The following is a 57,671-nucleotide window of genomic DNA, read 5'->3' on the forward strand; positions in this document are numbered from 1 at the left end:
TGATCCTATGCTGTCGAGAAAAGCCTCTAGCGAGTTTCATGGCGGCCCGTACCCTAAACCGACTCAGGTGGTCAGGTAGAGAATACCGAGGCGTTCGGGTGAACTATGGTTAAGGAACTCGGCAAAATGCCCCCGTAACTTCGGGAGAAGGGGGGCCATCACTGGTGATCCGATTTACTCGGTGAGCTGGGGGTGGCCGCAGAGACCAGCGAGAAGCGACTGTTTACTAAAAACACAGGTCCGTGCGAAGCCGTAAGGCGATGTATACGGACTGACGCCTGCCCGGTGCTGGAACGTTAAGGGGACCGGTTAGCTGACTTTCGGGTCGGCGAAGCTGAGAACTTAAGCGCCAGTAAACGGCGGTGGTAACTATAACCATCCTAAGGTAGCGAAATTCCTTGTCGGGTAAGTTCCGACCTGCACGAATGGCGTAACGACTTCTCGACTGTCTCAACCATAGGCCCGGTGAAATTGCACTACGAGTAAAGATGCTCGTTTCGCGCAGCAGGACGGAAAGACCCCGGGACCTTTACTATAGTTTGATATTGGTGTTCGGTTCGGCTTGTGTAGGATAGGTGGGAGACTTTGAAGCGGCCACGCCAGTGGTTGTGGAGTCGTCGTTGAAATACCACTCTGGTCGTGCTGGATGTCTAACCTGGGTCCGTGATCCGGATCAGGGACAGTGTCTGATGGGTAGTTTAACTGGGGCGGTTGCCTCCTAAAGAGTAACGGAGGCGCCCAAAGGTTCCCTCAGCCTGGTTGGCAATCAGGTGTTGAGTGTAAGTGCACAAGGGAGCTTGACTGTGAGACCGACGGGTCGAGCAGGGACGAAAGTCGGGACTAGTGATCCGGCAGTGGCTTGTGGAAGCGCTGTCGCTCAACGGATAAAAGGTACCCCGGGGATAACAGGCTGATCTTCCCCAAGAGTCCATATCGACGGGATGGTTTGGCACCTCGATGTCGGCTCGTCGCATCCTGGGGCTGGAGTCGGTCCCAAGGGTTGGGCTGTTCGCCCATTAAAGCGGTACGCGAGCTGGGTTTAGAACGTCGTGAGACAGTTCGGTCCCTATCCGCTGTGCGCGTAGGAATATTGAGAAGGGCTGTCCCTAGTACGAGAGGACCGGGACGGACGAACCTCTGGTGTGCCAGTTGTCCTGCCAAGGGCATGGCTGGTTGGCTACGTTCGGAAAGGATAACCGCTGAAAGCATCTAAGCGGGAAGCCTGCTTCGAGATGAGTATTCCCACCCTCTTGAAGGGTTAAGGCTCCCAGTAGACGACTGGGTTGATAGGCCAGATGTGGAAGCCCGGTAACGGGTGGAGCTGACTGGTACTAATAGGCCGAGGGCTTGTCCTCAGTTGCTCGCGTCCACTGTGTTGTTCCCGGGTTGCGAACAGTTATCGCACCGGTTGAACAGCTTCACTACTTAATTGAAAAGTGTGCTTGTTCGCTAGAACCCGATAGGGTTTCGGTGGTCATTGCGTTAGGGAAACGCCCGGTTACATTCCGAACCCGGAAGCTAAGCCTTTCAGCGCCGATGGTACTGCAGGGGGGACCCTGTGGGAGAGTAGGACGCCGCCGAACAATCTTTGAAGGACCCTTGGTCCCAGCGTTCAACGCTGGGACCAAGGGTCCTTTTTGTTTTTCCGAAGCGCGTCGGGTGTCCGGCTGCGCAAGAATGTCTGTAGTACCCGATGACAGGAGCACCACCGATGTCCACCAACTCTCCCGACGATCGTTCGGAGCGCGAGCCGCGTCGCCGGGACGGCGGTGACCGGGGCGGCTTCAGCGGCGGTCGTGACGACCGGTCAGGCGGCCAGCGTCGGGACAACGACCGCGGCGGCAACCGTCGTGATGACAGCCGGCCCACCAGCAGTGGCGGCGGCAACCGTCGTGATGACAGCAGGCCCACCAGTGGTGGCGGCGGTTTCCGCGGTGGCGACCGGGACCGTGCGCCCCGCCGCGACGACAACCGGGGCGGTTCGTCCGGCGGTGGGTTCCGTCGCGATGACAGTCGCCCCTCCAGTGGTGGTGGCGGTTTCCGTCGCGATGACCGTGGTGGTTCCGGTTCGTCCGGTGGCGGCTTCCGTCGTGATGACAGTCGGCCCTCCACCGGTGGTGGTGGGTTCCGTCGTGACGACCGTGGTGGTTCCGGTTCGTCCGGCGGTGGGTTCCGTCGTGATGACCGTGCTCCGCGTCGTGATGACGACCGTGGTGGGCGTTCCGGTGGTGGGTTCGAGCGGCGTGATGACCGGGACCGTGCGCCCCGCCGCGACGACAACCGGGGCGGTTCGTCCGGCGGTGGGTTCCGTCGCGATGACAGTCGCCCCTCCAGTGGTGGTGGCGGTTTCCGTCGCGATGACCGTGGTGGTTCCGGTTCGTCCGGTGGCGGTTTCCGTCGTGATGACCGTGCTCCGCGTCGTGATGACGACCGTGGTGGGCGTTCCGGTGGTGGGTTCGAGCGGCGTGATGACCGGGACCGTGCGCCCCGCCGCGACGACAACCGGGGCGGTTCGTCCGGCGGTGGGTTCCGTCGCGATGACAGTCGCCCCTCCAGTGGTGGTGGCGGTTTCCGTCGCGATGACCGTGGTGGTTCCGGTTCGTCCGGCGGTGGGTTCCGTCGCGACGACAGTCGGCCTTCCGGTGGTGGCGGCTTCCGCCGTGATGACCGTGGTGGTTCCGGTTCGTCCGGCGGTGGGTTCCGTCGCGACGACAGTCGGCCCTCCACCGGTGGTGGCGGTTTCCGTCGTGATGACCGTGGTGGTTCCGGTTCGTCCGGCGGTGGGTTCCGTCGTGATGACCGTGCTCCGCGTCGTGATGACGACCGTGGTGGGCGTTCCGGTGGTGGGTTCGAGCGGCGTGATGACCGGCCGCGTGGGCCCCGGCGCGACGACGACAACCGTGGGGGCGGCACCGGCGGCGGTTTCCGTCGTGACGACAGTCGCCCCTCCACCGGTGGTGGCGGCTTCCGCCGTGATGACCGCGGTGGTTCCGGTTCGTCCGGCGGTGGGTTCCGTCGCGACGACAGTCGGCCCTCCGGTGGTGGTGGCGGCTTCCGCCGTGACGACCGTGGTGGTTCCGGTTCGTCCGGCGGCGGCTTCCGTCGCGACGACAGCCGGGGCGGCTCCTCCGGCGGTTTCCGTGGGCGGCGCGATGACGACCGGGGCGGCTACCGGGGCCGCGACGACCGTGGTGGGTACGAGCGTCGGGACGAGCGCGAGCGTGAGCCGATCAAGCGGCTTCCGATCCCCGACGAGGTCACCGGCCACGAGATCGACAAGGACGTCCGGCAGGAGCTGATGAGCCTGCCCAAGACCCTGGCCGAGGATGTCGCCCGGAACCTTGTCATGGTGGCCCGCCTCCTCGACGAGGACCCCGAGCAGGCATACGCGTACTCACGCATTGCTCTGCGACTGGCCTCGCGGGTCGCGGCGGTGCGGGAGGCGGCAGGCTTCGCCGCCTACGCGACGCAGAAGTACGCCGAGGCGCTGGCGGAGTTCCGGGCGTCCCGGCGGATGACCGGTTCCGTGGAGCTGTGGCCCGTGATGGCCGACTGCGAGCGCGGACTGGGCCGGCCCGAGCGGGCGATGGCCATGGCCGGTGAGCCCGAGGTGCAGAAGCTGGACAAGGCCGGACAGGTCGAGATGCGTCTGGTCGCTGCCGGTGCCCGTCGTGACATGGGACAGATCGACGCCGCCATTGTGACGCTGCAGAGTTCCGAGCTGGCCTCCAGCGCCGTTCACCCGTGGACGCCGCGACTGCGCTATGCGTACGCGGACGCGCTGCTGGCCGCCGGTCGCGAGGACGAGGCGCGCGAGTGGTTCGGAAAGGCCCTGGAGGCCGACAAGGACGGCTCCACCGACGCGTCGGACCGGCTTGCCGAGCTGGACGGTGTCGAGTTCGTCGATGCTCTCGGCGACGATGACGAGGACGGCGCCCCTGCGCCCGCCCCCGCCGATGACGTCGAGGCGCCGGTGGTAACCGCCGCGGACGACCTCGACGAGGACGAGGACGACGACGCAGAGGACGACGACCAGGACGAGGACGGTCCGGTCAAGGCGTAACGAAGCAGAAGAGGGCGGCACCCCAGTCCGGGTGCCGCCCTCTTCTGCGTTGAGGCCGGGTCAGCCGAGGGTGAGGCTGCGCAGGACCAGGCCAGTGGCCGGTTTGGGGCCGAAGGAGGTCGACTTGCGCGGCATGGTCACGCCCTGACGGGCCAGGTCCCGGACGACCTCTTCGCGTACCGGATGCATCAGGACCGCCGTCGAGTTGTGGCGTTCTGCCTGCTCCACGGCGGCCGCGGTGTCGTGGATGTAGGCGATGTGTGCCGGGTCGTCGGGGATCTGCCAGACATGGTCGAGCAGCGCCGAGTGCAGAACCGTCGCGTCGAGCGTGCGCCAGGCGGTCGGTCGGTCCGTGGGGACGGTGCGGGTCAGCAGGGCCCGGTCGGGGCGGTCGACCAGATGGAAACCGCCGTCGCCCGCGAGCAGGAAGGCGTTGCCCTCCGCGGCGGCCCCGGCCAGAGCGTCCATGGCCCGGGGGAGCGGCCCCTCGATGTCACGGATCCGGAAGCGGCCGGTCAGTGCGGCGAGTGCGTCGGCGACGGGCAGCCCGTGCAACAGCCGGTGGATGGAGCGGACCCGCAGCGGGTAGCGGGCCGTGTCGACCAGGAGCACCAGGCCGAAGTCCCACGGGCCGGGGGCGGCCTGTTCCTGTTGAAGCCTCAGATAGGTGGCCCAGCGGTGGTGGCCGTCGGCGATCAGGGCCTGGTGACGGGCCAGATCTGCCTCGATCGCCGATCGTTCGGCGGCGTCATTGACCGCCCAGAGCCGGTGGCTGAAGCCGTCCTCCGTGGTGGTGGCGAGCAGCGGCGGGCGGTGGATCGTGCGCTCGATGGCGGCGGTTGCCCCGGTGGCGTTGCCGTCGCTGCGATAGGTCAGCAGCAGCGGTTCGAGGTGGGCCGCGGTGGTCCGCATCAGGTCGGCGCGGTCCTCGACGACATCGGCCATCACGTCCTCGTGCGGGAGCACGATGCCGTCGGCGGGGCCGGAGAGGGCCAGCGCGCCGATGACGCCGCGCTGGAGGATCTCGCCGTTGCGCTGCTCGTACACGTAGAGCGCGGGTTCGGGATCGGGGGCGAGGATTCCCTCCGCGAGCCATTGGTTCAGGGTCGCGGCGGCCTGTTCGTGGCGGGCGGACGCGGTGTCCGCCTGCGGCAGGATCAGGCGCACGATGTTGCGCGGATCCGCCGATTCCAGGTGGAGCAGGCCGTCGGGCCGTACGACAACGTCGTACGGGGGCGAGGTCACCGCGGCAAGACTGCCGACCCGCTCGGGGACGTAGCGCAGTCCACGGAACGGAATCAGGTGCAGTCCCTGGTCCGCGCGGCCTCGTGTGTTCATTTCTGCATCGTATGTGCGGTTCGGGGATGCGCGATGATCGGGGGGAGACGCAGGCAATGAGGAGCGCAGGATATGAGTCAGGCGAGCAGGACCAGGCCGAGCGGGAGCAGCACCGCGTTGAGCGAGGCGTACGACACGGCGCTGCTCGATCTCGACGGGGTGGTGTACGCGGGCGGGCAGGCGATCGACCATGCGGTCGAGGCGCTCGGCACGGCGCGGGACGGCGGAATGCACCTGGCGTACGTGACCAACAACGCGCTGCGGACGCCGGACGCCGTGGCGGAGCATCTGACCGAGCTCGGGGTGCCGGCCGAGCCTGCCGACGTGATCACGTCGGCGCAGGCCGTGGCCCGGCTGATCGCCGATCAGCTGCCCGCCGGAGCCCGGGTGCTGGTGATCGGGGGCGAAGGGCTGCGGGTGGCGCTGCGTGAACGCGGGCTGGAGCCCGTGGAGTCGGCGGACGACGACCCGGTCGCGGTGGCGCAGGGTTACGGCGGGCCCGACATGGCGTGGGGCCGGTTCGCCGAGGCGTCCTATGCGATCAACCGCGGGCTGCCGTGGTTCGCGTCCAACACGGACCTGACCATTCCGAGCGCCCGGGGGATCGCGCCGGGCAACGGGGCGGCCGTGGCGGTCGTACGGATCGCGACCGGGGCCGAGCCGCAGGTGGCAGGGAAGCCGCTGCCCCCGATGCACAGGGAGACGGTGCTGCGGACCGGTGCCGAACGGCCGCTGGTGGTCGGGGACCGGCTGGACACCGACATCGAGGGGGCGTTCAACGGTGGCGTGGACTCGCTGCTGGTGCTGACCGGGGTGACGGACGCGGCGCAGCTGTTGGCTGCCAGGCCGGAACACCGGCCGACGTATGTGGACGCCGATCTGCGTGGACTGCTGACGGGACAGCCGGAGGTGACGCAGGAGGGCGAGAGCTTCCGTTGCGGCGGCTGGATGGCGTCCGTCCGGGCCGAGGAGCTGGTGCTGGACGGTGACGGGGAGGCGCTCGACGGTCTCCGCGCGCTGAGCGCGGCGGCGTGGTCGCACGCCGGGGAGGGCTCGTGCGGGCTGGACGCGGGGAAGGCGGTGGCCCGGCTCGGGCTGTAGGACCGGGCTGCGTCACCGGGCCGCAGGACGCCGTTGGCCGTGACCCGTCAGTCGAGGACGGCGAGGCTGAGCCGGCGCAGGCGTGCGGGGTCGGCGATCACGTCGTACGAGGTGATCCTGTCGTCCTCGAATGTGAAGGAGAGGGCGAACAGCAGACGGCCGCGCGGGGCCACGACGACTCCCACCGTGCCGTCGACCAGCGCGAGTTCGGCGAGTTGTGACCGGTGGGCCAGCGCAGCCGTGCCCTCCGCGACGGCTCGCGCGCCGCGGGCCTCGGCCAACCCGCCCGGCGGCACCGCGAAGGGGTCGGCACGGCGCACCACGTCGGGAGCCAGTACCGCGAGGATCGCGGTGAGGTCACCGGCCCGCGCGGCGGTGAGGAACGCCGAGACGACCTGACGCTGCCGGGCCAGTTCGGCCGCCGGGACCACGGGTGTGCCCCGCACCTTGTGGCGCGCGCGGCTGGCGATCTTCTTCGTGGTGACCGGGGTGCGTTCCACGAGGGGGGCGATCTCGCTGAACGGCACGGCGAACATGTCGTGCAGCACGAACGCGATCCGCTCGACGGGTTCCAGTGTGTCCAGGACCACGAGCAGCGCACGGCTCACCGAGTCGGCCAACAGCGCCTCGTCCTCCGGACGGCTTTCCCGCGCGGAGTCCGAGACCTGGTCGAGGACCTGCTGTTCCCGCAGGTCCTCCCGACGCGACCTGCGGGAGCGCAACATGTCGAGGCAGATGCGGGTCACCACGGTCCGCAGCCAGCCGGCCAGGTTGTCCACCTCGTCCGCGTCGACCCGGCAGAGGCGGAGCCAGGTCTCCTGGACGGCGTCGTCGGCCTCGTCCAGTGAGCCGAGCATCCGGTGGGCGACCGCGCGCAGCAGCCCGCGCTGCGCCTCGAAGCGTTCCGCCAGTGCCTCGTGCTCGTCCACCGGTCACCTTTCGCCGTTCTGGTCCGTCACCCTCCTGACGAACGCAACGTGGCTGAAGTGACAGGAGAGCCCGATGACATCCTTGTTGCACCTGGATTCCAGTGCCAATCGCTCCGACGAGTCGGTCAGCAGGCAACTGACCGCGCTGTTCGCCCGCACGTGGCGGGCCGCGAACGGACCGGCCGGATACCGGTACCGGGACCTGGCCGCCGACCCGGTGCCGCCGGTGGCGACCGCCTACTGCGCCCTCGGCCGGCGAGCGGAGCGGAACGGGGTCGTCCCGCCGGACGCGGTCGACGCCCTGATCGGGAGCGTGGCCGAGGAACGGGAATGGTCGCTGACCCTCCCACTGGTCACCGAACTGCTGGCGGCCGACACAGTGCTGATCGGCGCCCCGATGTACAACTACGCGGTCTCCGCCTCGCTGAAGGCGTGGATCGACCGGGTGAGTTTCCCCGGGGCGCTGGTCGACCCGGACACGGGGGACGGCCTGCTGCGCGGGACGAAGGTCGTGGTGATCAGCGCACGGGGCGGCGCCTACGGCCCGGGGACTCCTCGGGAGGCCTGGGACTTCCAGACGCCGTACCTGCGGGCCTACCTCGGTGAGAAGGGGGTGGCGCCGGCGGACCTGCACTTCATCGCCGCCGAGATGACCATGGCCGAGGTGGTCCCGGACCTGGCCCGTTTCCGGCCGATGGCCGCGAGCTCGCTCGCCGCGGCGCGAGCGGAAGTGATCGCGGTCGCCTCGGGCAGGTCCCCGGCAGCGGGCCGGAGCGCGGACACGGAAGGCCGGATCGACGCTCCAGCAGGGTAGGCTAACCTAACCGCGTGTTCGTTGAGAGTCCCCCGGAACCGAGTGCAGGCCCGATAGCCGCCCCGGACAGAGCCACGCCCCCCAGGCGCCATGCGGTACGCGCCGCGGGGCTCCTGGTGGCGTTGGCCGCCCTGGTGCTGGTGTGCCTGGCGAGTATCGCGATCGGTGCCAAGGGGCTGCCCATCGCCGATGTGTGGCACGGCCTGTTCCACTATGCGGGGAGCGGCGACGACGTCCTCGTACGGAAGGTACGGATCCCCCGGACCGTCCTCGGGCTGATCGTCGGTGCCGCGCTCGGACTCGCCGGGGCCGTGATGCAGGCGCTGACCCGCAACCCGCTCGCCGAGCCCGGGCTCCTCGGTGTCAATGCCGGTGCGTCGGCGGCGGTGGTCTCCGCCATCAGCTTCTTCGGCGTCACCTCGCTGACCGGATACGTCTGGTTCGCCTTCGCCGGGGCCGCGATCGTCTCGGTCGCCGTGTATCTGCTCGGCGGCAGCCGGTCCGCCAATCCCGTACGGCTCGCCCTGGCCGGGACGGCCGTCACCGCTGCGCTGTACGGCTACGTCAACGCCGTACAGCTGCTGGATTCGGCGGCGCTGGACCGGCTGCGGTTCTGGACCGTCGGTTCGCTGGCCTCCGCGAACATGGAGACCGTCGGCAAGGTGTGGCCGTTCATCGCGCTCGGCGTGCTGCTCACGCTGCTCATCGCGCGGCCGCTCAACGCCCTGGAGATGGGCGACGACACGGCGCGGTCCCTCGGCGCCCATCTGACCCGGACCCGGATCCTCGCGATGCTCGCCGTCACCCTGCTGTGCGGGGCCGCGACGGCCGCGTGCGGGCCGATCGTCTTCATCGGGCTGATGATCCCGCACCTGGTGCGTGCGATCACCGGTCCCGACATGCGGTGGATCCTGCCGTACGCGGCCGTGCTCTCCCCGGTGCTCCTGCTCGGCGCGGACGTGGTCGGCCGGATCGTCGCCCGCCCGTCCGAACTGCAGGTCGGCATCGTCACCGCGCTGCTCGGCGGACCCGTCTTCATCCATCTCGTACGACGCAAGAGGATGTCCCAGCTGTGAAGGCCACCAAGGAGAGGGCGCGGACGGCGCGGACGAACGGGACCGCGCGGTCGGTGCGGGCCGTGCGGACGGCCGGTGGGTACTCGTTCCGGATGAACGTCCGGGCGTCCCTCGTCATCGTGCTGCTCGCCGTCGTGGCGGCGGGCGCGGCCGTCGTCCTCATCGGCAGCGGCGACTTCGCGATGACGCCGGGCGAGGTCGTCACCACGCTCTTCGGGCACGGCACCTTCCAGCAGGAGTTCATCGTCACGGACCTGCGCCTGCCGCGGGTGCTGGTCGGGCTCCTCGTCGGGGCGGCGCTCGGCGTCGGCGGCGCCGTCTTCCAGACCATCTCGCGCAACCCGCTCGGCAGCCCCGACGTGCTCGGCTTCGGCCAGGGCGCGACCGTGGGCGCGCTGACCGTGATCGTCCTCTTCCAGGGCGGCGCGGCCGCCGTCGCGGGCGGCGCGGTGGCCGGCGGCCTGCTGACCGGGGTCGCCGTCTACCTGCTGGCATGGAAGCGCGGGGTCCACGGATTCCGGCTCGTCCTGGTGGGCATCGGCGCGGCCGCCATGCTCACCGCCGCGACCCAGTACCTGATCACCAAGGCCAACCTCGTCGACGCGACCCGTGCCGTCGTCTGGATGACGGGCTCGCTCGACGGCCGGGACTGGGCCCAGGTCTGGCCCCTGCTCGTGGTCTGCGGCGTGCTGCTCCCGCTGGTGTTCGGCCATGGGCCCGCCCTGCGGGTGATGGAGATGGGCGACGACGCGGCGTACGCGCTCGGGGTACGGGTCGAGCGCACCCGGCTCGTCCTGATGGGCTCCGCCGTGCTGCTCGTGGCTGTCGCCACGGCCGCCGCGGGACCGATCGCGTTCGTCTCGCTGAGCGCCCCGCAGCTGGCTCGGCGGCTCACCCGCTCCACCGGCCCCAACCTGGTGGCCGCGACCGTCATGGGAGCGGCGCTCCTCCTCGTCGCCGACTGGGTGTCGATGGAGGCCTTCGGCGACCGGCAACTGCCCGTCGGCGTGGTCACCGGGGTGCTCGGCGGCTGCTATCTGCTGTGGCTCCTGGTTTCCGAGCGCAAGGCGGGCCGCATATGAAAGCCGTCGCACAGGGCGCGGAGCGGTCGCCCGGCACCGATTCCGCCTCCCGACCCCTCACCGATCCGACCCACCCCCGGAGTACGACCATGCAGCGCCTCACCGCGGACTCGGTGACCCTCGGCTACGACCAGCGGGTCATCGCGGAGAACCTCTCGGTCGAGATCCCCGACCACTCGTTCACCGTGATCGTCGGACCCAACGCCTGCGGGAAGTCGACGCTGCTGCGGGCGCTCTCCCGGATGCTGAAACCGACCCGTGGCCGGGTGCTGCTGGACGGGGAGTCGATTCACGGCCTGCCCGCGAAGAAGGTCGCCAGGACGCTGGGGCTGCTGCCCCAGTCCTCGATCGCGCCGGAGGGCATCACCGTGGCGGATCTCGTGGCCCGGGGGCGCTATCCGCACCAGGGGCTGCTGCGGCAGTGGTCGCCCGAGGACGAACGCATTGTCGAGGAATCGATGGCGTCGACCGGTGTCGGTGAGCTCGGCGATCGCTATGTCGACGAATTGTCCGGCGGTCAGCGCCAGCGGGTCTGGATCGCGATGGCGCTCGCGCAGCAGACGCCTCTGCTGCTGCTCGACGAACCGACGACGTACCTCGACATCCAGCACCAGATCGACGTGCTCGACCTGTGTGCTGAGCTGCACGAGACACAGGGGCGCACGCTGGTGGCGGTCCTGCACGATCTGAACCACGCCGCGCGGTACGCCACGCACCTCATCGCCATGCGGGAGGGCGCGGTGATCGCGGAGGGCGCGCCCGGGGAGATCGTCACCGCGGAGCTGGTGGAGCGGGTGTTCGGGCTGCGGTGCCAGGTGATCTCCGATCCGGAGACGGGGACGCCGCTGGTGATTCCCGCTGCGCGGAAGCGCGGTGCGCGCGTTGCGGGGGCGGTGCCGGTGCCGGTGTCCGGGGGCGCGTGACCTTCGGCCACGCCTTGTCCTCAAGCGCCGGACGGGCTTGAAGGGTGTCCTCAAGCGCCGGACGGGCTTGAAGGGTGTCCTCAAGCGCCGGACGGGCTTGAAGGGTGTCCTCAAGCGCCGGACGGGCTTGAAAGGTGTCCGCAAGCGCCGGACCGGCTTGGTGGTGTCCTCAAGCGCCGGACGGGCTTGAAGGTGTTCTCAAGTGTCGGACGGGCTTGGTGTGGTCGCCGGCCTCGATGGGGCGGCTACAGCAGCGATCTCAGCTTCAGCAGGTCGCGGAAGCCGGCCTCCAGGCGGACCCGGCCCGAGCCCCACGCCTTGGCGAAGTTCAGCTCACCGTCCACCATCGCCACCAGATCGTCGCCGGTCATCGCCAGCCGGATCTCCGCCTTCTCCCGGGGCGGCCCCTCGACCGTGTCCAGGACCTGGATCCGGCCGCCGGCGAGGCGTCCGGTGAACGTCACGTCGAGGTCCTTGATGTGGCAGCTGAGCGAACGGTCGAGCGCCGCCGCACCGCGCACGTCGCCGTCGGCCCCCGCGAGGTTGTCGGAAAGTCTGTCGAGTGCGCTGCGGCACTCCGTCATGGTCGCCATCGCGACCGACGTTACCGCAGCCCTTCGCGGTAGCGTTTCCCGTATGAGCGACTCGATGCCGGGGCCGGACACGGCCGCCGGAACCGCGCCCGGCGAGATCCCGCAGGACGTACCGCAGGAGCCGTCCGCCGCGGTGTCGCACGAGCCTGCCGGTCCGGCGCCCCTCGGTGTCGTACGCACGCCCACGGGCAACGCCGACGTGGACGCGCGCCTGGAGCGGCTGGCCGATGCGGACCACCTCCCGGCGGACGGACACATCGAGGTGTACGAGGATGTACACCGTGGCCTGCGCGAATCGCTGACCGCGCTGGATGCCAGGCCCGCACCCGCACCGGTACCCGCACCGATGCCCTCGTACGACAACAGGAGCTGAACCGAACGTGGCAGGAGTGGCCCGTCGCCGCCTCGACGCCGAGCTGGTACGCCGAAAGCTCGCCCGCTCACGCGAGCATGCGAGCCAGCTGATCGCCGCAGGACGGGTGACCGTCGGCGGCAACACCGCGACCAAACCGGCCACCCAGGTCGAGACGAGCGCCGCCCTCGTCGTCACCAAGGACGACAGCGACCCCGAGTACGTCTCGCGAGGCGGCCACAAGCTGGCGGGCGCCCTCGCCGCCTTCGTCCCCCTCGGGCTGGAGGTGGAAGGACGGCGGGCCCTGGACGCCGGGGCGTCGACCGGCGGGTTCACCGATGTGCTGCTGCGCGCCGGAGCCGCCCGCGTCCTCGCCGTGGACGTCGGTTACGGGCAGCTCGCCTGGTCGCTCCAGTCCGATGAACGCGTCATCGTCAAGGACCGTACCAACGTGCGGGAACTGACCCTGGACGCGATCGACGGCGAGCCGGTGGACCTGGTGGTGGGCGATCTTTCGTTCATCCCGCTCGGTCTGGTGCTGCCCGCCCTGGCGCGCTGCGCCGCCCCCGACGCGGACCTGGTCCTCATGGTCAAGCCGCAGTTCGAGGTCGGCAAGGAGCGCCTCGGCAGCGGCGGAGTGGTGCGAAGCCCGGAGCTGCGCGCCGAAGCGGTACGGGAGGTGGCCCGCCGGGCCTGGGCGCTGGGCCTGGGCGTGCGGGGTGTGACGGCGAGCCCGTTGCCCGGGCCGTCGGGGAATGTCGAGTACTTTCTGTGGCTGCGGGCCGGAGCACCTGAACTGGATCCCGCGGATGTCGACCGTGCAGTGGCGGAGGGGCCTCGTTGACGACGAATACGGCACGAACAGTCTTTCTTTTGGCGCACACCGGCCGGCCGGCCGCGATCCGCAGTGCCGAGCTCGTCGTCCAGGGGCTGCTCCGCAGCGGCCTGGGCGTGCGGGTCCTGGCCCATGAGGCGGCCGATCTGCCGCTGCCGCCGTCCGTCGAGACGGTCACCGATGCCACACCCGAGGCGGTCGACGGCTGTGAGCTCCTGATCGTCCTCGGCGGCGACGGGACGCTGCTGCGGGGTGCGGAGCTCTCGCGCGCCTCCGGGGTCCCGATGCTGGGCGTCAACCTCGGCCGGGTCGGCTTCCTCGCCGAGGCCGAGCGCGACGACCTCGACAAGGTCGTCGACCGGGTCGTCACCCGGGCGTACACCGTCGAGGAGCGCATGACGATCGACGTCCTGGTGCACAGCAACGGCGACATCGTCCACCGGGACTGGGCGCTCAACGAGGCGGCCGTGCAGAAGGTGTCGCCCGAACGGATGCTGGAGGTCGTGCTGGAGATCGACGGCCGGCCGGTCACCGGGTTCGGCTGCGACGGCATCGTGTGCGCGACGCCCACCGGCTCGACCGCGTACGCCTTCTCGGCCGGCGGGCCCGTCGTGTGGCCCGAGGTCGAGGCGCTGCTGATGGTCCCGATCAGCGCCCACGCCCTGTTCGCCAAGCCGCTGGTGACCTCGCCGACCTCGGTGCTGGCCGTCGAGGTCCAGCCGCACACCCCGCACGGGGTGCTGTGGTGCGACGGGCGCAGGACCGTCGAGCTGCCCGCCGGCGCACGCGTCGAGGTGCGGCGCGGCGCCGTGCCCGTACGGCTGGCGCGGCTGCACCAGGCCTCGTTCACGGACCGGCTGGTGGCCAAGTTCGCGCTGCCGGTGTCGGGGTGGCGGGGCGCACCGCACTGACCCCCGGGGGGCTGTCGGAGCGGTGGATCCGGCGCTCCGACCGTGACCCGTGTGCGCGCGGGCCACGAAACCTCGTATGGTCATGTCCGTGTTGGAGGAGATGCGGATACGGTCGCTCGGAGTCATCGACGACGCGGTGGTGGAACTGTCACCCGGTTTCACCGCGGTGACCGGTGAGACCGGCGCGGGCAAGACCATGGTCGTCACCAGCCTGGGGCTGCTGCTCGGCGGACGTGCCGACCCCGCCCTCGTGCGGATCGGTGCGAAGGCCGCTGTCGTCGAGGGCCGGATCACGGTGGCCGAGGGCGACGCGGTGGCGTTGCGGGCCGAGGAGGCCGGGGCCGAGATCGAGGACGGTGCGCTGCTCATCAGCCGTACCGTTTCCGCGGAGGGGCGCTCCCGGGCCCATCTCGGCGGCAGATCCGTGCCGGTGGGAGTGCTGGCCGAACTCGCCGACGAACTCGTCGCCGTGCACGGCCAGACCGACCAGCAGGGGCTGCTCAAGCCGGCCCGGCAGCGGCAGGCCCTGGACCGGTACGCGGGCGACGGCGTCTCCAAGCCCCATGCCAAGTACGAGGCTGCCTACCGGCGGCTGCGCGAGGTCGCCGGTGAGCTCGACGAGCTGACCACGCGCGCCCGGGAACGCGCCCAGGAAGCCGATCTGCTGCGTTTCGGGCTGAACGAGATCGCCGCGGTCGAGCCGCTTCCCGGCGAGGACACCGAGCTCGCCGCCGAGGCGCAGCGCCTCGGCCACGCCGACGCGCTGGCCTCCGCCGCCGCCCTCGCGCACACCGCGCTGGCGGGCAACCCCGAGGACCAGGAGGCTGTCGACGCGACGACCGTCGTCGCGGCCGCCCGGCAGGCGCTGGACGGGGTGCGCGCCCACGACCCGGCGCTCGCCGCGCTCGCCGACCGGGTCGGTGAGATCTCCATCCTGCTCGCCGATGTCTCGGGTGAACTGTCCGGGTACGCCGACCAGCTGGACTCCGATCCGCTGCGGCTCGCCGCGGTCGAGGAGCGCCGCGCCGCGCTCACCGCACTCACCCGCAAGTACGGAGTGGACATCACCGCCGTGCTGGCCTGGGCCGAGGACGGGGTGGCCCGGCTGACCGAGCTGGAGGGCGACGACGACCGGATCGGTGAGCTGACCGCGGAGCGGGACGCGCTGCGTTCCGAACTCTCCGGCCTCGGCCAGGCGTTGACGGATGCCCGGACGTCGGCTGCCGCGCTCTTCGCCGAAGCGGTGACGGCGGAACTCGCCTCCCTCGCCATGCCGCACGCCCGCGTCTCCTTCGACATCCGGCAGACCGACGCGGCGGACGAGGCGTCCGGCATCGAGATCGACGGACGCAATGTGGCCTACGGGCCGTCCGGCGCCGACGAGGTCGAACTCCTGCTGGCCCCGCACCCCGGCGCCCAGCCCCGCCCGATCGCCAAGGGCGCGTCGGGCGGTGAGCTGTCCCGGGTGATGCTCGCCGTCGAGGTGGTCTTCGCCGGCTCCGACCCCGTACCCACCTACCTCTTCGACGAGGTCGACGCGGGCGTCGGCGGCAAGGCGGCCGTCGAGGTCGGCCGGCGGCTGGCGAAGCTCGCCAGGTCGGCCCAGGTCGTGGTCGTCACCCACCTGCCCCAGGTGGCCGCGTTCGCCGACCGGCAGCTGCTGGTCGAGAAGACCGTGGACGGCTCGGTGACCAGGAGCGGTGTCACGGTCCTGGAGGGCGAGGACCGGGTGCGGGAGCTGTCGCGGATGCTCGCGGGCCAGGAGGACTCCGAGACGGCCCGGGCACACGCGGAGGAACTGCTGGCCACGGCACGGGCGGACAGCTGACCGTGCCGTGTTGCTGACAAGGAGGCGCCGGCGCGGCCCGGCGGCGGTCGGGGCGGCAACGGCCACTGCCGCACTGGTGGCGGCAGGCGTGTACCGGGTGCTGCGGGCGCGGCCCAGGCCGTCCTGGCAGCGCACCAATCACGCGGGCCGCACCGTGGACCTGTACGCGGGCCCGGCCGTCGCCCTGGGAACCGCTGCCGGAATCGCCGCCCTGCCTCTGCCGCCCCGCACCCGGTACGCGGCCGTGCTCGCCGTGACGGCCGCCGCGGGCTGCGGTGCCTACGACGACCTTGCCGCCGCAGACGACCCGCGTCGCGGATTCCGCGCCCATCTGACCGCGCTCCGGCACGGTGAGGTGACCAGTGGGACGGTGAAACTCCTCGGCATCGGCGCCGCGGGACTCGCCGTCGGCGCACTGCTCGCGAACCGCCCCGTCGACCGCCTTCTCGGCGGGGTCGTCGTCGCCGGAACCGCCCACCTCGTCAACCTGGCCGACGTACGCCCCGGAGCCGCTGTCGCCACCGTGCTCGCTCTCGGCGCCCCTTGTGCGGCCGGAGGGCCGCTCGCCGCCGCGCCCATGGCGGCCGCACTGGCGCTCGCCCCGGCCGATCTGGGGGAGCGGACCATGCTGGGGGACGCCGGGGCGCACGCCCTGGGCGCCGCCCTCGGTGTCGCCGTCGTCGCCGGAGCCGGGCGGGCCGGACTCGTCGCCCCTGCGGCGGGGATCGTCGTGGCTACGGTGTACGGCGACCGCGTCACCCGGCTTGCCGAGGCGCTCTTCACGCGCTGATCCCGAATCGGATCCGGCCGGAATTCACCCGTGCGGGTGATGCGCCACGCCCGGTATGTCGCGGTGCGCACCGGCGTAACGGCTCGGCCGTGCCGGAACGTGCGTACGGACTGGCATCCTTGGCGGTGTACTTACGGCCGTCGGGTGACGCCGTTACCCCGCATCGGGAGCCCCGGGAGCCATTCAACGTGTCACAGCTGCGTACGGTCCAAGTGCTGGGCGGCGGCAGCGCGGGCAGCAGCGCCCATGTCGGATCGCTGGCCGCCGGACTGGTCGCGCGAGGCGTGCAGGTCACCGTCTGCGCGCCCGCGGCACTGGAGCGCGCCTACGAATTCTCCACCACGGGGGCCCGTTTCGTGCCCGTGCCGCGGCGCAGTGACCCCGCCGCCGTCGCCGCGCTGCGCGCCGCCTGCGAAGGTGCCGACGTCGTGCACGCGCACGGACTGCACGCCGCCGTGCGGGCCGCCCTGGCGCTCGGCGGACGGCCGGTCCCGCTGGTCATGACCTGGCACACCCGGGCCCACGCCGAGGGCGCGCGCCGCCGGCTGCTGCACCTGCTGGAGCGACGGGCCGCCCGTGCGGCGTCGGTTGTGCTCGGCGCGTCGTCGGACCTGGTCGACCGGGCCCGGAGCCGCGGCGCGCGTGACGCCCGCCTCGCGCCCGTGGCCGTTCCCGCGCCATGTGTCCCCGTGCCGGTGACCGACGGCAAGGTGCGGGCCGAACTCGGTGCGGTGGAAAGGCCGTTGATTGTCGCGGTGGGAAGTCTCGTACCGCATCACGGGTACGGCACGCTGCTCGACGCGGCACGGATGTGGCGCCGGCTCGACCCGGTACCCCTGCTGGTCGTGGCGGGCGAGGGGCGGGAACGGGCGGCGCTGCGGCGCCGGATCAAGGCCGAGGACCTGCCCGTCTCGCTGATCGGCAGCCGTACCGACATTCCCGAACTGCTGGCCGCCGCCGACCTGGTCGTGCTGCCCAGTCGCTGGGAGGCGCGTTCGGTGCTGGCCCAGGAGGCGTTGCGGATCGGCGTGCCGCTGGTCGCGACCGCGGTCGGCGGAGTGCCCGAACTCGTGGGTGACGCGGCGGAACTGGTGCCGTACGCCAACGCGGAGGCGCTCGCCCGGGCCGTCGCCCGGCTGCTCGGCGATCCGGCGGAACGGGAGCGGCTGGCCGCTGCCGGGCCCCGGCAGGCGGCGAATTGGCCGACCGAGGACGACACGATCGCCCAAGTGCTCTGCGTGTACGACGAGTTGGTGCAGCCGCGCGCGGCGGCCCGCACCCGCTGAGGCGCCGCCGGTCACGTCGCGTGGCGGCGGGCGCGCAGGGCCAGGCTCAGCGCCAGGACGGCCTGCGGGTCGTCCAGATCGGTGCCGAGCAGGTCACCGATGCGGGCCAGCCGGTTGTACAGCGTCTGGCGGTTCAGATGCAGTTCGCGCGCCGTCTCCGCCTTGCGGCCCGCATGGGCCAGATACGTTTCCAGCGTGGGCAGCAGCGGCGGACGCGAGGTCCGGTCGTGATCGCGCAGCGGGCCGATCGCCCGCTCGACGAAAGCCGCCAGATCCGGATGGTCCCGCAGCCGCCACAGCAGCAGATCGATGTCGAGCTGCCGGGCGTCGTACCACGGCCGGTCGCCGAGCCCCTGCGCCGCCGTGGCCGTCTCCGCCGCATGCCGCAGCCCCGCACCGGCCGCCGCCCAGCCACCCGCCACCCCGACGACCACGACGGGGGGATGGGAACCCGCCCGCTCCAGACCGGCCCGCTCCACGCCGGCCCGCAACGCCGCGGCGACCCGGTCGGCCACCGCCGTACGTTCCGTCTCCGTACGCAGCCCCAGCAGCAGCGGCACCCGGCCCTCCACCGGCCGCACCCCGAGCAGCACCGGCACCCCCACCGAGGACAGCTCCTCCAGGACCGCGCGCGCCAGCAGCGCCCAGTTGCCGGAGGGGGAGAGCTCCGGGGCCAGCCGCATCACCACGGGCAGCAGCGGCATCTCGCCCGGCTTGAAACCCAGCACGCGGGCCTGCGCCGGCGCGTCCTCGGGAGTGATCCGGCCCTCCGCGAGGTCGGTGAGGAAGTCACCGCGGCCGCGCGCCGCGAGCTCCTCCTCCTGGCGGGCCTGCATCAGCACCACCGCGAGGAGGCCCGCGGCCCGCTCCGCCGCCATCCGGTGCACCGGCACCAGCGGCCCGTCCACCGCCAGCAGGACCAGTCTGGCCCGCACCGAGCCGGTTCCCGGGCCACCGCCCGGCACATCCACCAGCACCGATCCGACCGGTGGCGACTCACGGGCCGCACGGCCGCCCCGCATTCCGTCCCAGACCTGGAGCGGGTCGGCGGAGACCGGGCCGGACTCGGTGCCCGCCGCGTACAGCAGCTGGCCGTCGGCCGTCTCCAGGAAGACCGGGTTGGCCGTGAAATCCGCCAGGATGCCGAGCACCTGGGGCACCCCGCCGCCACCGAGCAGCGCCTGGGTGCAGCGCCGGTGGACCTCCTCGGCCTGCTGCAGGAGCGCGTAGTGGCCGTTGACGATCTCGGTGTGGATCTCCTCCGTCACCGTCACGAACGGCACCTCGCGGTGCAACTGGACCAGGGGCAGCCCGGCCGCGCGGGCGGCGTCCACGATCGACGACGGCAGCCTGCTGAAGCGCGGACCCAGCTCCACCACGAGCGCGGCGATGCCGCGGTCGGCGAGCCGGCGGACGAACGCCCGCTGCTCGGCGGGGCGGGTGCCGAGCCCCAGACCGGTGGTGAGGAGCAGCTCACCGCCCTTGAGCAGCGACGCGATGTTGGGGACCTCGCCCGCGTGCACCCAGCGCACGGTGCGGCCGAGCCGGTCGGCTCCGATCACCACTTCGGGGAGGCCGCTGCGCAGCCCCGGCAGCTCAAGGGCTCGCTGCACGGTGATGCCGCCTTGGGTCTCCACTGGCTCTGGCCTCGCGCTTCGCGTCGGTCGGACCGGGCGGTCGCACGGTTTGCGGTCGCCCCTGGTCAGGAAGGTACCGGCCCTGAGCTCCGGAGGCTTCGTCGGGGCGGTACGCCGTTGACAGGGCCGTCACCCGCTGCGATCTTGAGAATTCCGACACCGGGACGAGGGCGAGGAAGCATGGGCGACGAGGCGCCGGCCTACGGGGACCGGGCCGGTCACGGTTCTGGAGCGGGCCGCCCGAGCGTCCCGCCGCACGAGGACCCTCCGCCCGGCCCGCTCGTCGGCGCCGACTGGCTCGCCCGGCGGCTCGGGTCGCCGGGGCTGCTGGTCCTCGACGCCTCGGTCGGCGCGCACCGGGGGGCCGCGGAGCGGATCGTGGGGGCGCGGCCGTTCGACCTCGACGGCGCGCTCTCCGACCACACGGGGCCGCTGCCGCACACCATGCCCGATGCCGGGCCGTTCACCGAGGAGCTGCGCTCCCTGGGCCTCCACGACGGCGACACGGTCGTGGTCTACGACGCGGTGGGCATCTACTCCAGCGCCCGGGCCTGGTGGATGCTCCGGGCGATGGGCTTCGACCGGGCCGCGGTGCTCGACGGGGGACTGCCCGGCTGGGCGGCTGCCGGACTGCCGATGGAGGACGGCGCCCCCGCGGCCCCCGCGGAGCGCGGTGACTTCACGGCCAGGCCGCGCGCGGGGCTGCTCGTGGGCGCGGACGCGGTGGCGGCGGCCCTCACCGATCCGGCATCCGCGGTCTTCGACGCGCGGTCCCGGGAGCGCTTCGAGGGGACCGCTCCCGAGCCCCGCGAGGGCCTGCGCGGCGGCCATATGCCCGGGGCGGTCAATCTGCCCTTCGGCGAGATCCAGCACGAGGGCCGGATGCGTCCGGCGGCGGAACTGCGGGCCGCGTTCACCGCTCTGGCGCAGGACCGGGAGCGGCTGCTCTTCAGCTGCGGATCGGGTGTCACCGCCTGCGTCCTGACGCTGGGCGCCGAACTGGCCGGATACCGCGACCTGGCGGTGTACGACGGCTCATGGAGCGAGTGGGGGCTGCCGTCGGAGCTCCGCCCGGTGGTGACGGACCAGGAGGCGGCGGCCGGCTGACCACGGCACTGCCGCGGTGCCGGTCACCTGACCGTGGCGGGCGCTGCGGTGAGCCGTCCGGCTCACCGCAGCCCGGCCGGTCAGCCCACGTACGCCCCACTGGCCGTCAGCCGCAACGCCGTGTCGATCAGCGGCACATGGCTGAACGCCTGCGGGAAGTTGCCCACCTGGCGCTGCAGCCGCGCGTCCCACTCCTCGGCCAGCAGGCCCAGGTCGTTGCGCAGGGACAGCAGCCGCTCGAAGAGCTGGCGGGCCTCGTCGACGCGGCCGATCATCGCCAGGTCGTCCGCCAGCCAGAACGAACACGCCAGGAACGCGCCCTCGTCGCCCTCCAGGCCGTCCACGCCCGCGTTCTCACCCGAGGTGGGGTAGCGGAGCACGAAGCCGTCCTCGGTGGACAGCTCCCGCTGGATCGCCTCGATCGTGCCGATGACCCGCTTGTCGTCGGGCGGCAGGAAGCCCATCTGCGGGATCAGCAGCAGCGAGGCGTCCAGCTCCTTCGACCCGTAGGACTGGGTGAAGGTGTTGCGCTCCTTGTCGTAGCCCCGCTCGCAGACGTCGCGGTGGATGTCGTCGCGCAGCTCGCGCCACTTCTCCAGCGGTCCGTCCGTGTCGCCGGACTCGATCAGCTTGATCGTCCGGTCGACCGCGACCCAGGCCATCACCTTGGAGTGCACGAAGTGCCGGCGCGGACCGCGCACCTCCCAGATGCCCTCGTCCGGCTCGTCCCAGTGCTTCTCCAGGTACTCGATCAGCTTGAGCTGGAGCCCGGTCGCGTAGTCGTTACGGGTCAGTCCCGTCATGTGCGCCAGGTGCAGCGCCTCGGTGACCTCGCCGTACACATCCAGCTGGAGCTGGCCCGCGGCGCCGTTGCCGACCCGGACCGGGCCGGAGTTCTCGTAACCGGGCAGCCACTCCAGCTCCGCCTCGCCCAGCTCACGCTCGCCCGCGATGCCGTACATGATCTGCAGGTTCTCGGGGTCGCCCGCCACCGCCCGCAGCAGCCACTCGCGCCAGGCACGGGCCTCCTCGCGGTAACCGGTGCGCAGCAGCGAGGAGAGGGTGATCGCGGCGTCGCGCAGCCAGGTGTAGCGGTAGTCCCAGTTGCGGGAACCCCCGATGTCCTCCGGCAGGGAGGTGGTCGGCGCGGCGACGATGCCGCCGGTCGGCGCGTACGTCAGGGCCTTCAGAGTGATCAGCGAGCGGACCACGGCCTCGCGGTAGGGGCCGTGGTACGTGCACTGGTCGACCCACTCGCGCCAGAAGTCCGCGGTGGCCTCCAAAGAGCCCTCCGGGTCCGGGAGCGCGGGCGGCTCGCGGTGCGAGGGCTGCCAGCTGATCGTGAACGCGATCCGGTCACCGGGGGCGACGGTGAAGTCGGAATACGTCGTCAGGTTCTCGCCGAAGGTCTCCGCGGAGGTGTCCAGCCAGACCGAGTCCGGTCCCGCGACGGCGACCGTACGGCCGTCCACCTTGTGCACCCACGGGGTGACGCGCCCGTAGCTGAACCGCATCCGCAGCTCCGAGCGCATCGGCACCCGGCCGCTGATTCCCTCCACGATCCGGATCAGCTGCGGCGCGCCGTCACGTGGCGGCATGAAGTCGGTCACTCTGACCGTGCCGCGTGGCGTGTCCCATTCCGATTCCAGGATCAGTGAGTCCCCGCGATAGCGGCGACGGTCCGCCGACGGCGGTTCCGCGCCCTCCGCGCGGGCCGGCCCCAGGCGCCAGAAGCCGTGCTCCTCGGTGCCCAGCAGCCCCGCGAAGACGGCGTGTGAGTCGAAGCGGGGCAGGCACAGCCAGTCGGCCGTGCCGTCCCGGCAGACCAGGGCGGCGGTCTGCATGTCTCCGATGAGTGCGTAATCCTCGATGCGCCCGGCCACGTGCATCTCCAGTCGAACGGCCATGTCGCCCCGTAGGGCGCTTACTGCGGGTCAAGAGGTCGTTGCAAGGGGTTGATGTGGGGGAACCTGCGAGCTCGTACCTCGCCCGGAGCGAGTGTCCGAGCAGGATACGACGCACCTGGGTGATCCGCGCGCCGCTCTCGGCAACAGAGATGAGCCGAACGGGTGGGGCGTGAGAGAGGTGCGGTGATCCTGTGCGGTTGATGTGCCGGGAGTGGCCGGAAGCAGGCTCCCCTGGTCGCTGATACCCTGGTAGCCCGTGGACCGGTGGTCGTCTGACGACAGCAGACGAGGCCCCCGAACCGCAGCGACGGCGCCTCCGGAATCTCTGGACGGCAACGCCGGTACGCACCTTACGATCGCGACCACGGGAGCCCCCTTTGGCTATGCAGCCCACATCCACGACGACCAAGCACATCTTCGTCACCGGGGGTGTCGCCTCTTCCCTCGGCAAGGGTCTGACTGCCTCCAGCCTCGGTGCCCTGCTCAAGGCGCGCGGCCTTCGGGTCACCATGCAGAAGCTCGACCCGTACCTGAACGTCGACCCGGGCACGATGAACCCCTTCCAGCACGGCGAGGTGTTCGTCACCAACGACGGCGCCGAGACCGACCTGGACATCGGCCACTACGAGCGTTTCCTCGACGTGGACCTCGACGGCTCCGCCAACGTCACCACCGGCCAGGTCTACTCGCAGGTCATCGCCAAGGAGCGGCGCGGCGAGTACCTCGGTGACACCGTGCAGGTCATCCCGCACATCACCAACGAGATCAAGCACCGCATCCGCCGCATGGCCACCGACGACGTCGACGTCGTCATCACCGAGGTCGGCGGCACGGTCGGCGACATCGAGTCGCTGCCGTTCCTGGAGACCGTCCGCCAGGTCCGCCACGAGGTCGGCCGGGACAACGTCTTCGTCGTGCACATCTCGCTGCTGCCCTACATCGGCCCGTCCGGCGAGCTCAAGACCAAGCCCACCCAGCACTCGGTGGCCGCCCTGCGCAACATCGGTATCCAGCCGGACGCCATCGTGCTGCGCGCCGACCGCGACGTACCGACCGCCATCAAGCGCAAGATCTCGCTGATGTGCGACGTCGACGAGGCGGCCGTGGTGGCCTGCCCGGACGCCAAGTCGATCTACGACATCCCGAAGGTGCTCCACTCCGAGGGCCTGGACGCCTACGTCGTGCGCAAGCTCGACCTGCCGTTCCGTGACGTCGACTGGACCACCTGGGGGGATCTGCTGGACCGCGTCCACAACCCCGACCACGAGGTCACCGTCGCCCTGGTCGGCAAGTACATCGACCTGCCCGACGCCTACCTCTCGGTCACCGAGGCCATCCGGGCCGGCGGCTTCGCGAACAAGGCCCGCGTCAAGGTCAAGTGGGTCGCCTCCGACGACTGCAAGACCCCGGCCGGTGCCAAGAAGCAGCTCGGCGATGTCGACGCCATCTGCATCCCCGGCGGTTTCGGCGAGCGCGGCGTCATCGGCAAGGTCGGCGCCATCCAGTACGCCCGCGAGAACAAGGTGCCGCTGCTCGGCCTCTGCCTGGGCCTGCAGTGCATCGTGATCGAGGCGGCGCGCAACCTCGCCGAGATCCCCGACGCCAACTCCACCGAGTTCGACGCCGCCACCGCCCACCCCGTCATCTCGACGATGGAGGAGCAGCTGGCGTACGTCGAGGGCGCGGGTGACCTGGGCGGCACCATGCGGCTCGGCCTGTACCCCGCGAAGCTCGCCGAGGGCTCGCTGGTCCGTGAGGCCTACGGCGACCAGCCGTACGTGGACGAGCGTCACCGTCACCGCTACGAGGTCAACAACGCCTACCGCGCCGAGCTGGAGAAGAAGGCCGGTCTGGTCTTCTCCGGCACCTCCCCGGACAACAAGCTCGTCGAGTACGTCGAGTACCCGCGCGAGGTCCACCCCTACCTGGTCGCCACCCAGGCGCACCCGGAGCTGCGCTCCCGCCCGACCCGCCCGCACCCGCTCTTCGCGGGCCTGGTGAAGGCGGCCGTCGCGCGCAAGACGGGCACCAAGCCGGGCAAGTAACGGCAGCCCCGCAGGCGTTACGGTTGGCCGGGGTACGCATCCTTCGAGGACGCGTACCCCGGTCACTGTTTTTTGTGGGAGGACGTAGATGGGTTTCCAGGACACGCCCGAGGAATGGCCGGTCACCGCGACCGAGACTCCGTTCCGGGGCAACAAGACCAGCGTCCGTACCGATGACGTGGAGATGCCCGACGGCACGATCGCGCGCCGCGACTACCAGGTCCACCCCGGCTCGGTCGCCGTGCTGGCGCTCGACGCCGAGGACCGTGTCCTCGTGCTGCGCCAGTACCGCCATCCGGTGCGCCAGAAGCTGTGGGAGATTCCGGCCGGACTCCTCGACATCCCCGGTGAGAACCCGCTGCACGCCGCGCAGCGCGAGCTCTACGAGGAGGCGTACGTCAAGGCCGAGGACTGGCGGGTGCTGACCGACGTCTACACGTCGCCCGGCGGCTCCGACGAGGCCGTACGGATCTTCCTCGCCCGGAACATCTCCGAAGCGGACGGGGAGCGCTTCGAGGTCTCCGAGGAGGAGGCCGACATGGAGGTGGCCCGGGTGCCGCTCCAGGATCTCGTGCGGGGTGTCCTCGCCGGGGACCTGCACAACAGCTGCCTGGTGATGGGCGTGCTCTCGCTCGCGGCGGCGCTCGCGGGTGGCGGGACCGACTCGCTGCGGCCTGCGGAGGCACCCTGGCCCGCCCGGCCGTTCGAGGCCTGACGGTCCGTCGGGAATTGCGGGGGGAGACGCTCGCGCGTGCCCGTGCGGACACTCCCACGTGTCCCCCGATCGGAAAAAATGCTGATCCGATCGGGGGACCTCCCCGCCGCGCTCCACCTGATTCGCCCACTCGCCTGAACTACGCTCGGAACGCCCTGACCGGAGTCCCGGCGGGCGACGCGTGCAGCGAAGTGGAGCGTGGCCCGTGACGGATCAGGCGGTGGACACCAGCGACCCGGCCGAGGCAGCGGGGACCGAGGAGCCGGCCGCCGTCGAACCACCCCGATTCTTCGGGCGTGAGCGCGAGTTGAAGGAACTGCGGGCCGATATCGAACGGGCCGGACTGGACACCATGGCCGGACGCAAGAGCGGCCGGGCCCGGGTCCTGCTGATCGCCGGACGCCCCGGTTCCGGCCGCAGCGCACTGGCCGGTGAACTCACCCGCCGACTGCTCGGCACGGGCGACTACCCCGACGGGCCGGTCCGTGTCCGGCTCACCGAACCCGATGGCACCCCCGTCCCCGCCGACCGTGCCGCGCGTGAACTCCTGCGCGGGCTGGACGTGGCCGGACCACCCGGAGCCGACGCGGACGAACTGTCCGAGATGGTCCGCGAGGCGCTCGCCGTACGCCGCGTCCTGCTTCTGCTCGACGACGCGACCGACGCCGAGCAGGTCGACCCGCTGCTGCCGGACAACCCGGACTGCCTCGTCATCGCCACCGCACAGGGACCGCTGACCGGCATCCCAGGCGTCCGGCCCTGCACCATCGGAGGCCTGGACGTGGGCTCCGCCGTCGAGCTGCTCGCCCGTGCGATCGGCCAGGTCAGGATCACCGTCGACCCGCTGACGGCCGAGACCCTGGCGGAGGAGTGCGGTGGGCAGCCCGCCGCTCTGGTCATGATCGGGGGCTGGCTGGCCACCCACCCGACGGCCTCGGTCGCCGATGTCACCAAGCAGCTGCGGGAACTGCCCGACGACACCGAGCAGCCCACCGGCGCCCGCCCGCTGGCCCGCGCCTTCCGGCTGGTCCACGACTCGCTGCCGCCGACCGCCGCCCGGATACTGCGGCTGCTCGCCCTCGCCCCGGCCGGGCTCGCCGACGCCCACACCGCCTCCGCGCTCGCCGGCTGTTCCGTCTCGGCGGCCCGGACCACGCTCGACGACTTCGTACGGCTGGGGCTGCTGCGCAGCGACGGGGCCGAGCAGCCGCAGTACGAGGTGCCCGGCTGCCTCGCTGCGCTGTTGCGGGCACTGCTGGAGGACCGGGACCGCCCGGCCGAGATCCAGCTCGCCCGGGCCCGGATGCTGGAGCGCACCGTGCGCCTGCTCCAGTCCTGCCGCGCGGTCACCGAACCCGAAGGCTCCCCGGCCCGGCGCAAGCTCGCCGGGCTGCCGCGCTCCTTGCGGTTCCCCGGCCCCGAGGCGGCCGCCGGCTGGCTGCGGACCCGCAGGCCCGCACTGGTCGCCTCCGCCAGGATCGCCGTCGAGGACGGTGAACTCGACACTCTGGCAAGGCGGTTGGTGGCGGCCCTGGTGCGGGCGCTGGCTGCGCACGAGGGCACCGAGGCGGCCGCGCCCGAGCTCTATGGACTGCACGGTCTGGTGCTGGCCGTCGCGGAGCGGCGTGATCTGCCACGGGAGCGGGCGGCCGCGCTGCTCAACCTTGCCGATCTGGACGCCGGGACCGGCCGGACCCGCGAGGCGCTGGCCCGCTACCGGGCCGCACTGGACGCCGGGCGGGCCGCCAAGGATCCGTACGCCACCGGCCGCGCCATGGAATCCGTGGGCGGCGCCTACGCGGAGCTGGGCGACTTCCACCGGGCCTCCGACTGGTACGGGCGGGCGCTCGCCCAGCGGCTCACCCAGGGTGAGCGGGCCGACGAGGCGCGGCTCTACGGGCGGCTCGGCACCGTCCACACCTACGCCGGACGGTACGGCGAGGCGCTGCGGAACTGGCGGGCGGCAGCGGCCGGCTACCGCAGGCTCGGCGATGTGCCCGCCCAGGCGCGGGCGCTCAGTGAGGTTGCCCGGGTCCAGGAGTACGCGGGCCGTCCGCAGGAGTCGCTGCAGACGTGCCGGGAGGCCGTGGAGTGGGCGCGCCAGGCCAAGGACCTGCGCCTGCAGGCCGCGCTGGAGCTCCGGCTGGCCGACACCCTCGACCGCCTCGGCGACCCCGCAGCCGCAGGCCTGCACAGGGGTGCGGCCGAGAGATTGCTGGGCGAAGAGAGTGCAGCCTACGAAATCCGTAGTGCGACGACAGAAAATTAATGCTTTGTAAGGCTAGACAGCGAGAAGCCCTTCATTAGACTGGCTCTGCCGCGGGTGTTCGCGGTGTCTCCATTTACGCTGCGTATATCCGGGTATGTACAGCTATGCCCGGGTAACTCTCTGAGCCAAGGACCGTGATCGACGTGAAGGTCGGCATCCCCCGCGAAGTCAAGAACAACGAGTTCCGCGTGGCGATCACGCCTGCCGGTGTGCACGAGCTCGTCCGCCACGGCCACCAGGTCGTCGTCGAGGAGAACGCCGGGGCGGGCTCCTCCATCACGGACGAGGAGTACGTCGCCGCCGGGGCGCAGATCCTGCCCACCGCCGACGAGGTCTGGGCCACCGCGGACCTGCTGCTGAAGGTCAAGGAGCCGGTTGCCGAGGAGTACCACCGCCTCCGCAAGGACCAGACCCTCTTCACGTACCTGCACCTCGCCGCCTCCCGCGCGTGCACGGACGCTCTCCTGGAGTCCGGCACCACCGCCATCGCCTACGAGACCGTCGAGACCGCGAACCGCGCACTGCCGCTGCTCGCCCCGATGTCCGAGGTCGCCGGCCGGCTGGCCCCGCAGGTCGGCGCGTACCACCTGATGCGTTCCGTCGGCGGCCGCGGCGTGCTGCCCGGCGGCGTCCCGGGCACGGCGGCCGGCCGGGCCGTCGTCATCGGCGGCGGCGTCTCCGGATGGAACGCCACGCAGATCGCCGTCGGTCTCGGCTTCCACGTCACCCTGCTCGACAAGGACATCAACAAGCTCCGCGAGGCCGACAAGATCTTCGGCACCAAGGTGCAGACGGTCGTCTCCAACGCCTTCGAACTGGAGAAGGCCGTCGTCGAGGCCGACCTCGTCGTCGGTGCCGTGCTGATCCCCGGCGCGAAGGCCCCGAAGCTGGTCACCAACGAGCTCGTCGCCAAGATGAAGCCCGGAAGTGTACTTGTCGACATTGCAATTGATCAGGGCGGTTGCTTCGAGGACTCGCACCCGACGACGCACGCCGAGCCGACCTTCATGGTTCACGACTCGGTGTTCTACTGCGTCGCGAACATGCCGGGCGCGGTCCCGAACACCTCGACGTACGCCCTCACCAACGCGACGCTGCCCTACATCGTGGAGCTCGCCAACCGGGGCTGGGTCGAGGCGCTGCGCCGTGACGCCGCGCTCGCCAAGGGGCTCAACACCCATGACGGGCAGGTCGTTTACCGCGAGGTGGCCGAGGCGCACGGCCTCGACCACGTCGAACTGAGCACGCTTCTCGGCTGACGGGTCAACGCCTTCCGTCAACCTCACGTGTCCGGCCGGACCTTGCCGAGCAAGGTCCGGCCGGACACGTGTCGGGCCCCCTGGGAGCCCCGCGCAACTCGCCTCGAACGTAACCCTTTAACCGATTCGTGCACCTTCGAAAAGTGTGCCCGGGGGGCTGCATGCCCTTGACAGCGGGGTGTTCGATTGCCGACACATCGGGCCGGGTCCGGCGGATTGTGTTGCTGCGGACCGGTGACACGCCATAGAGTCGCCAATCGTCGGCATGGTGCCACGCTGACCTATCGATAAGTTTCCTGGTCACGTCCAAGGAGGTAAGACGACTTGTGAATGAGTCGACATTTACTCCCGGGGGTGTTCATCCAGGGATGCCTGCGCGGGGCCAGAGCCCGAACGGGCTGGAGGCTGTCGGCTCCGTCGCTGTCCGCACCTTCGCCACCCACCAGCACATGACGACAGCCCCCCAGATGATGGACGGCCTACACGTGAACGCCATGGCCGGCAACGAGAGTGGCCGGGACACCGCCCACTTCGCCGACTTCGACGAAGCGCCCCAGGGGCACTTCTACGACCCAGACGCCGAGTACGAGCCCGATCCGGAGTACGCGGCCACCCTCGCGCCCGACGCCGCCCGGCAGCGCCGTGAGCGGATCGGCCCGACCGGCCGGCCTCTGCCCTACTTCCCGATCCCGGGCCCGCTGACCGATCACGGTCCCGCGAAGATCATCGCGATGTGCAACCAGAAGGGCGGCGTCGGCAAGACCACGTCGACCATCAACCTGGGTGCCGCGCTCGCGGAGTACGGCCGGCGTGTCCTGCTCGTCGACTTCGACCCGCAGGGAGCCCTGTCGGTCGGCCTCGGCGTCAACCCGATGGAGCTCGACCTCACCGTCTACAACCTGCTCATGGAGCGGGGTATGACGGCCGACGACGTCCTCCTGAAGACCGCCGTGCCCAACATGGACCTGCTGCCGAGCAACATCGACCTGTCGGCCGCCGAGGTCCAGCTGGTCAGCGAGGTGGCCCGCGAGTCCACGCTGCAGCGCGCCCTGAGGCCGCTGATGGCCGACTACGACTACATCGTGATCGACTGTCAGCCCTCGCTCGGCCTGCTGACGGTGAACGCCCTGACCGCCGCGCACAAGGTGATAGTGCCGCTCGAGTGCGAGTTCTTCGCGCTGCGCGGTGTGGCGCTCCTCACCGAGACCATCGAGAAGGTCCAGGAGCGGCTCAACCCGGAACTGGAGCTCGACGGCATCCTCGCCACCATGTACGACTCCCGTACGGTGCACAGCCGCGAGGTCCTCGCGCGCGTCGTCGAGGCCTTCGACGACCACGTCTACCACACGGTCATCGGGCGCACGGTCCGCTTCCCGGAGACCACGGTCGCCGGTGAGCCCATCACCACGTACGCCTCCAACTCGGTCGGTGCCGCCGCCTATCGCCAGCTCGCCAGGGAGGTGCTCGCCCGGTGTCACGCCGAGTGAGTCTGCCTGGGGCCGACGAACTGTTCCGTACCACCGGGGGGATGGGGCTGCAGTCCTCGTCCCCCGCGGAGCGGCGGCGCAGGGCGAACGGCGAGGCCCGGGTACCGGCTCCGGCCGGCGAGGGGGATCCCGGGGACGGCGCGCCGGGGGAGGGCTCCGAAGCCTCCGCAGGTGCGGCTCCCTCCTCGCAGGAGGAGCACTCCGCGGCGGACACCGACGCCAATGCCGGCGGCTCGCGCAGCCGCGGCGGTGAGAACGACCGTGTCGCGGTGGCCGCACAGGCCGGCCGCCGCCCGCAGCCGCCGTCGTCACAGGAACCGGTTCCCGCCCCTGTCGTGCAGCAGCAGCGCAGACGGGGCGGCGGGCGCGGGGCGAACCGGCGGCCCAGCGGCCGGGAGCGCCACGACGAGAAGATCACGGTCTACGTCTCCGCCGAGGAGCTGATGGACCTCGAACACGCGCGTCTCGTGCTGCGCGGCGAGCACGGCCTTGCCGTCGACCGCGGACGCATCGTCCGTGAGGCCGTCGCCGTGGTCCTCGCGGACCTGGAGTCGCGGGGCGACGCGAGCATCCTCGTACGGCGGCTGCGCGGCCGCTGAGCGGTGCGGCGCCGGTAGCCTGCCGGAGGGCGGCCGCCGGCCGACGGCCGAGCGGCGCGGCCCGTCCCGTACGGGCCGCCGCCCGCCGGCGCTGTCCATGTACCGTCGCACCCTGGATCTCCATGCCCCCACCCGACCAGCCCGCCCGCACTTCCCGCCGCCCCCTGGGCCGCGGGCCGGGCGGCGGACCCGCGCCCCAGGACCGGGACGGGCCGGAGGTGGAGGGCGTCGCCCCGGAGACCGAGGCGGACGATGCCCCCGCGGCCGGGCCCGGAACCTCGGATCCCGTACCCGGGCCCGGTGTCCCGGATCCCGTACCCGGCGACGCAGACCCCGCCCCCGTACCCGGCCCCACCCCCGACGACGGGCGTTTCACCGTCCGGCTGGCGAACTTCGAGGGGCCGTTCGATCTCCTGCTCCAGCTGATCTCCAGGCACAAGCTGGATGTGACCGAGGTCGCCCTTTCCAAGGTCACCGACGAGTTCATGGCGCACATCCGGGCCATGGGACCGGACTGGGACCTCGACCAGACCACCGAGTTCCTCGTCGTCGCCGCGACTCTCCTGGACCTGAAGGCCGCCCGGCTGCTGCCCGCCGCCGAGGTGGAGGACGAGGGCGACCTGGCGCTCCTGGAGGCCAGGGATCTGCTCTTCGCGCGGCTGCTGCAGTACCGCGCGTACAAGCGCATCGCCGAGATCTTCAGTGCCCGCCTCGAATCGGAGGGCCGCCGCTTCCCCCGTACCGTCGGGCTGGAGCCGCACCACGCCGAGCTGCTGCCCGATGTCGTCATCAGCATCGGGGCCGAGGGCTTCGCGCGGCTCGCCGTGAAGGCGATGCAGCCGAAGCCCAGGCCGCAGGTCTACATCGACCACATCCACGCCCCTCTGGTCAGCGTGCGCGAGCAGGCCGCCATCGTGGTGGAGCGGCTGCGGGAAGTGGGGGAGATCAGCTTCCGGGAGCTGACCGAGGACGCCCCGGACACCCTCACCGTCGTCGCACGGTTCCTCGCCCTGCTGGAGCTCTACCGGGAGAAGGCCGTCGCCCTGGACCAGGACGAGGCGCTCGGTGAGCTGACGGTGCGCTGGGCCGGGGGAGAGGGAGCCGAGCCCACCGTGATGGACGAGTTCGACCAGGAGACACAGAACGTGCACGACGCGCAGCAGGACGTGAGGACATGAGTGAGCGGGACGTCACCGGCTCCGCCGTCGCAGGTCTCGATCTCAAGCCGGCCCTGGAGGCCGTCCTCATGGTCGTCGACGAGCCCGCGACCGAGGAACACCTGGCCAAGGTGCTGGAGCGGCCCCGGCGGGCCGTCGCGGACGCGCTGCGGGAGCTGGCCGACGAGTACACCGTGCAGCGCCGCGGTTTCGACCTCAGGCTGGTCGCGGGCGGCTGGCGCTTCTACACGCGCCCGGAGTACGCGGCTGCGGTCGAGGGCTTCGTTCTGGACGGCCAGCACGCCCGGCTGACCCAGGCGGCGCTGGAGACCCTCGCGGTCGTCGCGTACCGCCAGCCGGTGAGCCGGTCGAGGGTCTCCGCGGTGCGCGGCGTGAACTGTGACGGGGTCATGCGGACCCTGCTGCAGAGGGGTCTGGTCGAGGAAGCGGGCGCGGAACCCGAAACAGGTGCGATCCTGTACAGGACGACGAACTACTTTCTGGAGCGAATGGGCCTGCGTGGCCTGGACGAGCTCCCGGAGCTCGCGCCCTTCCTCCCCGAGGCGGACGCGATCGAGGCTGAGACGCTAGAGGGTGTGCCGTCGTTCGATCCGGACGCACCGGACACCCCGGATACTCACGCACACGACAAGACGGAATTTTGATGCGAAGCAGTGGCAGGAACAGCGGCAGCAGCGGCGCCGGCGGCAGGAGCGGCGGCAACAGTGGCGGCGGCGCCCGGAGCGGCGGCAGCGGCGGCGGCAGGAGCAGCAGGAACAACACGGGCACCGGCCGGAACAGCAACCCGAACCCCCGGGTCTCCGGCTCCGAGCGCGACGACAAGCAGGAGCAGCGCCCCCGCCGGCCCAGGCCCGAGGAGCGCCGCTACGACGTGGGCAACGACAAGCCCGGCGGCGACGGCGGCACCCGCAAGGGTCGCGGCGCGTCGGCCCGTGGTGGCGCCAAGGGCGGCCCGAAGGCGGCGACGCCCGGGTCCGCCAGGAGCGGCGGTCCGCGACGTACCCCGTACGGCGCCCAGGCCCGCCCGCGCGAGCTCGACGCCAAGATCGAGCAGCGCAACCGCGACAGGTACGCGGACAAGCCCTCGATCACCACGCCCAGGACCAACCCGGGCGCCGAGCAGGAGGGTGAGCGGCTGCAGAAGGTCCTCGCCCGGGCCGGCATGGGCTCGCGCCGCGCGTGCGAGGAGCTCATCGAGCAGTCCCGCGTCGAGGTGAACGGCGAGATCGTCGTCGAGCAGGGCATGCGCGTCGACGTGCACCACGACGAGATCAAGGTGGACGGCCTGACGGTCGCCACCCAGTCGTACCTCTTCTTCGCGCTGAACAAGCCCGCCGGTGTCGTCTCCTCCATGGAGGACCCGGACGGCCGTCAGTGCCTCGGTGACTACGTCACCAACCGTGAGACGCGTCTCTTCCACGTCGGCCGGCTGGACACCGAGACCGAGGGCATCATCATGCTCACCAACCACGGCGAGCTGGCCCACCGTCTCACCCACCCGAAGTACGGCGTGAAGAAGACCTACCTCGCCGCCATCCAGGGCCCGCTCCCGCGCGACCTGGGCAAGCGGCTCAAGGACGGCATCCAGCTGGAGGACGGGTACGCCCGCGCCGACCACTTCCGCGTCGTCGAGAACACCGGCAAGAACTACCTCGTCGAGGTGACCCTCCACGAGGGCCGCAAGCACATCGTCCGCCGGATGCTGGCCGAGGCCGGCTTCCCCGTCGAGCGTCTCGTGCGTACGTCGTTCGGGCCGATCCCGCTGGGCGACCAGAAGTCGGGCTGGCTGCGCCGGCTCACCAACACCGAGGTGGGCATGCTGATGCGCGAGGTCGGTCTGTAGACCACCCGCCGGGTCTGTATACGCCCCGCACCCCGCTCACGGCCCGCGGCCGGTTCCGGTTCTCGAATTTCGATTTTCGAACAGGAACCGGCCGCGGGTCTTTTGCTGCCCTCGTTCCGCCTTTATAGTCAGAGTGACTATTAAGGAGGCGGGCGTGAGTCTCGCGGACGTACTCGATCCCCTGCAGCAACCCCTGGTGACGGTTCTGGACACCCCGGTCAGCTGGACCGAGGTGCTGGGCTTCGGCAGCGGGGCGCTGTGCGTCTGGCTCGTGGCACGCCAGCACCTCGCCAACTGGCCGATCGGCATCGCCAACAACGTCTTCTTCATCCTGCTGTTCACCCAGTCCGGTCTGTACGCGGACGCGGGCCTCCAGATCGTCTTCATCGCCCTTGCCGCGTACGGCTGGTGGACCTGGACCCACGGGGGTGGACCAGGGGCCGACGGCCTGCCGGTGCGGCGCACCAGCCGCACCGAGTGGACCGGGCTGCTCGTGGCAGGGGCGGTGGGGACTCTCGTACTGACCGTCCTGCTCGACCGGGCCACCGACTCGACGGTCCCCTTCTGGGACGCCCTGACGACCGCCCTGTCGCTCGCGGCGACGTACGGGCAGTGCAGGAAGCTCGTCGAGTCGTGGTGGCTGTGGATCGCCGCCGACGTGGTCTACATCCCGCTGTACGCGTACAAGGAGCTCTATCTGACCTCGCTGCTGTACGCAGGCTTCCTGACGCTGTGCCTGATCGGCCTGCGCAACTGGACACGGGACCTCGCCGTCCGCGCCCCGGAGCCCGTGGAGGCAGTGGCATGAAGCGCTTCGCACACGGGCTGGTGCTCGGGAAGTTCTATCCGCCGCACGCCGGCCACCACCACCTCGTCCGCACCGCCCGGGACCGCTGCGAGCGGCTGACGGTGCTGGTCTGCGCCGCCTCGGTGGAATCGGTGCCGCTCGCCGACCGGGTCGCGTGGATGCGGGAGGTACACCCGGACGTCACGGTGGTGGGCGCCGTCGACGACACCCGGATGGATCTCCACGACCCGGCTATCTGGGACGCCCACATGGCCGTCTTCACCGAGGCCGTGCCCGAGCCCGTGGACGCCGTCTTCACCTCGGAGTCGTACGGGGACGAACTCGCCCGTCGCTTCGGCGCCGAGTCCGTCTGCGTGGACCCCGGCCGCACGGTCTTCCCGGTCTCCGGCACCGCCGTCCGCGCGGACCCGGCCGGCTGCTGGGACTACCTCGAACCGCCCGTCCGGGCAGCGCTCACCCGCCGCGTCGTCGTCCTCGGCGCCGAGTCCACCGGCACCACCACCCTGGCCCGCGACCTCGCCGGGCACTACCGCCGGCGCGGCGGAATCTGGGCGCACACGGGCTACGTCGCCGAGTACGGGCGCGAGTTCAGCGAACAGAAGCTCGCCGCGCTGCGGGCCCGGTGGCCCGAGGCCCAGTGGGAGGACGTCTCCTTCACCACCCACGACTTCCCCCTCATCGCCGAGACCCAGAACGCCCGTGAGGAGGCCGCCGCCCGCACCGGCTCCCCGCTGCTCGTCTGCGACACGGACTCCTTCGCCACGACCGTGTGGCACGAGCGGTACGTCGGCGGCCGCAACCCCCTGGTCGAGCGGACCGCCGACCGGGTCGCCCACCACCTGTGGCTGCTCACCGACCACGAGGGCGTGGCCTTCGAGGACGACGGACTGCGCGACGGCGAGGAGCTGCGGCCCTGGATGACCGACCGCTTCCGGGCCGAACTCACCCGTACCGGACGCACGTTCACCGAGATCACCGGCAGCCGCCAGGACCGTCTGACCGCGGCCGTCACGGCCGTCGACGCGCTGCTCGCCACCGGCTGGGACTTCGCCGCACCCCTCCCGGAGCGACGATGAGCGACGCCACAGCCCCCGAGGGGTACGACCCGCACGCCTTCGAGCCCTTCGCCGTCACCGTCGACCTCGCCGTCTTCACGGTCCGCGAGTCACGTCTGCACGTCCTGCTCGTCGAACGCGGCGAGGACCCGTACCGGGGCCGCTGGGCGCTGCCCGGCGGCTTCGTGCTGCCCCGCGAGTCCGCCGGCATTGCGGCCCGCAGGGAGCTGGCCGAGGAGACGGGGCTGACCGAGGACACCGTCTCGGCCCTCCACCTGGAGCAGTTGCGCACCTACAGCGACCCGGACCGCGACCCGAGGATGCGGGTCGTCTCCGTCGCCTACACCGCCCTCGTCCCCGATCTGCCCGAACCACGCGGCGGCGGAGACGCGGCCAGCGCCCAGTGGTGGGACGCCGGGGGGCTCGGCACGCTCGCCTTCGACCACGACCGGATCCTCGCCGACGCCCGCGCCAGGATCGGCGCCAAACTCGAATACACCTGCCTGGCCACCGCGTTCTGCCCGCCCGAATTCACCCTGGGGGAGCTCCAGCAGGTGTACGAGACGGTCTGGGGCGTCGAGCTGGACCGGCCCAACTTCAGACGCAAGGTCCTTGCCACACCCGGATTCGTCCAGGCCGTGGAAGGACCGCCGCGCCGCACCGGAGGGCGGGGAAAACCTGCCGCCCTCCACCGGGCGGGTGCCGCCACCGCCCTGCACCCCCCACTGCTGCGACCGGAAGGAAGAAGCACGTGATCGTGACCAGGACCCTCACCAAACAGGCCGCCACCGGCGCGCTGACCGGGCTCGCGCTCGGCGACGCCCTGGGCTTCCCCACCGAGTTCAACAACGTCCCCTCGATCCTCGCCAAGTGCGGGCCGTGGCGCCAGATGCGGCTGCCGAAGCCCGCGATCGTCACCGACGACACCCAGATGACCCTGGCCCTCGGACGCGGAATCCGTACCGCCATGGACCGCGGACTGCTCACCCCGCTGCGTCTCGTACGGCCGGTGCGCGACGAGTTCGTCGACTGGTACCACTCGCCCGACAACAACCGCGCCCCCGGCCGCACCTGTATGACCGCCTGCCGGCTGCTGGACAGTGACCGCCTCTGGCAGGAGGCCAGTCAGACCGGTTCCAAGGGCTGCGGCGCCAACATGCGCGTCGCACCCGTCGGCCTCGTCCCCGGACTGAGCGAGGAACAGCGGGCGGGAGCCGCCCAGCTCCAGGCGGCGCTCACCCACGGCCACCCGACCGCACTCGCCGCCTCCGACCTGATGGCCCGCGCGGTGTACCTGCTGGCGCAGGGCGCGGAGCCGATGGGCCTGATCGGGCAGCTGCGCAGCTACGCGTACGAGAACAGCAACCGCTACCTCACCCGCTGGCTCGGCGACCTCTGGCGCCACGCGGGCGACTCATCGCCCGAGCTGTACATCCAGCGCGGCTGGGACGAGTGCCTCACCGCTCTGGCCCGGGTCCAGGACGCCCTGCGCCACCCGTCCCCGGAGACCGACCCCTGTGAGAGCACCGGCGACGGCTGGGTCGCCGAGGACGCCCTCGCCACGGCCCTGCACTGCTTCCTGCTCTTCCCCGACGAACCCGTCACCGCCCTGCGCCGCGCCGCCTGCACCCGGGGCGACTCGGACTCGCTCGGCTGCCTGACCGGGGCGCTGGCCGGGGCGCATCTGGGCTCGGCGGCCTGGCCCAAGGAGTGGTCGGAGCGGATCGAGTACCGCAGCGACCTCCTGTCCCTGGGGGCGCTCTGGGACGCTTGAGCCATGCGTACGGACACCACACTGCTCCAGGAGGCCGGGCTGCCGGTCACCGACCTCGGCCCGGTCCTCGCCGGTGAACGCCACCCGCTGCTGTTCGCCACGGTCTCCGGGGCGCACCTGTACGGGTTTCCGTCCCGGGACTCGGATGTGGACCTGCGGGGGGTCCATGTCCTGCCCGTCGAGGACCTCGTCGGGCTCCGGGAGTCCGAGGAGACCCGTTCGCGGATGTGGGACAGCGACGACGGGGTGGAGATGGACCTGGTCACCCATGACCTCCGCAAGTTCGTCCGGCTGATGCTGAAGCCGAACGGCTACGTGCTGGAGCAGCTGCTGTCGCCGCTGGTCGTGCACACGACCGCCCTGCACGCCGAACTGGTGGCCCTCGCTCCGACTGTCCTCACCCGCAACCACGCCCACCACTACCGCGGATTCGCCAACACCCAGTGGCGGCTCTTCGAGAGGACCGGCGAACTGAAGCCGCTCCTCTACACCTTCCGGGCCCTGCTCACCGGCATCCACCTGATGCGCAGCGGCGAGGTGCTGGCGCATCTGCCGACGCTCCTCACCCGGGTGCCGGCGCCGTCCTGCCTCCCCGGACTGATCACGGCGAAGGCCGCGGCCGAACACGGGGGAGCGGACGGGGTGGACGCCGCGGCGGTGGCCCGGGACATCGAGTCGCTGCACCGGACACTCGACGAGGCGCAGGCGGACACGGGGCTTCCGGACGGGGCGAGCGGGTTCGACGCCCTGCACGAGCTGGTGGTGCGGGCGCGCCTCGGCCCTGCCTCAGCCGGCTGAGCCGCGCCGCTCGGCCCTGCCTCAGCCGGCTGAACCCGCCTCGGAAACCAGGGCCGACGCCCGCCGGGCGCGGATCAGGAAGTCCTCGACCCGTGCCCGGTCCGGCTGCGCCGGCAGCGGGGAGACGGCGGCCGCCTCGTCGTTCTCCTCGGCCAGCCCCGTCATGCGCCGCTCCACCTCCGGCCAGGGGACCTCGCCCCGCTTGACCGCCAGCAACTCCTCCCGGGCCGCGCCCACGTCGATCGTGAGCTCTCCCGTACGCAGCAGGTCCCGGCTGCTCGCCAGCAGTCGCAGCAGATGCATCGCGTGCTTCCAGCGCGGAGCCCCGTACTGCCGGACATCGGCCTCCAGCTTGCGGCGCTGCCCCAGCGCGTACCGGACGAAGGTCTGATGGGCCTGCCGGGACAGGAACGCCCCGCGCACCGACAGGAGTTCGCGGCCGGTCGCGTCGATCCGTTCCACCAGGGGCGAGTGCAGGCACTCCAGCACATTGGGGTTGGCCCGCAGCGCCAGTTCGCAGAACCGTTCCAGCTCCCAGGAGAACTGCTCTTCGGCCGGGCCGTCGATATGCGTCGGAGGCTTGTCGAACCGCCAGAACAGCGGGGTGGGGGCGAGGAACACCCCGCGCCGGTCGGTGTCGCTGCCGTCCGTGGCGAGCCCGAAGGCACGTGAGCCCATCACACAGGAGTAGACCGTGTGATCGCGGACCAGGGCCTCGTCGCCGGGAAAGATCATGCGGGGAGGGTACGCGCCCTGCCCGGGGCATGCGCCGCCGCGTCTCACGGACAGGGCGGCCCGGCGCCGGACGCCCCCACCCCCTTAGGCTGAAACGCAAGCGCAGACGCGGCAGGCACAGGCAAGGAGCACGACGTGGCGGTACGAGCGGTCCGCGGAGCCGTCCAGCTGGAGCGGGACGAGGCCGGGCACATGGACGAGCAGGTCAGCGCCCTGCTCAGCACCGTCCTGGAACGCAACAGCCTGGTCGCGGACGATCTGATCAGCATCTGGTTCACGGCCACACCCGATCTGCACTGCGACTTCCCGGCCGCCGCGGCGCGCGGGATCGGCATCGTCGACGTACCGCTGATCTGCGCCCAGGAGCTGGACATCCAAGGGGCCATGCCCCGGGTGGTCCGGATCCTCGCCCATGTCGAGACGTATCTCGCCAAGTCCGAGATCGCCCACGTCTACCTCGGCGCCACCGCCGCCCTCCGCAAGGACATCGCCCAGTGAGAACCGCCGTCGTCATCGGAACGGGCCTCGTCGGCACCTCCGCAGCCCTCGCCCTCGCCGGGCGCGGCATCACGGTCCACCTCGTCGACCACGACCCGGAGTCGGCCCGCACGGCGGCCGCACTCGGCGCCGGCACGGACTCGCCGCCCGAGGGCCGCGTCGACCTGGCGATCGTCGCCGTGCCGCCGGCCCACACCGCGACCGTGCTCGCCACCGCCATGAGCGGCGGCGTCGCCCGCGGCTACCTCGACGTCGCGAGCGTCAAGGGCGGCCCGCGCCGCGAGCTGGAGGCGCTCGGCGTCGACCTCACCCCGTACATCGGTACGCACCCCATGGCCGGCAAGGAACGCTCAGGCCCGCTCGCCGCGACCGCCGACCTCTTCGAGGGCCGCCCCTGGGTCCTCACGCCCACGCGTGACACCGACACCGAGGTCCTCAACCTCGCGCTGGAGCTGGTCGCGCTCTGCCGTGCCGTCCCGGTGGTCATGGACGCCGACGCCCACGACCGGGCGGTCGCCCTCGTCTCCCACACCCCGCAGCTGATCTCGTCGATGGTCGCCGCCCGCCTGGAGGAGGCCGACGAGACCGCGGTGCGTCTGTGCGGCCAGGGCATCAGGGACGTCACCAGGATCGCGGCCTCCGACCCCCGGATGTGGGTGGAGATCCTGTCCGCCAACCCCGGCCCGGTCGCCGACGTCCTGGCCGGGGTCGCCGCCGACCTCGACGAGACCGTCACCGCGCTGCGCGGGCTCCAGTCCGCCGACGAGGACAAGCGCCGCGCAGGCACCGAAGGCATCCAGGACGTCCTGCGCCGCGGCAACGCCGGCCGGGTCCGGGTGCCCGGGAAGCACGGCGCCGCCCCCTCCTCGTACGAGGTCGTGGCCGTCCTCATCAGCGACCGCCCCGGCGAACTGGCCGGGATCTTCGCGGACGCGGGCCGGGCCGGGGTCAACGTCGAGGACGTACGGATCGAGCACGCCACCGGTCAGCAGGCGGGCCTCGTCCAGCTGATGGTCGAACCGAGCGCCGCCCCGGCCCTGAGTGCGGCGCTGCGCGAGCGGGGCTGGTCGATCCGGCAGTAGGGCCTTCTCCCGGTCCCTTGGGGCGCCGGGCCGGGAGGCACTTTTCCACAGGGGTGGTCGGGCCCGCCCCGGCACTCGGTAACCTTGTGCGGGGCGGGTTCACGCGTCCCGTCCCGCCCGCCCCGTGTACCAGGAAGGTGTCCACCACCGTGGAAACCGTAAGCACCGCCGCCCGGACCGCCCCGGCCGCAGTGATCGTCGCCATCGACGGCCCCTCCGGAACCGGCAAGTCCAGCACGTCCAAGGCCGTCGCCGCCCAGCTCGGCCTCAGCTACCTGGACACCGGTGCCCAGTACCGGGCGATCACCTGGTGGATGCTGAACAACGGCATCGACGTGCACGACGCGGCGGAGGTGGCGACCGCGGCCGCCAAGCCCGTCATCGTCTCCGGCACCGACCCCACCGGCCCGACGATCACCGTCGACGGCGAGGACGCCTCCGGCCCGATCCGTACGCAGGAGGTCACCTCCAAGGTCAGCGCCGTCAGCGCCGTCCCGGAGGTGCGCACCCTGATCACCGAGCTGCAGCGCACCATCGCCGCCGGAGCGGAGAGGGGCATCGTGGTCGAGGGCCGGGACATCGGCACCACCGTGCTGCCCGACGCCGACATCAAGATCTTCCTGACCGCGTCGCCGGAGGCCCGCGCGGCCCGCCGCAGCGGCGAGGTCAAGGGCTCCGATCTGGCCGCCACCAAGGAGGCGCTGATCAAGCGGGACGCCGCCGACTCCGGCCGCAAGGCCTCTCCGCTCGCCAAGGCGGACGACGCGGTCGAGGTGGACACCACCGAGCTGACCCTCCAGCAGGTCATCGAGTGCGTCGTCACCCTCGTCGGGGAGAAGCAGGCCGCGAAGTGACACCTGCCACGGGCGCGCCCACGCTGCGCGGAGCGGCGGTCGGACGCGGCATCGGGATCGGGCTGATGTACGGGCTCTTCAAGCCCCGTGTCCTCGGCGCATGGCGGGTCCCCGCCTCCGGACCCGTCATACTCGCGGTGAACCACTCGCACAACATCGACGGGCCGATGCTGATGGGCACCGCGCCCCGGCCCGTCCACTTCCTGATCAAGAAAGAGGCGTTCGTCGGCCCCCTGGACCCGTTCCTGCGCGGAATCGGTCAGCTGAAGGTGGACCGTTCGATCGCCGACCGCACCGCCATCACCCACGCCCTGGGCGTGCTGGGGGACGGCGGGGTGCTCGGGATCTTCCCCGAGGGCACCAGGGGCGAAGGAGACTTCGCCTCGCTGCGCGCCGGACTCGCGTATTTCGCGGTACGCAGCGGGGCGCCGATCGTGCCCGTGGCCGTACTGGGAAGCACCGAGCGCCGCGGACGGTTGATATCGGCGTTGCCGCCGTTGCGCAGCCGCGTCGACGTCGTCTTCGGCGAAGCGTTCGATGCGGGCGACGGGAGCGGCCGTCGGACGCGTAAGGCGCTCGACGAGGCCACGGTGCGCATCCAGGGACGGCTCACCGCCCACCTGGAGCAGGCCAGGCGCCTCACCGGGCGCACCGAGTAAGACTTGAGTAGTGGACCGCGTGCTGCGTGGTCCATCGATGATGATGCAAAGAGGAACGGACTTCATGAACGACCAGATTCACTCCGGCGGCTCGGACCACGAGCACGGAGCACTTGGCGATGCCGAGTACGCGGAGTTCATGGAGCTCGCCGCGCAGGAGGGGTTCGACCCCGAGGACGTCGAGGGCGCCATCGGTGAGGCAGGTCACGGACCGCTCCCCGCTCTCGCCGTCGTCGGCCGCCCCAACGTCGGCAAGTCGACGCTGGTGAACCGGATCATCGGCCGTCGCGAGGCCGTCGTCCAGGACAAGCCCGGCGTCACCCGTGACCGCGTCAGCTACGAGGCCGAATGGGCGGGCCGCCGCTTCAAGGTCGTCGACACCGGCGGCTGGGAGCAGGACGTCCTCGGGCTGGACGCCTCCGTCGCGGCCCAGGCCGAGTACGCGATCGAGATGGCCGACGCGGTCGTCTTCGTCGTCGACTCCACGGTCGGCGCCACCGACACCGACGAGGCCGTCGTCAAGCTGCTGCGCCGGTCCGGCAAGCCCGTCGTGCTCTGCGCCAACAAGGTCGACGGACAGAGCGGCGAGGCCGACGCCTCCGCGCTCTGGTCGCTCGGTCTCGGGCAGCCGCACCCCGTCTCCTCGCTGCACGGCCGCGGCACCGGCGACATGCTGGACGCCGTGCTGGAGGCGCTTCCCGACGCCCCGGCCCAGTCGTTCGGCACGGCGGTCGGCGGCCCGCGCCGTATCGCGCTGATCGGCCGTCCGAACGTCGGCAAGTCCTCGCTGCTGAACAAGGTGGCCAACGAGGACCGCGTGGTCGTCAACGAGCTGGCCGGCACCACCCGTGACCCGGTCGACGAGCTGATCACCCTCGGCGGCATCACCTGGAAGTTCATCGACACGGCCGGTATCCGGCGCCGGGTCCACCTCCAGGAGGGCGCGGACTACTACGCCTCGCTGCGCACCGCGGCCGCTGTGGAGAAGGCAGAGGTCGCCGTGATCCTGATCGACTCCAGCGAGTCGATCAGCGTCCAGGACCAGCGCATCGTGACCATGGCCGTCGAGGCCGGGCGTGCGATCGTCGTTGCCTTCAACAAGTGGGACACCCTCGACGAGGAGCGCCGCTACTACCTGGAGCGCGAGATCGAGACGGAGCTCGCGCAGGTCGCGTGGGCCCCGCGCGTCAACGTCTCCGCTCTCACCGGCCGTCACATGGAGAAGCTGGTCCCGGCGATCGAGACCGCGCTGGACGGCTGGGAGACCCGCGTTCCGACGGGTCGGCTGAACGCCTTCCTCGGCGAGATCGTCGCCTCCCACCCGCACCCCATCCGCGGTGGCAAGCAGCCGCGCATCCTCTTCGGCACCCAGGCGGGCACCAAGCCGCCGCGTTTCGTGCTCTTCGCCTCCGGCTTCCTGGAGCACGGCTACCGCCGCTTCGTCGAGCGCCGGCTGCGTGAGGAGTTCGGCTTCGAGGGCACGCCCATCCACATCTCGGTGCGGGTCCGCGAGAAGCGCGGTCGCAACAAGTAGGCAGCCGGGACAGCCGGTGCCGCCGTCCGGCGCGTGAGCCGCGAGGACGGCGCCCCCTGGAGCCTCTGGGACCTTCTGGGAGCCCCAGGGGTGCCTTGGGGGCTCGGGAAGCGGCTTACGGCCGGTCCCTGGAGCCCTGGACCGTACGACGGAGCCCCGGACCACTCGTTCAGTGAGTGGTCCGGGGCTCCGTCGTACGGTCAGGCGTCCCGTGAGCCCGGCGGCAGCGCCGCGGGCTGGACCCGCCCCGCGTGCCGCCCGACCCGCTGCCACGAGCCCAGGCTGCCGGTGTGGCTGCTCGGGCCGGTGCCGTGCCCGCCGCTCGTGGCGCCGGCGGCGCTCCCGGCCCCGCTGTGCCCGGAGTGGACGCTCAGCGGGGTGCGCGAGCCGAAGAGTCCGGCACCGAAGGCCGGCAGGCCGAGACTCTCCTCGCCGCTCCGATCACCCGGCAGCGCCCTGAACGACCTGCGGTACTCGGAGTACAGCGCGTCGTAGATCGGGGTGTGGGACGGGCCACCCGATGGGTCCTGCGCGGGACGCATGGCAGGGATCGGGCTCGGACGCTGGTGGGAGGGGTCGTATGAGTGCACGTATGTGCCAACGACCCCGCCGTCCGTCGGATGCGGGCCCGCGGGAGAAATAGCTGTTCGCTGCGGGTGCGCAGGGTGCCCGGACATGATCAGGTCCCGGCCAGCGGCATCGCGGCCGCGACCAGGAGGCCGCCGGCCGCGGCCTTCTCCAGGGCGTCGCGCAGCAGGTCCTCGCGGGGCTGCTGGCCGATCGAACCGGCCGGGGCGGCATACACCAGCACGGTCTGCGACTTGTTGGCCGCGGTCCGCCAGCCCTCCGTGACCTGAAGGGGCGCGTGCGCCTGCCACCAGGCCACCGGGGCGCCGCCGCCCGTGCCGGGCTGGAGCACCGCGTGCAGCTGCCCCATGGCGAGCAGGATGGACCAGCCGTGCAGTACCTCCGGGACCTGGTCCATCCGGTGGACCGGCCGGAAACTCTGCTCCAGCAGCAGCTGGAGGAACTCGTCGCCGCCGCTGCCGTCGGTGCCGGGGCGGGCGATCGCCCCGGTCGGCTCGACGACCAGGGCGGGGTGGAGCTCGTCGTCGATCAGGACGAGGCCACTGGTGATTCCGAGCACCGCCTGCTCGGGGGTCGTCCGGTCCGGTTCCCCCTGCTCGCTGCCGGTGATGCTGCGTACGGCGCCCTGCAGCTGTTCCTCGGCCACCTGGACCACCTGCGAGGGGATGCAGGTCGCGTGGGCGAAGGCGAGGACGGCGGTCTCGTCGCCGACGAACAGCACCGTGCTGGTGCGTTCCTGCTCGGAGTCGCCGGGGGTGCGGCAGGAGGTGCAGTCGTAACTGCCGGGGGCGTTGTCGCCGACGAGCAGCCGGTCGGCTTCGGCGTCGCCGATCTCGGCGCGTACGTCCTCGCTGACGTCGAGCATGCGCGGCACGGGTGGCTCCTCGAACTCGGTACGTGCGCCGGGGCGGTTCCCGGCTCATGAAGAGACAACGGGTGAGCCGCTGTCGGGGTCACGCGAGAAGGGGAACGGAATCGAACCGCGCAGAGCGACCGGGCCGGTGATACCTGGACAAATGATGAGATGACGGAACGTGTCGTGCGCATCCCGGCCGCTCGCCGGGGCGGGCGGGGGTGGGGGCGGAGGCGGGGGTGTGGGGGCGGCTGTCGCGCTCGGGTGGGCCCTGCGAAGGGGTGTCCGCCCACGGCGCCCCCTCTTGCCGCACAGGCCGGAATGCGGTCGATCCGGGTGTCCGCTATACGGGCGGAAGGGGGGTAGGGGCGGGTCGGTGGTGGGATGGTGTGGATATCATCACCTCCGGATAAGGGTGCGATAAGGAAGAGTGAATTCCCGGTGGTGTGTTCATTTACGGGTGGTCATTCCGACGTGAAATCGATGTCACCCGGTAGTGGGTATTCCGCTTGTTTCCCGGCGCTTTCCGGACCGTTTCGGTGATCATTTTCGCCCCTGTGTGATTACTGTGCGTCCGGTGTTGAATCGTGCGTCCGAACGAATGACCTCGGAGGGAACGCCTGTGGTGATCCTGTGACACAAGCGTGACCGGCGAGGTACGTGAGGACGCGGTGTGACCGGGTGGCGCCCCGGCTTCCGCCACCGCCCGGGGCCACCTACGGTGGGGGGTATGGCACCCGTACCGACTCCCTCCGCCCCGCCGGACGACACCCCCGGCACCTACGTCGGCCTTGCCGCCGAGACCGCCGAACGGCGGGCCCGGGAGCGCGGCTGGGCCACCGTCAGAGCCCTGCCGCCGGGCATGGTCATCACCATGGAGTTCCAGAGCGGCCGGATCAACTTCGAGGTCGACGCGGGCGTCGTCAGGCGCTGCTGGACCGGCTGAGGGCCCCGTACCGCCCTGTCGCTGTGCATGGACGACTGAAGGCCCCGACCGGAGTCGGGGCCTTCAGTCATACGCGGGGTGGGGCCGTGCGCACCGTTCCCGCGGTACTGCGGGTCAGCCGCCGGCCGCCGGCCGGGCCGGAGTCGGAGTCGTACCACCGCGGGGTGTGCGGTCCGCATGCGGCGGGCGGCGACTGCCGGCCGGGGTGACCGGGGTCCGCTCGGAGCGCGCCGGGTGACCCTGGTGCGCGGCCGGAGCCGTGTATGCGCGCGGGCGGCCGCCGGTGGCTGTGACCACCGCTGTCTGGTGTCCGCCCGCCCCGGAAGCAGCCCCGGACGTCGCCCCGGGCGTCGCCGTGGAGGGAGCTCCGGACGTCGCCGGGGAGGGAGCTCCGGGCGTCGCCCCGGAAGCGATCCCGGACACCTCGCGGGCCGGGCCCCGAGCCGTCTCGACGGCGGCCTGCCGGCCTGCCGCCACGGGCTGGGGGGCGCCCGTAGTGACGGGCACCGGCGGCGCCGCGGTCCTGCCGCGCGCGCTCAGCCACTCGCGGGCCGCGAAGATCCAGTTCTCGGCCCGGGTGATCAGCGGCTCGACCCAGGGCAGGCCGAGGAGGATCAGCAGCCCCGCCGCCCAGCCGAGGACGACGTCGCTGAGCCAGTGCGTACCGAGGTAGACCGTGGTCAGGCCGACCCCGAGGGAGACGATCGCGGACATGGCCGACAGATAGCGCCTGGCTCGCGGTGTGGCGGCCAGGTAGGCGAGGATTCCCCAGGTCACGACGGCGTTGGCGGTGTGACCCGACGGAAATATATCGCCGCCGGCGAAGAGCTCCGCCGATCCGATCTGCGTCGCGTAGTGCGGGCCGAGCCGGCCGAGGCCGATCTTGACCGCGCCCACGGTCACGTTGAGCAGCAGGAGCGAGGCGCCCAGCGTCAGCAGGGGCCGCAGGGTGTGCTGCCGCCAGGAGCGCCAGCCCAGCCAGCAGGCGACCATGACCGCCGTCGGTCCGCGCTGGCCGAGGACGACGTAGTAGTCGAGGAAGGCGTGGATGCTGGGCCACTGCTGGTACGGCCGGAAGAGCATGACCTTCCAGTCCAGGGTCACCAGCCAGGACGACATGAGCACGGCAATGACGATGGCCAGATAGAACGCCAACGTCCCGCCGAAGAGAGCGATGCGGTGAGGACTCATCCGCGGTGTCTCTATCTTCGGCGGTTCCGGCTCCCGGTCCAGACGGGCAAAGATGTCGGTACGCACCCAATCGACGTTACAGCGAGTGAGTGGGTGCCCCGGTCGATCCGGCCGCTTTGTGATGACGATGTGATGTGGACTATGTCTCAGTAGGGCTCATTTTCCAGGGCGTTCGGAGACTCCGGGGTTCCTCTTGTTTCATTTTCTTGGCAGGCATTACGCGAGCGCATTTGCTTATTGATGGAAAAGTGCATCGGATGGCGAAGTGCATTTGCCGCGAGCGCCCGCGGGGTCGAACGGACGGTATCGGTCCGGTTACTGGACGCCTACGGCCGGTGTGCCGCGGAGGGGGTGCGTGGCCGTCCGGCCCCGTTGCGCGCACGACGGGACGGCCGGTTGTCGCAGGTCGGGGTGGCTTCCTGGAGGGGGCCGGGGCGGGCGGCCGCAGTGGCGTACGCCACACTCGACGGCGTCGGCAGGTATGAGATGGGCCACGTGTGGCCCTGTCGAACTCGCGTACGCTGACGGATCACTCGCCCGTCGATGCCGGGCCCGGAGGGACAGCGACGCTGAATCCCCGGGGGCCTGCCGAGCGCGAGGGACCTTTTGGGAGGTAGCTGCATGTCCGGGACGACCACAGCCCGAATCCGTCTGCGCGAAGCCGCCGACGGGGCCAACCGATGGGTCGTCCTGGTCGTCCTCTGCCTCAGTCTGCTGCTCGTGGCGCTCGACGCGACCGTGCTCCACGTCGCCGTCCCCGCGGTCACCGAGGACCTGCGGCCCAGCGCCGTCGGTCTGCTGTGGATCGTGGACGTCTACCCGCTCGTCTGCGCGTCCCTGCTGATCCTCTTCGGCACGCTCGGTGACCGGGTGGGGCGCCGGCGCATCCTGCTGCTCGGCTACGCACTCTTCGGGATCGCCTCAGCCGTCGCGGCCATGGCCGACAGCGCGGGCGTGCTCATAGTGGCGCGGGCCCTGCTCGGCGTCGGCGGCGCGATGATCATGCCGGCGACCCTGTCGATCCTCCGGCAGGTCTTCCCCGACCGCCGCGAGCGGGCTGTGGCCATCGGTGTGTGGTCCGCCGTGGCCGCCGTCGGTGCCGCCACCGGCCCGGTCATCGGCGGATTCCTCGTCGAGCACTTCTGGTGGGGCTCGGTCTTCCTGATCAACATCCCGCTGATGGCGCTGATCCTTCCGGTCGGCCGGCTGCTGCTCCCGGAGTCCCGCGGCAGCAACGACGGGCCCTGGGACGTGTTCGGCGCCCTGATGGCCGCCGCCGGCGTCCTCGGCGTGGTTCTCGGCGTGAAGCGCGCGGGCACCGGCGAGGGGCTGCTGGTCCCGGGCACGCTCGTGCCGCTGCTGGCCGGGGCCGTGCTGCTCGTCGCGTTCGTCCGCCGCCAGAAGCGCCGGACTCATCCGCTGATCGACATCGGAATGTTCGCCAGGCCCGCCTTCTCCACCGCGGTGGGCTGCATCGTCCTCGCCATGCTGGCCCTGGTCGGCCTGGAGCTGATCGCCGTCCAGTACCTCCAGCTGGTCCTGGACCTCAGCCCGCTGGAGACCGGTCTGCGGCTGCTGCCGCTCACCTTCGCCGCCATGGCCGCGGGGGCCACCGGCTCGTTCACCCTGCGCCGGATCGGGCCGCGCAGAATGGTCGGCTGGGGCTTCGTCCTGACGGCGGCGGCGGTCCTGATGCTGACCGCGATGGGCGTGCACGACCGGCCCGGCCTGCTGACCGTGTCCTTCGTCCTGCTGGGCTTCGGCCTGCAGTCCACCCTCTTCGGCGCCTACGAGTCCATGCTCAGCGAGGCGCCGGCCGACCGGGCCGGCGGTGCGGCCGCGATAGGCGAGACCTCGTACCAGCTGGGCGCCGGCATGGGGATCGCCCTGCTCGGCAGCGTGATGAACGCCGCGTACACCCCCGGTCTGGCCAAGCTCCCCGAAGAAGGAGTTCCCGCCTCCGCGGGCGCCGCCGCCTCGCACTCGCTCGGCGAGGCCTACCAGGTCGCCGCGCAGCTGGGCGGTCCGCTCGGAGCCGTACTGCGCTCCACCGCCCGGGACGCCTTCGTCGGCGGGCTGCACATCACCCTGGTGGTCAGTGCGGGTCTGCTGCTGCTCGGGGCACTTGCCGCGCTGAAGCTGCCCCGAGTGATGGACTGCCCGCCGCTGCTCTGCGAGGCCCGGGAGTCCGTGGACAGCCATGAGGTGCCCGGCCCCCGGGACGAGCTCGGTCCCCAGGACCTCTCGCACCCGCACGAGCTGCCCGCCCAGGAGCGGCCCGAGGTGCTGCTCCGGCTGCCCGCGCGGCGCACGCCGGCCGAGGCGACGGGCTCTGGACGCACGGCACACTGAGTCGTAACGTCGGCACGACGCCGTAACTAACACTGCTAGTTTTTGGAGCACTGCCCGTTCTCGGCGCCCCCCACCGACATCGGTACCGTGCGAGCCGCCGGAGGCACTTCCTCATGTCCACCGCTCCGTCCTCGAAACTCCCGCCCTTCGACCCCCGCGACCCGATCGGCATCGACGACCTCCTGGGCGACGAGGATCTCGCGATCCGCGACACCGTCCGGGTCTGGGCCGCCGACCGGGTCCTGCCCCACATCGCCGAGTGGTACGAGAACGGCGAGCTGCCCGGAATCCGTGACTTGGCCCGGGAACTCGGTTCGCTGGGGGCTCTGGGCATGTCCCTCCAGGGGTACGGCTGCGCGGGCGCCACCGCGGTCCAGTACGGACTGGCCTGCCTGGAGCTGGAGGCCGCGGACTCCGGGATCCGCTCGCTCGTCTCCGTACAGGGCTCCCTCGCGATGTACGCGATCCACCGCTTCGGATCCGAGGAGCAGAAGCAGCAGTGGCTGCCCGGCATGGCGGCCGGGGAGATCATCGGCTGTTTCGGCCTCACCGAACCGGACCACGGCTCCGACCCCGCCGGTATGCGGACGTACGCCAAGCGCGACGGCGAGGACTGGGTTCTCAGCGGCCGCAAGATGTGGATCACCAACGGCTCGGTCGCCGGGGTCGCCGTCGTCTGGGCGCAGACCGATGAGGGCACCGCGGGCAGCGGCATCCGCGGATTCGTGGTGCCGACCGACGCCCCGGGCTTCTCCGCACCGGAGATCAGGCACAAGTGGTCCCTGCGCGCCTCGGTCACCAGTGAGCTGATCCTGGACGAGGTGAGGCTGCCGGCCGACGCGGTGCTCCCGGGCGTCACCGGACTGCGCGGCCCGCTCAGCTGTCTCAGCCATGCCCGCTACGGCATCGTCTGGGGAGCCATGGGTGCCGCCCGGTCCAGCTTCGAGGCGGCCGTCGACTATGCGAGGACGCGTGAGCAGTTCGGAAAGCCGATCGGCGGCTTCCAGCTCACCCAGGCCAAGCTCGCCGACATGGCCGTGGAGCTCCACAAGGGCATTCTGCTCGCGCACCACCTGGGCCGTCGGATGGACGCGGGCAGGCTCCGCCCGGAGCAGGTCAGTTTCGGAAAGCTGAACAACGTGCGGGAGGCCATCGAGATCTGCCGCACCTCGCGCACGATCCTCGGCGCCAACGGGATCTCGCTGGAGTACCCGGTGATGCGCCACGCGACGAATCTGGAGTCGGTGCTCACCTACGAAGGAACCGTGGAGATGCACCAGCTGGTGCTGGGCAAGGCGCTCACCGGCCTGGACGCGTTCCGGTGAACCGGAACAACGGCCGGACCGATCGGTGAGCGCCCTGCTCAGCTCTGGTTGAAGAAGCCGTCGGCCGGCCGGCCGGCGGCTTCGCCGTTGACGACCTGGGTGTCGGCGGGGGTCAGCAGGAAGACCCGGGTGGCCACGCGGTCGATCGACCCGCGCAGTCCGAAGATCAGCCCTGCGGCGAAGTCCACGACGCGCTTGGCGTCGGCGGAGTCCATGGACGTGAGGTTCATGATCACCGGGACGCCGTCCCGGAAGAGCTCGCCGATGCTCCGGGCGTCCCGGAAGCTGTCCGGGGTCACGGTGGCGATCCGGCGGCCCGTCTCCTCCGCCGTCTCCGTGGCCACCCGCACCCGCGGATCGGTCACCCAGGCCTGACCGGTCCCGGTCCGTGCACCTTCGGCGTACTCGTCGTCGTCGTAGTACCGCTCGTCGTTGTCCTCTACGAGGCCCAGCCAGGCACTCGCCTTGCGCACCGATCCCATGGACGCCTCCTCTCACCGCGGTTCCTTGGCGTTCCGCATGTCTTTCGTATCCCTATGGTCGTCCATGATGCGGATCGTGCGCCAAGGGGATAGGCGGCGCGCAGGGCATTCGTGACGGTACTGGTGCAGAAGATGTGGCGATTCGTCAAGGTTCCTCCTGCATAAGGGCCCTGGAGATAAGAAAATATGCTCCTCCGGTCCGTACGGGTGACATGGGGGACGTACGGGTGAACGGGTCACTCGATACGATGCACGTCGCGCAGGCGCCCGAGCGCCACGCACAACTGAACGACTACCGGGGGACGGCCGTGTTCGGAATAGTCAGGCCCTGCACTCATCGCCTGTCGGAAGGGCTCAAGGCCGAGTGGATGGCCCATCTCTGTGGGCTCTGTCTCGCGCTTCGCTCCGATCACGGGCAGTTCGCCCGGATCGTCACGAACTATGACGGCCTGATCGTCTCGGTCCTGACGGAGGCTCAGACCGAACGCACCCCCGGGCAGCGGCGTACCGCCGGGCCCTGCCCGCTGCGTGCCATGCGCACCGCGCCCGTCGCGCGCGGCGAGGGTGCCAGGCTCGCCGCCGCCGTCTCGCTGGTGCTGGCTTCCGCCAAGGTGCGCGACCACGTGGCCGACCGGGACGGTCTGTTGGCGCGCCGCCCGGTGGCCGCGGCGGCGCGCAGGGTGGCGGCGGGCTGGGACCGGGCCGGGGCGCGCACCGGCGCACAGCTCGGCTTCGACACCGCGCTGCTCGTCGACGCCGTCGACCGCCAGACGGGCATCGAGCTGCTCGCGGGGCCCGGCACCCCCCTGCTGACGGTCACCGAGCCCACCGAGACCGCCACCGCCGCGGCCTTCGCGCACACCGCCGTGCTCGCGGGCAAGCCGCAGAACGCCGCTCCGCTCGCGGAGGCCGGACGGCTCTTCGGCCGCCTCGCGCATCTGCTGGATGCCGTGGAGGACCAGGAAGCTGACGCCGCGTCGGGAGCCTGGAACCCGCTCACGGCGACCGGCACCACGCGCGCCGAGGCCCGGCGGCTGTGCGACGACGCGCTGCGCGGCGTACGGCTGGCGCTGCGCGACGCGGAATTCGCCGACGACAAGCTGGCTCATGTGCTGCTGGCGCACGAACTGCGGCGTTCGGTGGACCGGGCGTTCGCCACAGACGTCTGTTCCCATCAGGGTGGCGGGCTTCTGGCGGAAGCCGGCCACCCGTCAGGCGGGGGGCACACGGGGTCCTTCGGGCCGCCGCCGGGCAATCCGTACGCCCCCACCGGCCCGTCCGGTCCCTTCGGCCCGCCGCAGCCGCCGGAGCCCCCGCGCGACCGGCGGGGGCTCGTCATGGGATGCCTCGTCTGGGCGGGTCTCGCCTGCACCTGCCAGATGTGCTGCGGCACCTTCGACGACCCGTGGAGCCGCCAGCGCCGCGAAGGGCTGTGCAGTCAGTGCGACTGCGGGGACTGCTGCGATGCCTGTGACTGCTGCAGCAACTGCGGGGACTGCTGTGACGGCTGCGACTGCTGCGGGTGCGACTGCAGCTGCTGACCCCGCGTCACTTGATCTCGGGCGGCGAGATCTGCGAGGTCTTGACGCCCGAGGCGGAGATGCCCCACTTCTTCAGGATCCGGTCGTAGGTGCCGTCCGCCTTGAGACTGTTGACGGCGGCCTGGAAGGCCGGCGCCAGCGGGGTGCCCTTCTTGAAGGCGAATCCGACGTCGAGACGCTTGAACTCGTTGAGGAAGCGCACGCCCTCCTGCTGCTTCACGGCATACCGCAGTCCGTTGATGGTCGACATCACGACATCGGTCCGCCCCTGCTGGAGCGAGCTCCAGACCGCGGACTGATCGGAGTACGTCTTCACGTCGTACGGCTTCTTGCCGGCCTCGGTGCACCGGTGCCTGTTCTCCTCCAGCGTCACCTCGAACGTGGTGCCCGCGGCGGTGCCCACCGGCAGCCCGCAGAGCTGGGTCAGGTCCGTGACCTTGTGCAGACCGCTGTCGTCGCGGACCGCGAAGCCCTGGCCGTCGTTGAGGTAGGTGACGAAGTCGATCGTCCGCCTGCGTTCGTCGGTCACGCCGAAGTTTCCGGTGCCCACCTCGTACTTTCCGCTGCCGAGCGCGGGCAGGATCGCCTCGAACGCGGCGACCTCCCGCTTCGGCTTCAGCCCGAGCACCCTGGCCACGGCGTCCCCGAAGTCGATGTCGGTGCCGGCCAGGGTCGTACCGTCCGCGAGATAGGTGGCACCGGGCGGGGTGCCGACGCTGGAGGCGATGTTCAGCGTGCCGGAGGAGCGGACCTCCGCGGGCAGCAGGGCGGCCGCGGCCTCGTCCTTCTTCACGCCCGACACGACGTCGGTGGTGGGGACCGCGCCCCTGGCGGCGGAACCGGCCGCACCCGCGGGGGCGGCCGTCGGATCGCCGGACCCGCACGCGGTCAGCGTCAGCGTGGCGGCGGTGATCAGTGCGAAGGCAGCGGTGTGCCGGGTACGGGGCATCAGGGATGGTTCTCCAGTTTCGTCGCCCGTGGGCGGGCGCAGGGCAGCGCGCGACGGCCCACGGCCGGGGCGGAGGAAGGCGGAACACGACGGGAGGAGCAGTGCGAGGGGAGGGTGGTGCGGTGTTGTGTACGCGAGAGCGCGCGGGGAAGAGCTCAGACGCCGTTCACGGCGCGAGCGGGAATGCGGGGCGAAGCAGGGCGTCGGCTCAACAGGAACAGGACCACACGCGACCGAAGTCGATGTGGGAGCGCTTGACCAGCCACTGCTGCGAATACATGGCCCAAGTGGAACAGGCATCCGGTGGTCCGTCAACTGACTTGAGATGTAAGGCTCACAGTGTGGACAGGGTTGACAAGCCGCCGCGAACAGCGCTTACCTCAAAGGCGGATCGGGCTGAGGGGCCCGGTCCCCGTTGTGTTCCACCGTTGTGTTCCGTGCCGAGGGCGCGCCCCGTGTTCGATCGCCGCATCCACGGAGCCCCCGCATGTCCGCTCAGACAGACACCCTCCCGCCGGCTGTCCCGGCCGAGCCCCTTCAGGACAACGATGCCGACCGGCTGCGGATCGTCCCGGTACGCCGGACCGGACAGTGGACGGCGGCCGTCGCCGTACTGGTCCTGCTCGCCCTCGCGCTGAACTCCGTCATCCGCAACGACGCCTTCCAATGGGGCGTCGTCGGCGACTACTTCACCACCACCGCGGTACTGCGCGGCCTCTGGCTCACGCTCTGGCTCACCGCGCTCGTGATGGTGCTCGGCTTCGCGCTGGGGACGCTGCTCGCCGTCCTCAGGCTCTCCGCCAACCGCGTGCTCCAGGCGGTCGGCTGGGGGTACGTGTGGCTCTTCAGGTCCACCCCGATCCTGGTCCAGCTGCTGTTCTGGTTCAACATCGGGGCGCTCTACCCGGAGATCCTCGGCGTCCGCACGGTGAACCTCCTCGGCCCCGTCACGGTCGCCGTCATCGGGCTGACCCTCCACGAGGCCGCGTACGCGGCGGAAGTCGTCCGCGGCGGCATCCTGTCCGTGGAACGCGGACAACTGGAGGCCGCCCAGTCCCTCGGCCTCGGCCCGTGGCGGCGGCTCTACCGGATCGTGCTGCCGCAGGCGATGCGCTCCATCGTGCCCCCCGCCGGGAACATGCTGATCGGCACCCTCAAGGGCACCTCGATCGTCAGCATCATCGCCGTACAGGACCTGCTGTACTCGGTCCAGCTGGTCTACCACCGCACGTACCAGGTCATCCCGCTGCTGCTCGTCGCCACCCTCTGGTACGTCGTCGTGACCTCGCTGCTCAGCATCGGCCAGCACTACGTCGAGCGGTACTACGCACGCGGCACCGGGGACGCCCGGTGAACGCCGTCCCGACGCTCGTCGTCATCGGCGCCGGGCCGCGGGGCACCGGCGTCATCGAGCGCATCGCCGCCAACGCCCCCTCGCTGTACGGCGGCCGGCCGCTGGACATCCATCTCGTCGACCCGTTCCCGCCCGGCGGCGGCCGGATCTGGCGCCACGACCAGTCGCCGCTGCTGTGGATGAACTCCATGGCCGAGGACGTCACCATGTTCACCGACGACACCGTCCGCCTGGAAGGTCCCGTACGGCCGGGACCGGCGCTCGACGTCTGGGCGGCCGACGTGCGCGAGGGGCGGACCGATCCCGGACCGGACGCCGCCGGTGAGCCCGGACTCCGCCGTGAGATCGAGGAGCTGACGGGGGAGGACTTCCCGAGCCGGCGGTTGCAGGGCGCCTATCTGCGCTGGGTGTACGAGCAGTCGGTGGCCGCGCTCCCGCCCACCGTCACCGTCCACGAACACCGCAGCCGCGCCCTGCGCGTCACCGGCCCCCGCGGCGGCCGCCAGTCCGTCCACCTGGAGGGCCGTACCGAACCGCTCACCGCCGACCTCGTGGTCCTCACCCTCGGCCACCTCGACGCCGAACCGGACGACGAACAGCGGCGGCTGTCCCGCTTCGCGGACCGGCACGGCCTCATCCACCTGCCGCCCGACTTCACCGCCGACAGCGACCTCAGCGCCCTGCCCGCGGGCGAACCCGTCATAGTCCGGGGCTTCGGACTCGCCTTCATCGACCTGATGGTGCTGCTCACCGAAGGCCGCGGCGGACGGTACGAGAACGGCACGTACCTGCCCTCCGGGAAGGAACCCGTCCTGTACGTCGGATCGCGCCGCGGTGTCCCGTACCACTCCAAGATCGGATACGTACGGCCCGGCGAACGGCCGCCGCTCCCGCGCTTCTTCGGACCCGACCGGGCCGATGAACTCCTGAACCGGCCGGAGCCGCCCGACTTCCACCGCGACATATGGCCCCATGTCGACAAAGAGCTCGGCTACGCCCACTACCACCGCCTCTTCGCCTCCCACCCCGAGCGCACCACGGCCGACTGGACCGCCTTCGAGGAGAAGTACGCGGCCGCCGACCCGGGCAGCGCCGAATTGCGGGACGTCATCGCGGCCGCTGTCCCCGACCCCGCAGACCGGCTCGACCTGGCGGCGCTCGACCGCCCGCTGGACGGGGTGCGCCACACCTCGTCCGCGTCCTTCCAGGAGGCGACACGCGCCTACATCACCGCGGACCTGGCGCGCCGGCACGATCCCGGACACAGCGAGGACCTCGCCGTCTTCCTCGGACTGCTCTCCGTATACGGCCAGTTGATCCGGTTCGGCGACATCGGTGACCGGTGGCACGGCTTCTTCAGCTACCTCGCCTCCGGGCCGCCCGGCCCCCGGCTGCGACAACTGCTCGCGCTCTCCCGGGCCGGGGTCGTCCGCTTCCTCGGCGCCGGGACGACGGTCGAAACCGATGAGGAGCGGGGCCTCTTCCGGGCAGGCGGCGCCACGGTGCCGGGCGAGCGGACCGAGGCCCGCGCCCTCGTCGAGGCCCGGCTGCCCGACCCCTCACCGGGACGCACCCGCAGCACCCTGCTCCGGGCGCTGTACGAGGACGGGGCCGCCGCCACCGCCACCGGACTGCTCGCGGTCGACCCCGGCGACGGCCGGACCCTGGACCGCGACGGACTGCCGCACCCCCGCCGCTTCGCCCTCGGCCCGCACACCGCCGCGCGTAGCAGCGGCGCCTTCACCCGGCCACGCACCGGCGGCCCGGCCTTCGGACAGAACGACGCCACCGCACGCGCCGCCCTCACCTTCCTGCGCGACCTCGACGGCACCGATGACTGACCGGCACGCGCACTTTCGAACCGAAGCCCCCGAGGACATCCCCATGAAGACGACCAGCCGTCCCCCGAAGACCGAACCGGCCGCCGCGCCCGGCCACGGGCCCGCCGCGCCCATGGTCGAGATCCGGGGCGTGCACAAGAGCTTCGGCTCCCTCGACGTACTGCGCGGCATCGACCTGTCCGTACGCACCGGCGAAGTGACCGTGATCCTCGGCCCCTCCGGCTCCGGGAAGTCCACCCTGCTGCGCACCGTCAACCACCTGGAGAAGGCGGACCGGGGCTCGATCACCGTGGACGGGGACTTCGTCGGCTACCGCCGGAAGGGCGACAGACTGTACGAACTCCCCGAGCGCGAGGTCCTGCGCCGCCGCACCCGCATCGGTTTCGTCTTCCAGAACTTCCACCTCTTTCCCCACCTCACCGTCCTGGACAACGTCACCGAGGCCCCGGTGGCAGCGCTCGGCCGCACGAAGCAGCAGGCCGCCG

At 71.3% G+C, this 57,671-nt stretch carries 51 protein-coding genes and 2 rRNA genes (2 of these 53 cut by a window edge); 41 read left to right on the forward strand and 12 right to left on the reverse strand.

The features are described from left to right. Positions 1-1,355, forward strand: a 23S ribosomal RNA gene (locus tag OG912_RS28335) (it extends 1,770 nt beyond the left edge of the window). 111 nt (positions 1,356-1,466) lie between these two features. After that, positions 1,467-1,583 (forward strand): 5S ribosomal RNA (gene rrf / locus OG912_RS28340). Between the two features lie 224 nt (positions 1,584-1,807). Here the strand turns inward: rrf and OG912_RS40115 are convergent. After that, the gene (locus tag OG912_RS40115; protein WP_443061030.1) at positions 1,808-3,268 is read right to left on the reverse strand and encodes a hypothetical protein; all 1,461 of its coding nucleotides are present in this window, start codon (positions 3,266-3,268) and stop codon (positions 1,808-1,810) included. Positions 3,269-3,298: 30 nt separating this feature from the next. Between OG912_RS40115 and OG912_RS28350 the strand changes: the two genes are divergently transcribed. Beyond that, positions 3,299-4,063: a tetratricopeptide repeat protein gene (locus OG912_RS28350; RefSeq protein WP_327713569.1), complete on the forward strand. Its 765-nt coding sequence runs from the start codon at positions 3,299-3,301 to the stop codon at positions 4,061-4,063. Between the two features lie 60 nt (positions 4,064-4,123). Here OG912_RS28350 and OG912_RS28355 read toward each other — a convergent pair whose 3' ends face one another. After that, positions 4,124-5,401 (reverse strand): DUF1015 domain-containing protein, encoded by a 1,278-nt coding sequence (locus OG912_RS28355; RefSeq protein WP_327711807.1) that lies wholly within the window; start codon positions 5,399-5,401, stop codon positions 4,124-4,126. 72 nt (positions 5,402-5,473) lie between these two features. On the opposite strand from OG912_RS28355, the gene OG912_RS28360 reads away from it, so the two are divergent. Beyond that, complete coding sequence (locus tag OG912_RS28360; RefSeq protein ID WP_326735409.1) at positions 5,474-6,502, forward strand: HAD-IIA family hydrolase; 1,029 nt, start codon at positions 5,474-5,476, stop codon at positions 6,500-6,502. 47 nt (positions 6,503-6,549) lie between these two features. Here the strand turns inward: OG912_RS28360 and OG912_RS28365 are convergent, their stop codons facing one another. Next, entirely contained in the window at positions 6,550-7,431 is an 882-nt protein-coding gene (locus OG912_RS28365; RefSeq protein ID WP_327711808.1) for a sigma-70 family RNA polymerase sigma factor, read from the reverse strand. Positions 7,432-7,504: 73 nt separating this feature from the next. On the opposite strand from OG912_RS28365, the gene OG912_RS28370 reads away from it, so the two are divergent. The 4 genes from OG912_RS28370 to OG912_RS28385 all read left to right on the forward strand — a co-directional run bounded on the left by OG912_RS28370 (position 7,505) and on the right by OG912_RS28385 (position 11,326). Continuing rightward, positions 7,505-8,245, forward strand: a complete 741-nt coding sequence (locus tag OG912_RS28370) for an FMN-dependent NADH-azoreductase (protein WP_327711809.1) — start codon at positions 7,505-7,507, stop codon at positions 8,243-8,245. A gap of 116 nt (positions 8,246-8,361) precedes the next feature. Next, positions 8,362-9,321 carry a FecCD family ABC transporter permease gene (locus OG912_RS28375; RefSeq protein ID WP_326740545.1) on the forward strand — a complete coding sequence of 320 codons (960 nt, stop codon included), beginning with the start codon at positions 8,362-8,364 and terminating at the stop codon, positions 9,319-9,321. A 92-nt stretch (positions 9,322-9,413) separates the two neighbouring features. Further along, positions 9,414-10,403 carry a FecCD family ABC transporter permease gene (locus tag OG912_RS28380; protein ID WP_327713570.1) on the forward strand — a complete coding sequence of 330 codons (990 nt, stop codon included), beginning with the start codon at positions 9,414-9,416 and terminating at the stop codon, positions 10,401-10,403. Positions 10,404-10,492: 89 nt separating this feature from the next. Continuing rightward, positions 10,493-11,326 (forward strand): ABC transporter ATP-binding protein, encoded by an 834-nt coding sequence (locus tag OG912_RS28385; protein WP_327713571.1) that lies wholly within the window; start codon positions 10,493-10,495, stop codon positions 11,324-11,326. Positions 11,327-11,571: 245 nt separating this feature from the next. Here the strand turns inward: OG912_RS28385 and OG912_RS28390 are convergent, their stop codons facing one another. Continuing rightward, positions 11,572-11,919, reverse strand: a complete 348-nt coding sequence (locus OG912_RS28390; protein ID WP_327711810.1) for an SCP2 sterol-binding domain-containing protein — start codon at positions 11,917-11,919, stop codon at positions 11,572-11,574. A gap of 43 nt (positions 11,920-11,962) precedes the next feature. Between OG912_RS28390 and OG912_RS28395 the strand changes: the two genes are divergently transcribed. The 6 genes from OG912_RS28395 to OG912_RS28420 all read left to right on the forward strand — a co-directional run bounded on the left by OG912_RS28395 (position 11,963) and on the right by OG912_RS28420 (position 17,921). Next, positions 11,963-12,292: a hypothetical protein gene (locus OG912_RS28395; protein WP_327711811.1), complete on the forward strand. Its 330-nt coding sequence runs from the start codon at positions 11,963-11,965 to the stop codon at positions 12,290-12,292. A 7-nt stretch (positions 12,293-12,299) separates the two neighbouring features. Next, positions 12,300-13,115 carry a TlyA family RNA methyltransferase gene (locus OG912_RS28400; protein ID WP_327711812.1) on the forward strand — a complete coding sequence of 272 codons (816 nt, stop codon included), beginning with the start codon at positions 12,300-12,302 and terminating at the stop codon, positions 13,113-13,115. After that, positions 13,112-14,017: an NAD kinase gene (locus tag OG912_RS28405; protein ID WP_327711813.1), complete on the forward strand. Its 906-nt coding sequence runs from the start codon at positions 13,112-13,114 to the stop codon at positions 14,015-14,017. The genes OG912_RS28400 and OG912_RS28405 overlap by 4 nt, the downstream gene beginning before the upstream one ends. 82 nt (positions 14,018-14,099) lie before the next feature. After that, on the forward strand, positions 14,100-15,845 hold the full coding sequence (gene recN, locus OG912_RS28410; RefSeq protein WP_327711815.1) for a DNA repair protein RecN: 1,746 nt from the start codon (positions 14,100-14,102) through the stop codon (positions 15,843-15,845). Positions 15,846-15,855: 10 nt separating this feature from the next. Beyond that, complete coding sequence (locus OG912_RS28415; RefSeq protein ID WP_443061031.1) at positions 15,856-16,635, forward strand: hypothetical protein; 780 nt, start codon at positions 15,856-15,858, stop codon at positions 16,633-16,635. 188 nt (positions 16,636-16,823) lie between these two features. Continuing rightward, complete coding sequence (locus tag OG912_RS28420) at positions 16,824-17,921, forward strand: glycosyltransferase family 4 protein (protein WP_327711817.1); 1,098 nt, start codon at positions 16,824-16,826, stop codon at positions 17,919-17,921. A gap of 11 nt (positions 17,922-17,932) precedes the next feature. On the opposite strand, the gene OG912_RS28425 is transcribed toward OG912_RS28420, so the two are convergent. Continuing rightward, the gene (locus tag OG912_RS28425; protein WP_327711818.1) at positions 17,933-19,558 is read right to left on the reverse strand and encodes a PucR family transcriptional regulator; all 1,626 of its coding nucleotides are present in this window, start codon (positions 19,556-19,558) and stop codon (positions 17,933-17,935) included. A 180-nt stretch (positions 19,559-19,738) separates the two neighbouring features. Here OG912_RS28425 and OG912_RS28430 point away from each other — a divergent pair, with 180 nt between their 5' ends. After that, positions 19,739-20,665 (forward strand): sulfurtransferase, encoded by a 927-nt coding sequence (locus OG912_RS28430; protein WP_327711819.1) that lies wholly within the window; start codon positions 19,739-19,741, stop codon positions 20,663-20,665. 80 nt (positions 20,666-20,745) lie between these two features. On the opposite strand, the gene OG912_RS28435 is transcribed toward OG912_RS28430, so the two are convergent. Beyond that, positions 20,746-22,548, reverse strand: a complete 1,803-nt coding sequence (locus OG912_RS28435) for a glycoside hydrolase family 15 protein (RefSeq protein WP_327713573.1) — start codon at positions 22,546-22,548, stop codon at positions 20,746-20,748. Positions 22,549-22,955: 407 nt separating this feature from the next. Here OG912_RS28435 and OG912_RS28440 point away from each other — a divergent pair, with 407 nt between their 5' ends. The 14 genes from OG912_RS28440 (at position 22,956) to OG912_RS28505 (ending at position 38,402) form a co-directional block, all read left to right on the forward strand. Beyond that, entirely contained in the window at positions 22,956-24,617 is a 1,662-nt protein-coding gene (locus OG912_RS28440; RefSeq protein ID WP_327711820.1) for a CTP synthase, read from the forward strand. Positions 24,618-24,705: 88 nt separating this feature from the next. After that, complete coding sequence (locus OG912_RS28445; RefSeq protein ID WP_326735397.1) at positions 24,706-25,332, forward strand: NUDIX hydrolase; 627 nt, start codon at positions 24,706-24,708, stop codon at positions 25,330-25,332. A gap of 205 nt (positions 25,333-25,537) precedes the next feature. Then, positions 25,538-27,601, forward strand: a complete 2,064-nt coding sequence (locus OG912_RS28450; protein WP_327711821.1) for a tetratricopeptide repeat protein — start codon at positions 25,538-25,540, stop codon at positions 27,599-27,601. A gap of 143 nt (positions 27,602-27,744) precedes the next feature. Next, positions 27,745-28,860 carry an alanine dehydrogenase gene (ald, locus tag OG912_RS28455; protein ID WP_327713574.1) on the forward strand — a complete coding sequence of 372 codons (1,116 nt, stop codon included), beginning with the start codon at positions 27,745-27,747 and terminating at the stop codon, positions 28,858-28,860. A gap of 368 nt (positions 28,861-29,228) precedes the next feature. Beyond that, entirely contained in the window at positions 29,229-30,347 is a 1,119-nt protein-coding gene (locus OG912_RS28460; RefSeq protein WP_326735395.1) for a ParA family protein, read from the forward strand. Beyond that, positions 30,344-30,946 (forward strand): hypothetical protein, encoded by a 603-nt coding sequence (locus OG912_RS28465; protein ID WP_326740539.1) that lies wholly within the window; start codon positions 30,344-30,346, stop codon positions 30,944-30,946. Before OG912_RS28460 ends, OG912_RS28465 begins: the two co-directional genes overlap by 4 nt. Before the next feature lie 122 nt (positions 30,947-31,068). Further along, positions 31,069-32,124 carry a segregation and condensation protein A gene (locus OG912_RS28470; protein WP_327711823.1) on the forward strand — a complete coding sequence of 352 codons (1,056 nt, stop codon included), beginning with the start codon at positions 31,069-31,071 and terminating at the stop codon, positions 32,122-32,124. Then, on the forward strand, positions 32,121-32,768 hold the full coding sequence (gene scpB, locus OG912_RS28475; RefSeq protein ID WP_327711824.1) for an SMC-Scp complex subunit ScpB: 648 nt from the start codon (positions 32,121-32,123) through the stop codon (positions 32,766-32,768). The genes OG912_RS28470 and scpB overlap by 4 nt, the downstream gene beginning before the upstream one ends. Beyond that, positions 32,768-33,967 carry a pseudouridine synthase gene (locus OG912_RS28480; RefSeq protein ID WP_327711825.1) on the forward strand — a complete coding sequence of 400 codons (1,200 nt, stop codon included), beginning with the start codon at positions 32,768-32,770 and terminating at the stop codon, positions 33,965-33,967. Before scpB ends, OG912_RS28480 begins: the two co-directional genes overlap by 1 nt. Positions 33,968-34,121: 154 nt before the next feature. After that, positions 34,122-34,775, forward strand: a complete 654-nt coding sequence (pnuC, locus tag OG912_RS28485; protein ID WP_327711826.1) for a nicotinamide riboside transporter PnuC — start codon at positions 34,122-34,124, stop codon at positions 34,773-34,775. Beyond that, positions 34,772-35,851, forward strand: coding sequence for an AAA family ATPase (locus OG912_RS28490; RefSeq protein ID WP_327711827.1), 1,080 nt, complete (start codon positions 34,772-34,774; stop codon positions 35,849-35,851). The genes pnuC and OG912_RS28490 overlap by 4 nt, the downstream gene beginning before the upstream one ends. Next, complete coding sequence (locus tag OG912_RS28495) at positions 35,848-36,585, forward strand: NUDIX hydrolase (RefSeq protein WP_327711828.1); 738 nt, start codon at positions 35,848-35,850, stop codon at positions 36,583-36,585. Before OG912_RS28490 ends, OG912_RS28495 begins: the two co-directional genes overlap by 4 nt. After that, positions 36,582-37,604 (forward strand): ADP-ribosylglycohydrolase family protein, encoded by a 1,023-nt coding sequence (locus OG912_RS28500; RefSeq protein ID WP_326735388.1) that lies wholly within the window; start codon positions 36,582-36,584, stop codon positions 37,602-37,604. The genes OG912_RS28495 and OG912_RS28500 overlap by 4 nt, the downstream gene beginning before the upstream one ends. 3 nt (positions 37,605-37,607) lie before the next feature. Further along, on the forward strand, positions 37,608-38,402 hold the full coding sequence (locus tag OG912_RS28505; protein ID WP_327711829.1) for a nucleotidyltransferase domain-containing protein: 795 nt from the start codon (positions 37,608-37,610) through the stop codon (positions 38,400-38,402). A gap of 21 nt (positions 38,403-38,423) precedes the next feature. Here the strand turns inward: OG912_RS28505 and OG912_RS28510 are convergent, their stop codons facing one another. Next, a complete protein-coding gene (locus OG912_RS28510) occupies positions 38,424-39,137 on the reverse strand; it encodes a nucleotidyltransferase domain-containing protein (RefSeq protein WP_327711830.1) in 714 nt (237 codons plus the stop codon). A gap of 135 nt (positions 39,138-39,272) precedes the next feature. Here OG912_RS28510 and aroH point away from each other — a divergent pair, with 135 nt between their 5' ends. The 5 genes from aroH (at position 39,273) to der (ending at position 43,764) form a co-directional block, all read left to right on the forward strand. Beyond that, positions 39,273-39,635: a chorismate mutase gene (aroH, locus tag OG912_RS28515; protein ID WP_326735385.1), complete on the forward strand. Its 363-nt coding sequence runs from the start codon at positions 39,273-39,275 to the stop codon at positions 39,633-39,635. Next, positions 39,632-40,717, forward strand: a complete 1,086-nt coding sequence (locus OG912_RS28520) for a prephenate dehydrogenase (RefSeq protein ID WP_327711832.1) — start codon at positions 39,632-39,634, stop codon at positions 40,715-40,717. Before aroH ends, OG912_RS28520 begins: the two co-directional genes overlap by 4 nt. 137 nt (positions 40,718-40,854) lie before the next feature. Next, entirely contained in the window at positions 40,855-41,571 is a 717-nt protein-coding gene (cmk, locus tag OG912_RS28525; protein ID WP_327711833.1) for a (d)CMP kinase, read from the forward strand. Beyond that, positions 41,568-42,230: a lysophospholipid acyltransferase family protein gene (locus tag OG912_RS28530; RefSeq protein WP_326735382.1), complete on the forward strand. Its 663-nt coding sequence runs from the start codon at positions 41,568-41,570 to the stop codon at positions 42,228-42,230. The genes cmk and OG912_RS28530 overlap by 4 nt, the downstream gene beginning before the upstream one ends. A 64-nt stretch (positions 42,231-42,294) precedes the next feature. Then, entirely contained in the window at positions 42,295-43,764 is a 1,470-nt protein-coding gene (der, locus tag OG912_RS28535; RefSeq protein ID WP_326735381.1) for a ribosome biogenesis GTPase Der, read from the forward strand. A 200-nt stretch (positions 43,765-43,964) separates the two neighbouring features. On the opposite strand, the gene OG912_RS28540 is transcribed toward der, so the two are convergent. Together OG912_RS28540 and OG912_RS28545 are read right to left on the reverse strand one after the other, a co-directional pair. Next, entirely contained in the window at positions 43,965-44,306 is a 342-nt protein-coding gene (locus tag OG912_RS28540) for a hypothetical protein (RefSeq protein WP_327711834.1), read from the reverse strand. A gap of 137 nt (positions 44,307-44,443) precedes the next feature. Beyond that, a complete protein-coding gene (locus tag OG912_RS28545; RefSeq protein ID WP_327711836.1) occupies positions 44,444-45,226 on the reverse strand; it encodes a hypothetical protein in 783 nt (260 codons plus the stop codon). Between the two features lie 709 nt (positions 45,227-45,935). Here OG912_RS28545 and OG912_RS28550 point away from each other — a divergent pair. Beyond that, positions 45,936-46,151 (forward strand): I78 family peptidase inhibitor, encoded by a 216-nt coding sequence (locus OG912_RS28550; RefSeq protein ID WP_326735378.1) that lies wholly within the window; start codon positions 45,936-45,938, stop codon positions 46,149-46,151. A 114-nt stretch (positions 46,152-46,265) separates the two neighbouring features. On the opposite strand, the gene OG912_RS28555 is transcribed toward OG912_RS28550, so the two are convergent. Next, on the reverse strand, positions 46,266-47,408 hold the full coding sequence (locus OG912_RS28555; protein ID WP_327711837.1) for a phosphatase PAP2 family protein: 1,143 nt from the start codon (positions 47,406-47,408) through the stop codon (positions 46,266-46,268). Positions 47,409-47,963: 555 nt separating this feature from the next. Between OG912_RS28555 and OG912_RS28560 the strand changes: the two genes are divergently transcribed. Both OG912_RS28560 and OG912_RS28565 read left to right on the forward strand, forming a co-directional pair. After that, complete coding sequence (locus OG912_RS28560; protein WP_327711838.1) at positions 47,964-49,694, forward strand: MFS transporter; 1,731 nt, start codon at positions 47,964-47,966, stop codon at positions 49,692-49,694. A gap of 113 nt (positions 49,695-49,807) precedes the next feature. Further along, a complete protein-coding gene (locus OG912_RS28565; protein WP_327711839.1) occupies positions 49,808-51,019 on the forward strand; it encodes an acyl-CoA dehydrogenase family protein in 1,212 nt (403 codons plus the stop codon). Positions 51,020-51,057: 38 nt separating this feature from the next. On the opposite strand, the gene OG912_RS28570 is transcribed toward OG912_RS28565, so the two are convergent. Continuing rightward, positions 51,058-51,501, reverse strand: a complete 444-nt coding sequence (locus OG912_RS28570) for a cell division protein SepF (RefSeq protein ID WP_326735374.1) — start codon at positions 51,499-51,501, stop codon at positions 51,058-51,060. Positions 51,502-51,809: 308 nt separating this feature from the next. On the opposite strand from OG912_RS28570, the gene OG912_RS28575 reads away from it, so the two are divergent. Further along, positions 51,810-53,042 carry a DUF5685 family protein gene (locus OG912_RS28575; protein WP_443061110.1) on the forward strand — a complete coding sequence of 411 codons (1,233 nt, stop codon included), beginning with the start codon at positions 51,810-51,812 and terminating at the stop codon, positions 53,040-53,042. A 7-nt stretch (positions 53,043-53,049) separates the two neighbouring features. Here OG912_RS28575 and OG912_RS28580 read toward each other — a convergent pair whose 3' ends face one another. After that, positions 53,050-53,991 carry an ABC transporter substrate-binding protein gene (locus OG912_RS28580; protein WP_327711841.1) on the reverse strand — a complete coding sequence of 314 codons (942 nt, stop codon included), beginning with the start codon at positions 53,989-53,991 and terminating at the stop codon, positions 53,050-53,052. Between the two features lie 487 nt (positions 53,992-54,478). Between OG912_RS28580 and OG912_RS28585 the strand changes: the two genes are divergently transcribed. From OG912_RS28585 to OG912_RS28595, 3 genes are all read left to right on the forward strand, one after another. Next, the gene (locus tag OG912_RS28585) at positions 54,479-55,345 is read left to right on the forward strand and encodes an amino acid ABC transporter permease (RefSeq protein ID WP_326735371.1); all 867 of its coding nucleotides are present in this window, start codon (positions 54,479-54,481) and stop codon (positions 55,343-55,345) included. Beyond that, positions 55,342-57,186 carry an FAD/NAD(P)-binding protein gene (locus tag OG912_RS28590; RefSeq protein ID WP_327711842.1) on the forward strand — a complete coding sequence of 615 codons (1,845 nt, stop codon included), beginning with the start codon at positions 55,342-55,344 and terminating at the stop codon, positions 57,184-57,186. Before OG912_RS28585 ends, OG912_RS28590 begins: the two co-directional genes overlap by 4 nt. A gap of 112 nt (positions 57,187-57,298) precedes the next feature. Continuing rightward, positions 57,299-57,671, forward strand: the 5' end (the start) of a protein-coding gene (locus OG912_RS28595; protein ID WP_327713575.1) for an amino acid ABC transporter ATP-binding protein. 380 nt of this gene lie beyond the right edge of the window; only the first 373 of its 753 coding nucleotides appear in the window; its start codon is at positions 57,299-57,301; its stop codon lies off the right edge, out of view.

The sequence above is a fragment of the Streptomyces sp. NBC_00464 genome, assembly GCF_036013915.1.
Lineage (GTDB): Bacteria > Actinomycetota > Actinomycetes > Streptomycetales > Streptomycetaceae > Streptomyces.

What these genes read in the sequence shown, in the direction of transcription:
- OG912_RS28470 (WP_327711823.1), top strand. Translation starts at nt 31,069, where the DNA reads ATGCCCCCACCCGACCAGCCCGCCCGCACTTCCCGCCGCCCCCTGGGC.
- OG912_RS28540 (WP_327711834.1), bottom strand. Translation starts at nt 44,306, where the DNA reads ATGCGTCCCGCGCAGGACCCATCGGGTGGCCCGTCCCACACCCCGATC.
- OG912_RS28440 (WP_327711820.1), top strand. Translation starts at nt 22,956, where the DNA reads ATGCAGCCCACATCCACGACGACCAAGCACATCTTCGTCACCGGGGGT.
- OG912_RS28495 (WP_327711828.1), top strand. Translation starts at nt 35,848, where the DNA reads ATGAGCGACGCCACAGCCCCCGAGGGGTACGACCCGCACGCCTTCGAG.
- scpB (WP_327711824.1), top strand. Translation starts at nt 32,121, where the DNA reads ATGAGTGAGCGGGACGTCACCGGCTCCGCCGTCGCAGGTCTCGATCTC.
- OG912_RS28350 (WP_327713569.1), top strand. Translation starts at nt 3,299, where the DNA reads ATGAGCCTGCCCAAGACCCTGGCCGAGGATGTCGCCCGGAACCTTGTC.
- OG912_RS28510 (WP_327711830.1), bottom strand. Translation starts at nt 39,137, where the DNA reads ATGATCTTTCCCGGCGACGAGGCCCTGGTCCGCGATCACACGGTCTAC.
- OG912_RS28360 (WP_326735409.1), top strand. Translation starts at nt 5,474, where the DNA reads ATGAGTCAGGCGAGCAGGACCAGGCCGAGCGGGAGCAGCACCGCGTTG.
- OG912_RS28385 (WP_327713571.1), top strand. Translation starts at nt 10,493, where the DNA reads ATGCAGCGCCTCACCGCGGACTCGGTGACCCTCGGCTACGACCAGCGG.
- OG912_RS28550 (WP_326735378.1), top strand. Translation starts at nt 45,936, where the DNA reads ATGGCACCCGTACCGACTCCCTCCGCCCCGCCGGACGACACCCCCGGC.
- OG912_RS28580 (WP_327711841.1), bottom strand. Translation starts at nt 53,991, where the DNA reads ATGCCCCGTACCCGGCACACCGCTGCCTTCGCACTGATCACCGCCGCC.
- OG912_RS28560 (WP_327711838.1), top strand. Translation starts at nt 47,964, where the DNA reads ATGTCCGGGACGACCACAGCCCGAATCCGTCTGCGCGAAGCCGCCGAC.
- recN (WP_327711815.1), top strand. Translation starts at nt 14,100, where the DNA reads ATGTCCGTGTTGGAGGAGATGCGGATACGGTCGCTCGGAGTCATCGAC.
- OG912_RS28380 (WP_327713570.1), top strand. Translation starts at nt 9,414, where the DNA reads ATGAACGTCCGGGCGTCCCTCGTCATCGTGCTGCTCGCCGTCGTGGCG.
- OG912_RS28480 (WP_327711825.1), top strand. Translation starts at nt 32,768, where the DNA reads ATGCGAAGCAGTGGCAGGAACAGCGGCAGCAGCGGCGCCGGCGGCAGG.
- OG912_RS28445 (WP_326735397.1), top strand. Translation starts at nt 24,706, where the DNA reads ATGGGTTTCCAGGACACGCCCGAGGAATGGCCGGTCACCGCGACCGAG.
- OG912_RS28370 (WP_327711809.1), top strand. Translation starts at nt 7,505, where the DNA reads ATGACATCCTTGTTGCACCTGGATTCCAGTGCCAATCGCTCCGACGAG.
- OG912_RS28355 (WP_327711807.1), bottom strand. Translation starts at nt 5,401, where the DNA reads ATGAACACACGAGGCCGCGCGGACCAGGGACTGCACCTGATTCCGTTC.
- OG912_RS28390 (WP_327711810.1), bottom strand. Translation starts at nt 11,919, where the DNA reads ATGGCGACCATGACGGAGTGCCGCAGCGCACTCGACAGACTTTCCGAC.
- OG912_RS28490 (WP_327711827.1), top strand. Translation starts at nt 34,772, where the DNA reads ATGAAGCGCTTCGCACACGGGCTGGTGCTCGGGAAGTTCTATCCGCCG.
- OG912_RS28585 (WP_326735371.1), top strand. Translation starts at nt 54,479, where the DNA reads ATGTCCGCTCAGACAGACACCCTCCCGCCGGCTGTCCCGGCCGAGCCC.
- OG912_RS28460 (WP_326735395.1), top strand. Translation starts at nt 29,229, where the DNA reads ATGCCTGCGCGGGGCCAGAGCCCGAACGGGCTGGAGGCTGTCGGCTCC.
- OG912_RS28565 (WP_327711839.1), top strand. Translation starts at nt 49,808, where the DNA reads ATGTCCACCGCTCCGTCCTCGAAACTCCCGCCCTTCGACCCCCGCGAC.
- OG912_RS28430 (WP_327711819.1), top strand. Translation starts at nt 19,739, where the DNA reads ATGGGCGACGAGGCGCCGGCCTACGGGGACCGGGCCGGTCACGGTTCT.
- OG912_RS28505 (WP_327711829.1), top strand. Translation starts at nt 37,608, where the DNA reads ATGCGTACGGACACCACACTGCTCCAGGAGGCCGGGCTGCCGGTCACC.
- der (WP_326735381.1), top strand. Translation starts at nt 42,295, where the DNA reads ATGAACGACCAGATTCACTCCGGCGGCTCGGACCACGAGCACGGAGCA.
- OG912_RS28395 (WP_327711811.1), top strand. Translation starts at nt 11,963, where the DNA reads ATGAGCGACTCGATGCCGGGGCCGGACACGGCCGCCGGAACCGCGCCC.
- OG912_RS28570 (WP_326735374.1), bottom strand. Translation starts at nt 51,501, where the DNA reads ATGGGATCGGTGCGCAAGGCGAGTGCCTGGCTGGGCCTCGTAGAGGAC.